The 56572-nt window shown below is 68.4% G+C and carries 55 protein-coding genes and 1 pseudogene (1 of these 56 cut by a window edge); 31 read left to right on the top strand and 25 right to left on the bottom strand.

Annotation, left to right across the window (positions count from 1 at the left end; all coding sequences use genetic code 11):
* A protein-coding gene (locus ON31_RS27295; protein ID WP_039817676.1) for a tetratricopeptide repeat protein crosses the window boundary here: on the bottom strand, positions 1-948 show its 5' portion. It extends 1686 nt beyond the left edge of the window; 948 of the gene's 2634 nt are visible here — the first part of the coding sequence; the start codon lies at positions 946-948; its stop codon lies beyond the left edge, outside the window.
* 217 nt (positions 949-1165) lie between these two features.
* Between ON31_RS27295 and ON31_RS27290 the strand changes: the two genes are divergently transcribed.
* The 6 genes from ON31_RS27290 to ON31_RS27265 all read left to right on the top strand — a co-directional run bounded on the left by ON31_RS27290 (position 1166) and on the right by ON31_RS27265 (position 7555).
* Positions 1166-1570 carry a hypothetical protein gene (locus ON31_RS27290; RefSeq protein ID WP_039817673.1) on the top strand — a complete coding sequence of 135 codons (405 nt, stop codon included), beginning with the start codon at positions 1166-1168 and terminating at the stop codon, positions 1568-1570.
* Positions 1570-1803 carry a hypothetical protein gene (locus ON31_RS27285; RefSeq protein WP_039817671.1) on the top strand — a complete coding sequence of 78 codons (234 nt, stop codon included), beginning with the start codon at positions 1570-1572 and terminating at the stop codon, positions 1801-1803. Before ON31_RS27290 ends, ON31_RS27285 begins: the two co-directional genes overlap by 1 nt.
* Before the next feature lie 419 nt (positions 1804-2222).
* Positions 2223-3512: an isocitrate lyase gene (aceA, locus tag ON31_RS27280; protein ID WP_039817720.1), complete on the top strand. Its 1290-nt coding sequence runs from the start codon at positions 2223-2225 to the stop codon at positions 3510-3512.
* Positions 3513-3779: 267 nt separating this feature from the next.
* On the top strand, positions 3780-4652 hold the full coding sequence (locus tag ON31_RS27275) for a 3-hydroxybutyryl-CoA dehydrogenase (RefSeq protein WP_039817670.1): 873 nt from the start codon (positions 3780-3782) through the stop codon (positions 4650-4652).
* Between the two features lie 168 nt (positions 4653-4820).
* Positions 4821-7139 carry a 5-methyltetrahydropteroyltriglutamate--homocysteine S-methyltransferase gene (gene metE / locus ON31_RS27270; protein ID WP_039817669.1) on the top strand — a complete coding sequence of 773 codons (2319 nt, stop codon included), beginning with the start codon at positions 4821-4823 and terminating at the stop codon, positions 7137-7139.
* A 215-nt stretch (positions 7140-7354) separates the two neighbouring features.
* A complete protein-coding gene (locus ON31_RS27265; protein WP_029926203.1) occupies positions 7355-7555 on the top strand; it encodes an antitoxin in 201 nt (66 codons plus the stop codon).
* A 132-nt stretch (positions 7556-7687) separates the two neighbouring features.
* Here ON31_RS27265 and ON31_RS27260 read toward each other — a convergent pair whose 3' ends face one another.
* The 3 genes from ON31_RS27260 to ON31_RS27250 all read right to left on the bottom strand — a co-directional run bounded on the left by ON31_RS27260 (position 7688) and on the right by ON31_RS27250 (position 10371).
* Positions 7688-7903, bottom strand: a complete 216-nt coding sequence (locus ON31_RS27260; RefSeq protein WP_029926201.1) for a hypothetical protein — start codon at positions 7901-7903, stop codon at positions 7688-7690.
* Between the two features lie 129 nt (positions 7904-8032).
* Positions 8033-9244 (bottom strand): AI-2E family transporter, encoded by a 1212-nt coding sequence (locus ON31_RS27255; protein WP_255222272.1) that lies wholly within the window; start codon positions 9242-9244, stop codon positions 8033-8035.
* 74 nt (positions 9245-9318) lie between these two features.
* Positions 9319-10371 (bottom strand): NAD(P)-dependent alcohol dehydrogenase, encoded by a 1053-nt coding sequence (locus ON31_RS27250; protein WP_039817667.1) that lies wholly within the window; start codon positions 10369-10371, stop codon positions 9319-9321.
* A 128-nt stretch (positions 10372-10499) separates the two neighbouring features.
* Between ON31_RS27250 and ON31_RS27245 the strand changes: the two genes are divergently transcribed.
* Positions 10500-11594: a S1C family serine protease gene (locus tag ON31_RS27245; protein WP_039817716.1), complete on the top strand. Its 1095-nt coding sequence runs from the start codon at positions 10500-10502 to the stop codon at positions 11592-11594.
* Here ON31_RS27245 and ON31_RS27240 read toward each other — a convergent pair.
* The 7 genes from ON31_RS27240 to ON31_RS27210 form a co-directional block, all read right to left on the bottom strand.
* A complete protein-coding gene (locus ON31_RS27240; protein ID WP_235204392.1) occupies positions 11591-12160 on the bottom strand; it encodes a vitamin K epoxide reductase family protein in 570 nt (189 codons plus the stop codon). The genes ON31_RS27245 and ON31_RS27240 overlap by 4 nt on opposite strands.
* The gene (locus ON31_RS27235; RefSeq protein ID WP_235204391.1) at positions 12157-12942 is read right to left on the bottom strand and encodes a DsbA family protein; all 786 of its coding nucleotides are present in this window, start codon (positions 12940-12942) and stop codon (positions 12157-12159) included. The genes ON31_RS27240 and ON31_RS27235 overlap by 4 nt, the downstream gene beginning before the upstream one ends.
* A gap of 145 nt (positions 12943-13087) precedes the next feature.
* Complete coding sequence (locus ON31_RS27230; RefSeq protein WP_039817666.1) at positions 13088-13939, bottom strand: polyphosphate kinase 2 family protein; 852 nt, start codon at positions 13937-13939, stop codon at positions 13088-13090.
* A gap of 98 nt (positions 13940-14037) precedes the next feature.
* Positions 14038-14733 (bottom strand): ESX secretion-associated protein EspG, encoded by a 696-nt coding sequence (locus tag ON31_RS27225; RefSeq protein ID WP_039817665.1) that lies wholly within the window; start codon positions 14731-14733, stop codon positions 14038-14040.
* A 271-nt stretch (positions 14734-15004) separates the two neighbouring features.
* Positions 15005-16246 (bottom strand): saccharopine dehydrogenase family protein, encoded by a 1242-nt coding sequence (locus tag ON31_RS27220; RefSeq protein WP_039817663.1) that lies wholly within the window; start codon positions 16244-16246, stop codon positions 15005-15007.
* 22 nt (positions 16247-16268) lie between these two features.
* On the bottom strand, positions 16269-17714 hold the full coding sequence (locus ON31_RS27215) for an ABC1 kinase family protein (RefSeq protein WP_039817662.1): 1446 nt from the start codon (positions 17712-17714) through the stop codon (positions 16269-16271).
* A 211-nt stretch (positions 17715-17925) separates the two neighbouring features.
* Positions 17926-18618 carry a TetR/AcrR family transcriptional regulator gene (locus tag ON31_RS27210; RefSeq protein WP_051037801.1) on the bottom strand — a complete coding sequence of 231 codons (693 nt, stop codon included), beginning with the start codon at positions 18616-18618 and terminating at the stop codon, positions 17926-17928.
* A gap of 158 nt (positions 18619-18776) precedes the next feature.
* Here ON31_RS27210 and ON31_RS27205 point away from each other — a divergent pair, with 158 nt between their 5' ends.
* The 3 genes from ON31_RS27205 (at position 18777) to ON31_RS27195 (ending at position 21429) form a co-directional block, all read left to right on the top strand.
* Positions 18777-20108: a DUF445 domain-containing protein gene (locus ON31_RS27205; protein WP_081592769.1), complete on the top strand. Its 1332-nt coding sequence runs from the start codon at positions 18777-18779 to the stop codon at positions 20106-20108.
* Positions 20109-20233: 125 nt separating this feature from the next.
* Positions 20234-20773, top strand: coding sequence for a helix-turn-helix domain-containing protein (locus tag ON31_RS27200; RefSeq protein ID WP_029926181.1), 540 nt, complete (start codon positions 20234-20236; stop codon positions 20771-20773).
* Positions 20770-21429, top strand: a complete 660-nt coding sequence (locus tag ON31_RS27195; RefSeq protein ID WP_039817657.1) for a hypothetical protein — start codon at positions 20770-20772, stop codon at positions 21427-21429. The genes ON31_RS27200 and ON31_RS27195 overlap by 4 nt, the downstream gene beginning before the upstream one ends.
* A gap of 88 nt (positions 21430-21517) precedes the next feature.
* Here ON31_RS27195 and ON31_RS36980 read toward each other — a convergent pair whose 3' ends face one another.
* A complete protein-coding gene (locus ON31_RS36980; protein WP_157533786.1) occupies positions 21518-21688 on the bottom strand; it encodes a hypothetical protein in 171 nt (56 codons plus the stop codon).
* 143 nt (positions 21689-21831) lie between these two features.
* Here ON31_RS36980 and ON31_RS27190 point away from each other — a divergent pair, with 143 nt between their 5' ends.
* The 3 genes from ON31_RS27190 (at position 21832) to ON31_RS27180 (ending at position 24570) form a co-directional block, all read left to right on the top strand.
* The gene (locus tag ON31_RS27190; protein ID WP_029926177.1) at positions 21832-22128 is read left to right on the top strand and encodes a DUF2516 family protein; all 297 of its coding nucleotides are present in this window, start codon (positions 21832-21834) and stop codon (positions 22126-22128) included.
* Positions 22129-22277: 149 nt separating this feature from the next.
* Entirely contained in the window at positions 22278-23300 is a 1023-nt protein-coding gene (locus ON31_RS27185; protein ID WP_039817655.1) for an alpha/beta fold hydrolase, read from the top strand.
* A 256-nt stretch (positions 23301-23556) separates the two neighbouring features.
* Positions 23557-24570: an alpha/beta fold hydrolase gene (locus tag ON31_RS27180; protein ID WP_039817714.1), complete on the top strand. Its 1014-nt coding sequence runs from the start codon at positions 23557-23559 to the stop codon at positions 24568-24570.
* 21 nt (positions 24571-24591) lie between these two features.
* Here the strand turns inward: ON31_RS27180 and purU are convergent, their stop codons facing one another.
* Entirely contained in the window at positions 24592-25479 is an 888-nt protein-coding gene (gene purU / locus ON31_RS27175; RefSeq protein WP_039817713.1) for a formyltetrahydrofolate deformylase, read from the bottom strand.
* Between the two features lie 130 nt (positions 25480-25609).
* A complete protein-coding gene (locus ON31_RS27170; RefSeq protein ID WP_039817653.1) occupies positions 25610-26173 on the bottom strand; it encodes a GNAT family N-acetyltransferase in 564 nt (187 codons plus the stop codon).
* A 71-nt stretch (positions 26174-26244) separates the two neighbouring features.
* Here ON31_RS27170 and deoC point away from each other — a divergent pair, with 71 nt between their 5' ends.
* Entirely contained in the window at positions 26245-26904 is a 660-nt protein-coding gene (deoC, locus tag ON31_RS27165; RefSeq protein ID WP_039817650.1) for a deoxyribose-phosphate aldolase, read from the top strand.
* Between the two features lie 109 nt (positions 26905-27013).
* Here deoC and ON31_RS38455 read toward each other — a convergent pair whose 3' ends face one another.
* A complete protein-coding gene (locus tag ON31_RS38455) occupies positions 27014-28450 on the bottom strand; it encodes an LmeA family phospholipid-binding protein (protein WP_306306432.1) in 1437 nt (478 codons plus the stop codon).
* A gap of 112 nt (positions 28451-28562) precedes the next feature.
* Between ON31_RS38455 and ON31_RS27155 the strand changes: the two genes are divergently transcribed.
* Together ON31_RS27155 and ON31_RS27150 are read left to right on the top strand one after the other, a co-directional pair.
* A complete protein-coding gene (locus tag ON31_RS27155) occupies positions 28563-29165 on the top strand; it encodes a type IV toxin-antitoxin system AbiEi family antitoxin domain-containing protein (protein ID WP_039817647.1) in 603 nt (200 codons plus the stop codon).
* 388 nt (positions 29166-29553) lie between these two features.
* A complete protein-coding gene (locus ON31_RS27150; protein ID WP_051037800.1) occupies positions 29554-31059 on the top strand; it encodes a hypothetical protein in 1506 nt (501 codons plus the stop codon).
* Between the two features lie 157 nt (positions 31060-31216).
* Here ON31_RS27150 and ON31_RS27145 read toward each other — a convergent pair whose 3' ends face one another.
* Genes ON31_RS27145 through ON31_RS27135 form a run of 3 tightly spaced genes read right to left on the bottom strand, consistent with a single transcriptional unit; the run spans position 31217 to position 33016 of the window.
* Positions 31217-32014, bottom strand: coding sequence for a hypothetical protein (locus ON31_RS27145; protein ID WP_039817645.1), 798 nt, complete (start codon positions 32012-32014; stop codon positions 31217-31219).
* Positions 31984-32499 (bottom strand): DUF2505 domain-containing protein, encoded by a 516-nt coding sequence (locus tag ON31_RS27140; protein ID WP_029926158.1) that lies wholly within the window; start codon positions 32497-32499, stop codon positions 31984-31986. The genes ON31_RS27145 and ON31_RS27140 overlap by 31 nt, the downstream gene beginning before the upstream one ends.
* A 31-nt stretch (positions 32500-32530) precedes the next feature.
* Positions 32531-33016, bottom strand: a complete 486-nt coding sequence (locus ON31_RS27135; protein WP_039817644.1) for a DUF2505 domain-containing protein — start codon at positions 33014-33016, stop codon at positions 32531-32533.
* Between the two features lie 68 nt (positions 33017-33084).
* Between ON31_RS27135 and ON31_RS27130 the strand changes: the two genes are divergently transcribed.
* From ON31_RS27130 to ON31_RS27120, 3 genes are all read left to right on the top strand, one after another.
* Positions 33085-34194 (top strand): UDP-N-acetylmuramate dehydrogenase, encoded by a 1110-nt coding sequence (locus ON31_RS27130; RefSeq protein WP_081592768.1) that lies wholly within the window; start codon positions 33085-33087, stop codon positions 34192-34194.
* A gap of 96 nt (positions 34195-34290) precedes the next feature.
* Positions 34291-35499: a L,D-transpeptidase gene (locus ON31_RS27125; RefSeq protein ID WP_063821577.1), complete on the top strand. Its 1209-nt coding sequence runs from the start codon at positions 34291-34293 to the stop codon at positions 35497-35499.
* 68 nt (positions 35500-35567) lie between these two features.
* Complete coding sequence (locus ON31_RS27120; RefSeq protein WP_147287006.1) at positions 35568-37097, top strand: phthiocerol/phthiodiolone dimycocerosyl transferase family protein; 1530 nt, start codon at positions 35568-35570, stop codon at positions 37095-37097.
* 230 nt (positions 37098-37327) lie between these two features.
* On the opposite strand, the gene ON31_RS27115 is transcribed toward ON31_RS27120, so the two are convergent.
* From ON31_RS27115 to ON31_RS27100, 4 genes are all read right to left on the bottom strand, one after another.
* Entirely contained in the window at positions 37328-38848 is a 1521-nt protein-coding gene (locus tag ON31_RS27115) for a class I adenylate-forming enzyme family protein (protein WP_039817640.1), read from the bottom strand.
* On the bottom strand, positions 38845-39597 hold the full coding sequence (locus ON31_RS27110; protein ID WP_039817639.1) for a glycosyltransferase family 2 protein: 753 nt from the start codon (positions 39595-39597) through the stop codon (positions 38845-38847). Before ON31_RS27110 ends, ON31_RS27115 begins: the two co-directional genes overlap by 4 nt.
* Before the next feature lie 109 nt (positions 39598-39706).
* Positions 39707-40591 carry a beta-ketoacyl-[acyl-carrier-protein] synthase family protein gene (locus ON31_RS27105; protein WP_039817638.1) on the bottom strand — a complete coding sequence of 295 codons (885 nt, stop codon included), beginning with the start codon at positions 40589-40591 and terminating at the stop codon, positions 39707-39709.
* Positions 40588-41556 (bottom strand): 3-oxoacyl-ACP synthase III family protein, encoded by a 969-nt coding sequence (locus tag ON31_RS27100; RefSeq protein WP_306306431.1) that lies wholly within the window; start codon positions 41554-41556, stop codon positions 40588-40590. Before ON31_RS27100 ends, ON31_RS27105 begins: the two co-directional genes overlap by 4 nt.
* 185 nt (positions 41557-41741) lie before the next feature.
* Between ON31_RS27100 and ON31_RS27095 the strand changes: the two genes are divergently transcribed.
* Positions 41742-42953: a cytochrome P450 gene (locus ON31_RS27095; protein ID WP_039817636.1), complete on the top strand. Its 1212-nt coding sequence runs from the start codon at positions 41742-41744 to the stop codon at positions 42951-42953.
* A gap of 79 nt (positions 42954-43032) precedes the next feature.
* On the top strand, positions 43033-43611 hold the full coding sequence (locus ON31_RS27090; protein ID WP_039817635.1) for a TetR/AcrR family transcriptional regulator: 579 nt from the start codon (positions 43033-43035) through the stop codon (positions 43609-43611).
* Here ON31_RS27090 and ON31_RS27085 read toward each other — a convergent pair.
* Positions 43595-44176, bottom strand: coding sequence for a DUF3592 domain-containing protein (locus ON31_RS27085; RefSeq protein WP_081592766.1), 582 nt, complete (start codon positions 44174-44176; stop codon positions 43595-43597). The genes ON31_RS27090 and ON31_RS27085 overlap by 17 nt on opposite strands.
* Here ON31_RS27085 and ON31_RS38225 point away from each other — a divergent pair.
* Positions 44109-44834: pseudogene (locus ON31_RS38225) on the top strand (FAD-binding protein); the annotation flags it as partial. The gene ON31_RS27085 and the pseudogene ON31_RS38225 sit on opposite strands and share 68 nt — an antisense overlap.
* Before the next feature lie 246 nt (positions 44835-45080).
* The gene (locus tag ON31_RS38220; protein WP_255222274.1) at positions 45081-45848 is read left to right on the top strand and encodes a BBE domain-containing protein; all 768 of its coding nucleotides are present in this window, start codon (positions 45081-45083) and stop codon (positions 45846-45848) included.
* A gap of 19 nt (positions 45849-45867) precedes the next feature.
* Here the strand turns inward: ON31_RS38220 and ON31_RS27075 are convergent, their stop codons facing one another.
* Complete coding sequence (locus tag ON31_RS27075; RefSeq protein WP_039817632.1) at positions 45868-46698, bottom strand: cyclase family protein; 831 nt, start codon at positions 46696-46698, stop codon at positions 45868-45870.
* A 295-nt stretch (positions 46699-46993) separates the two neighbouring features.
* Here ON31_RS27075 and ON31_RS34920 point away from each other — a divergent pair, with 295 nt between their 5' ends.
* Entirely contained in the window at positions 46994-47398 is a 405-nt protein-coding gene (locus ON31_RS34920; protein ID WP_051037798.1) for a hypothetical protein, read from the top strand.
* A 161-nt stretch (positions 47399-47559) separates the two neighbouring features.
* Here the strand turns inward: ON31_RS34920 and ON31_RS27065 are convergent, their stop codons facing one another.
* Positions 47560-48297 carry an SDR family NAD(P)-dependent oxidoreductase gene (locus tag ON31_RS27065; RefSeq protein WP_039817630.1) on the bottom strand — a complete coding sequence of 246 codons (738 nt, stop codon included), beginning with the start codon at positions 48295-48297 and terminating at the stop codon, positions 47560-47562.
* A 75-nt stretch (positions 48298-48372) separates the two neighbouring features.
* Between ON31_RS27065 and ON31_RS27060 the strand changes: the two genes are divergently transcribed.
* From ON31_RS27060 to ON31_RS27030, 7 genes are all read left to right on the top strand, one after another.
* Complete coding sequence (locus tag ON31_RS27060; RefSeq protein WP_039817629.1) at positions 48373-49197, top strand: alpha/beta fold hydrolase; 825 nt, start codon at positions 48373-48375, stop codon at positions 49195-49197.
* 105 nt (positions 49198-49302) lie between these two features.
* Positions 49303-50652: a D-inositol-3-phosphate glycosyltransferase gene (gene mshA, locus ON31_RS27055; RefSeq protein ID WP_370450444.1), complete on the top strand. Its 1350-nt coding sequence runs from the start codon at positions 49303-49305 to the stop codon at positions 50650-50652.
* The gene (locus ON31_RS27050; protein ID WP_228808949.1) at positions 50649-51182 is read left to right on the top strand and encodes a type III secretion system chaperone family protein; all 534 of its coding nucleotides are present in this window, start codon (positions 50649-50651) and stop codon (positions 51180-51182) included. The genes mshA and ON31_RS27050 overlap by 4 nt, the downstream gene beginning before the upstream one ends.
* Before the next feature lie 18 nt (positions 51183-51200).
* Entirely contained in the window at positions 51201-52118 is a 918-nt protein-coding gene (locus tag ON31_RS27045) for an ROK family protein (RefSeq protein ID WP_039817627.1), read from the top strand.
* A 57-nt stretch (positions 52119-52175) separates the two neighbouring features.
* Entirely contained in the window at positions 52176-52913 is a 738-nt protein-coding gene (locus ON31_RS27040) for a phosphoglyceromutase (RefSeq protein ID WP_039817626.1), read from the top strand.
* A 301-nt stretch (positions 52914-53214) separates the two neighbouring features.
* Positions 53215-55266 carry a CocE/NonD family hydrolase gene (locus tag ON31_RS27035; protein WP_039817624.1) on the top strand — a complete coding sequence of 684 codons (2052 nt, stop codon included), beginning with the start codon at positions 53215-53217 and terminating at the stop codon, positions 55264-55266.
* A 127-nt stretch (positions 55267-55393) separates the two neighbouring features.
* The coding region (locus ON31_RS27030) for a CocE/NonD family hydrolase (protein WP_039817623.1) at positions 55394-56572 on the top strand (1179 nt) is incomplete at its 3' end.

Here is a 56572-nt window from a genome sequence, read left to right as displayed (position 1 = left end):
TTGCAGCGGGGCCGCACCCGACAGTCCGGTCAGCTTGTGGCGGCTGGTGATCAGTACGAAGCTGCCGGGGGCGTGCGGCAGCAGATCGCGAACCTGCTTGCTGTCCAACGCATTGTCGAAGACTATGAGCATGCGGCGCCCGCGCATCTCGGCCCGCCAGCGTTCGGCGCGGCGGGCCGCATCGTTCTCGATGGTTTCGGGCGGGACTCCGAGCCGCAGCAGCAGCTGTTCGAGTACGCCCGCCGGTGTGCGCGGGGTGCGGCCGTCGGAGTGTCCGCGCAGATCCTCCCAGACCCAGCCGTCCGGGTAGCGATCCCGATACTCCTCGATCAGGTAGCGGGCCAGGGCCGTCTTGCCCACTCCCGCCAGGCCGCTCACCACGTGCACCCCCGGTCCGCGCCCGCCCGCATGCTCGCGCACCCGCCGGTGCAGTTCCGCGCGCTGATCGTGACGGCCGATGAAAGGCACTATGTCCGTGGGCAATCCGTGGTCGTCCAGGACTGGCGGCGCGGTGCAGCGCCGGGCCACCGCATCCCGGTAGACGGTGATGTCACGCCCCGGCATCTTCGCCAGATCCGCCACATCCACCAGCTGCTCCCAGCTGGTCCGGTAGACGGTGGCCAGCACCTTCAGGGTCGCCACCGTGGGCCGCGGCCGTTCGCGCCCGTTCCCGCGGCTCCTGGGCCAGGACTCGAATTCCGAGATGCGGGCGGCGGTCATCGCCGCCCGGTCGTCTCCAGTGCTCCGGTTGTATTCGCGCGCGGCGGTTTCCAGGGTGTATCCGTTGGCCAGCCGCCACGCCTTGCGCGGGCGGCAGCCGTTGCGCTGCAATTCCGCCGCGAGCGGTTCCACCACCTGGTGTTCGGCCAGGCCGGTACCGAGTAGAATGCCGCGCAGGCGCTTTCGTGTTTCCGCCCCGTAGTCGTCGGAATCACCGTTTCGTGACACGGTGTGCCTCCCCGAGCGGCCGCCGCACGAGAAGTGCGGTCGACCATTGTGAATATTTCCTTGGTACCGCTGAAATTTCACCTGGTCAAGGGCCTGTCCACCGCCAAGAAATCCGGCCGATCGCTGAGATTCACCATGCGGTTCCAGCTAGCGACCATTGAGCCATCACCGGATCCGGACCCCGAGCGGGACGGGTCGAGCGAGAAGGGATGGGTCGATGGCGATTACCGCTTCGGATTGGCTGATCACCAGCGATGTGGCACACGAGGTCGCGTTCCGGGTCGACGTGCCGGAACCGCAGCGCGGCCGGTGGGTGCTGTCGTACCTGCCGACCTCGCGGCGGCTGACCCGGGAACAGGCCATCGCCGGTGTGGTGCTGGCCGAGATGATCCTCATGGGTCTGCTGCGCCCCGGCGGCGAATTCGACGGCGAGATAGCGGCGCTGCACGCCGGAATGCTGGGCCTCACCGTCACCGATGTCATGTGCCTGCTGGCTTTGCGCGTCGGCGACGGCGAACCGAAGCCCCTGCGGCCCGGTGCGGCCTGCTCCGGTGGGCGCGCCGCGACGGCGCCCGATCGGATCTGCCGCCACGGCCGCGCGCGCGAGGAGGTCAGCCGGTGATGCTGCTGGGATTCGGGCCGATGCTGTTCCCGCTGCCGCGCACCAACGCGGCCTGGTTCACCGGATTGTTCGTCGCGGTGGTGGGCTTCGCGGTCCTGGTACTGCTGGTGGTCGTCGGGAACTGCGGTGCCGCCGGTACCGGACCGCTTCCCGACACCTCGGGCAGCCCGCCGGTGACGGCCGACTGCTATCCGTTCTGTCCGGCGACGACCGGCGTCGTGCCGCCGGGTTGAGACTGGGCGCGTGTCAGCGGGACAGGCCGGGAAAGTGGCTGCCCCCACACCCGTCCGCCGCGGTTTTCGGTGTGAACGTGCTCACATGAACCCGCGGTCGGGCGTGTCGGGTGTCGGTGGCCCGAATCACCGAAACAGTACGGGCGTTATGCAAAACCGCACGTCAGGGCTACCGGCAAGTAGGATGGGGTGCGGCAATTCGCACGCAAATTTCGCAGAGTTAGCAAACTATGATCGGAAGCTAGCTGAGATTCGCATTAGCAACAGGTAGACGGCAATTTTTTCCTGTGCCATCGTGTGGAAGTAACCACCGCAGGACTTGCAAGCCTGCAAATTGCCGCTCCAGCAGAGTTCGGACACCGCGAGAGTTCGAACTCTTCAGGGGGCACCCGAGACCGAATCAGGAAGTGGAGTCACAGATGTCGACTGTCGGCACTCCGAAGACCGCCGAAGAGATCCAGAAGGACTGGGACACCAACCCCCGCTGGAAGGGCATCACCCGCAACTACACCGCCGAGCAGGTTGTGAAGCTGCAGGGCACCGTTGTCGAGGAGCACACCCTCGCCCGTCGCGGCGCCGAGATCCTCTGGGATCTCGTCAACAACGAGGACTACATCAACTCCCTGGGCGCCCTCACCGGTAACCAGGCGGTGCAGCAGGTCCGTGCCGGCCTGAAGGCCATCTACCTGTCCGGTTGGCAGGTCGCCGGTGACGCGAACCTCTCCGGCCACACCTACCCGGACCAGTCGCTGTACCCGGCCAACTCGGTGCCGTCCGTCGTCCGCCGCATCAACAACGCGCTGCTGCGCGCCGACGAGATCGCCAAGGTCGAGGGTGACACCTCCGTCGCCAACTGGCTGGCCCCGATCGTCGCCGACGCCGAGGCCGGCTTCGGTGGCGCGCTGAACGCCTACGAGCTGCAGAAGGCCATGATCGCCGCCGGCGCCGCCGGCGTGCACTGGGAGGACCAGCTGGCCTCCGAGAAGAAGTGCGGCCACCTGGGCGGCAAGGTGCTTATCCCCACCCAGCAGCACATCCGCACCCTGACCTCCGCGCGTCTGGCCGCCGACGTCGCCGACGTGCCGTCGGTGATCATCGCCCGCACCGATGCCGAGGCCGCCACCCTCATCACCTCCGATGTGGACGAGCGCGACCGCGAGTTCCTGGACGGCACCCGCACCGCCGAGGGCTTCTTCGGCGTGAAGAACGGCATCGAGCCCTGCATCGCGCGTGCCAAGGCCTACGCCCCCTACGCGGACCTGATCTGGATGGAGACCGGCATCCCGGACCTCGAGGTCGCCCGCAAGTTCGCCGAGGCCGTCCGCAGCGAGTTCCCGGACCAGCTGCTGGCCTACAACTGCTCGCCGTCCTTCAACTGGAAGGCGCACCTGGACGACGCGACCATCGCGAAGTTCCAGCGTGAGCTGGGCGCCATGGGCTTCAAGTTCCAGTTCATCACCCTGGCCGGCTTCCACTCGCTCAACTACGGCATGTTCGACCTGGCCTACGGTTACGCCCGCGAAGGCATGACCTCCTTCGTCGACCTGCAGGAGCGCGAGTTCAAGGCCGCCGCCGAGCGTGGCTTCACCGCCATCAAGCACCAGCGTGAGGTCGGTGCCGGCTACTTCGACACCATCGCCACCACCGTGGACCCCAACACCTCCACCGCGGCGCTGAAGGGCTCCACCGAAGAGGGCCAGTTCCACTGAGAACTCCCGTCTGAGGACACGCCTCGGGACGGCCGTCGCATCACACCTTCGACCGCTCCCGGGGACACCGAACCCGTCGGGGGGATCGCCTGATCCCCCCGACGGAGTTCTCCGCCCTTCCCGTCGACAGCCCCGGCGGGGAGGGCGTTTCCTATAACTGGATATCGAAAGACCTTAAGAAGGCGCAGGGTCATATCAGTCCGACGCCTTCACACAGCGGCAATCAGCCGCCCGCAGCTATTGCGGGGAGGCGGAACGGAGCGGGACGTGAGCAGCGAGAAGATTCAGCGCGTCGGAGTCATCGGCGCCGGACAGATGGGCGCGGGCATCGCGGAGGTCTGTGCCCGGGCACACGTCGATGTGCTCGTGTTCGAACAGACCCGAGAGCTGGCCGCCGCGGGTCGCGCCCGCATCCTGCGGTCCCTGGATCGCGGCGTCTCCAGCGGCAAGATCACCGAGCGGGAGCGCGAGCAGGCCGCCTGGCGCCTGCGCTTCACCTCCGACCTCGGCGACTTCGCCGATCGCCAGCTGGTGGTCGAGGCCGTGCTGGAGAACGAGGACGTGAAGACCGCCATCTTCGCCGAACTGGACAAGGTCGTGACCGACCCCAACGCGGTGCTGGCCTCCAACACCTCCTCCATCCCGATCATGAAGATCGCCGTGGCCACCAACAACCCCGAGCGGGTCGTGGGCATGCACTTCTTCAACCCGGTGCCGGTGCTGCCGCTCGTCGAACTCGTCACCACCCTCAAGACCAGCGAATCGGTCTCCCAGCGCGCCGAGGCGTTCGCCTCCGACGTGCTCGGCAAGCAGGTCGTGCGCTCCGCCGACCGCTCCGGCTTCGTGGTGAACGCGCTGCTGGTGCCGTACCTGCTCTCGGCCATCCGCATGGTCGAATCCGGTTTCGCCACCAAGGAAGACGTCGACAAGGCCATGGTGCTCGGCTGCGCCCACCCGATGGGGCCGCTGGCACTGACCGACCTGGTCGGGCTCGACACCGTGAAGTCGATCGCCGACTCCATGTACGCCGAGTTCAAGGAGCCGCTCTACAGCGCGCCCCCGCTGCTCATGCGCATGGTCGAGGCCGGGCTGCTCGGCAAGAAGGCCGGGGCGGGTTTCTACCAGTACAACAACCGCTGAGCTAGAACGTGATCGGCGCTCGCGCTCACGCATCGACCCGGTGCGTGAGCGCCCGGCGTCACCCTTTCCACGAGTACGCCGTCACAGTTTGTGGCGGCGTCACCTGTCACCGGGCATAAGCTGCAAAGAGGTCGTTTCGGACCGCAGCTTGGAAGGAGTGTCCCGCTCATGGTGAATGTCACCGACGGCTTCGGATCCAGCATTCTGGGTTACCCGCGTATCGGGCCGCACCGGGAGCTCAAGCGGGCCTTGGAGTCGTACTGGCACGGCACATCGTCCCGCGACGAGCTGCTCGCGGTCGGGCGGGAGATCCAGGAGAGCCAGTTCCTCGAGCTGGCCGCCACCGGACTCACCCAGGTCCCCGGCAACACCTTCTCCTACTACGACCACATCCTCGACAACGCGCTGCTGTTCGGCGCGGTGCCGAAGCGGTTCGAGGCGTATCGCGAGGAACTGCACCCGCTCGACTTCTACTTCCTGATGGCGCGCGGCCGCCCCGACCTGCCGCCGCTGGAACTGGTGCGCCTGCTCAACACCCAGTACCACTACCGGCAGCCCGAACTCGACGCCGACACCCGGTTCTCGCTGCACCCCGAGGCGCTGCTCGACGAATTCGACCGCGCCAAGGAGCACGGCATCGAACTGCGGCCGGTCGTGCTCGGCCCGCTGTCGCTGCTGCTGCTGTCCAAGACCGGACATGTGCCCGGCGAGACCGAATTCGACAAGCTGGAGCTGCTGGACCGGCTGCTGCCGGTGTACGAGGAACTGTTCGAGGTGCTCGCCAAACGCGGCGCGACCTGCGTGCAGCTCGACGAGCCGTGCTTCACCAGCGAGCGCTCGCCGTCCACGCTGGAACTGTTCGAGAAGACCTATGAGCGGTTGTCCAAGGCGCCGCTGCGGCCGCGGCTGCTGGTGACCGGACAGTACGGCGATTTCGGGGAAGCGCTGGAGATTCTGGCGCGCACCAAGGTGGAGGCCATCGGCCTCGATCTGGCCAGCTATCGGATCACGCCCGACGAACTCGCGAAAATCCCCGGCATTCAACGCAAGCGGCTGTACGCGGGCGTCATCAGCGGCACCAATGTGTGGCGCGCCGACCGCTACGTGACGCTGGAATACCTCAACGCCATCTCCAAGGTGTGCCCGGATCTGGTGGTCTCCACCGGCACCACGCTGCTGCACGTGCCCTACGACCTGCTCGTGGAATACGAGCTGGAAGAGCATGTGGCCGAGCGCCTGGCCTTCGCGAAACAGAAGGTGCTGGAAGTGGTTTCGCTGGCCAAGGCGCTTACTGAGGGCCCGTCGGAGAAGTGGCGTAAGCGTCCGCGCGAGGTGCACTTCAAGCAGAAGCACGCGGTGCGGCACCGGGTCTACAACATCACCCCGGATATGCGCGAGCGCGAGCCGTACGAGATCCGCCGCGTGGCCCAGCAGGAGCGGCTGAAGCTGCCGCTGGTGCCCGCCACCACACTGGGGTCCTTCCCGCAGACCAACGCGATTCGCCAGGCGCGCTACGACCTCGGCCAGGGGCGACTGTCCTACGAGGAGTACCGCAAGCGCATCGAGGCCGAGATCGAGTCCACCATCCGGTTGCAGGAGGACATCGGGCTCGACGTGCTGGTGCACGGTGAGCACGAGCGCAACGACATGATCCAGTACTTCGCGGAGCTGCTCGACGGCTTCGCCACCACCCACTTCGGCTGGGTGCAGGTGTACGGATCGCGCTGCGTGCGACCGCCGATCCTGTACGGCGATGTGGCGCGGCCGAAGCCCATGTCGGTGGAGTGGATCAGCTACGCGCAGTCGCTCACCGACAAGCCGGTCAAGGGCATGGTCACCGGCCCGGTCACCATGCTGGCGCGTTCGTTCGTGCGCCAGGACCAGCCGCTGTACGAGACGGCGGACCAGGTGGCGCTCGCCATCCGGGACGAGGTCGTGGATCTGGAGAAGGCCGGGATCGCCATCATCCAGGTGGACGAGCCGTCCATCCGCGAACTGCTGCCGCTGCGCCCGAAGGGTCGCCCCGAGTACCTGCGCTGGGCGGTCGGCGCGTTCAAGCTGGCCACCTCCGGCGTCCAGCCGGAAACCCAGATCCACACTCACATCGGCTATTCCAGCCGTGAGGACGTGGTCGCGGCCATCGACGAACTCGACGCCGACGTCACCGCCATCGTGGCCACCCGCTCCATCGAATGGGTGCTCAACGCGCTCAAGGAGGACTGCGCCGAGGGCGTGGGCCTGTCCCACGGCGTCGGCCCCGGCGTTTACGAAAGCCGTTCCGCCCGCATCCCCGATATCGACGAGCTGGACGAACTGCTCTCCGCCGCCGCGGAAGCCGTGACACCCCAGCGCCTCTGGGCCAATCCGGACGGCGGCCTGAAAACCCGCCACCACTGGCAACTGGACCCCTCCCTGCGCAACCTGGTCGCCGCGGCCCGCCGCGTCCGCCGCCGCGCGGAGGCGGCCGCCGCGGAGAAATCCGCGTAGGCACGGACAGCCGAGCGGCGCACGGACTTTCGTCCGTGCGCCGCTTGCTTGTGCCGTGCGGGGTCGCGTCGACACAGCCTCCGCCCGCGGGTGCGAACCTAGAAGCTCGAGTGCACTCGAGGTCAAGGTCACCGTTGCGAGGTGCAGCGAGGTGCGCGCTGCGGCGGCGTGCGCGGGTTAGCCTGCTCTGGCACGTTTTCGAGGTAGGAGGCGACATGGGACTGTTCGACAATTTGAAGGATGCCGCGGGGAAGGCCGCCGATCTGGCGGCGCAGCATGCCGACAAGCTGGAGCCGGTGGTGGACAAGGCGGGGGATGTGATCGACCAGAAAACCGGCGGCAAGTACGCGTCGCAGGTCGATACGGCGCAGGAGGCGGCCAAGAAGGCGCTGCGCGAACAGGCGGGCAAGCAGTAGCGAGGTGCTCGACGCTGAGCGACCGGCGGCCGCGTTGCCGCCGGGTTCGCTACCGCCGCACCGCCGTTCGCGCCGCCGGAGCGGCCGTCGCCGGGACCGTCGGTCCGGCCGGGTGCGGGCGCATGCCCGGGCTCAGTAGCCGCCGTTGTGCTTGTGGTCGTGGCCCCACTCGCCGTAGTGCTTCCAGCAGTAGTCGCGGTCGTAACCGCGGCTGTCCCGGTCGCAGTAGTAGTGGTAGCCGCGGTCGTTGCGGTCGCCGTGGTCGGCGGCGGCGATGCCCGCGGTCGAGGTGAGGGCGGCGGCGGTGGTGGCGAGGGCGATGGCGATGCGCTTGGCGGTCAGGGACATCGGGTGCTCCGTTTCGTCGGTGACGGTGCCGGAGGTGGCTTCCGTCGGTGCACACCATGTTCCGGGGAAACGGCGCTCGGGTCTGTCGGCGTCTGAACGCTGCTTGTGTATCCGTGCCGACATTCGCGCTCAGTCCTTCCGCGCGGGAGCCGGATGCGGCCGCCGTAGCCGTTCCCGCCACGGTTTGCGCTGCGCACCACCGGTTTTCAGTGAATCCGTCGGCTCGTTCACCTCGTACCGGCGGATATACGCGCCGATGAACGCCTGCGCCGTCGCCGTCACCGGAATCGCCAGCAGCGCCCCGGTCGCGCCGAACAGGGCCGCGCCCGCCAGCACCGCCCCGAAGGCCACCGCCGGATGCATGTCCAGCGTGGTCGCCGTGATCCGCGGTTGCAGCACATAGTTCTCGAACTGCTGGTACAGCACGATGAACAGCAGTATCCACAGCGCCGTGCGCGGACTCTGCGCCAGGGCGACGATCACCGGCAGCGCACCCGCCAGGTAGGTGCCCACCGTCGGAATGAACTGGGACACCACGCCGACCCACAGCGCCAGCGCGAAGGCCGAGGGCAGATCGAGCACCCGCATGGCCGCGTAGTGCGCGAGCGTCGAGGCGAGGGCGAGCAGCGCCCGGGAGTACAGATATCCGCCGGTCTTCTCCACCGCGATATCCCACGCGCGCAGCACATGCCGCTGCTTCTGCGGCGGCAGCAGCGAGCACACCGCGTTGCGGAACCGCGGCCCGTCGGCGGCGAAATAATAGGTGAACAGCAGCACGCCCAGGGCCTGGAACAGCACACCGACGGCGGTGGTGCCGATACCCCACACATCCCCGGCCAGCCCGACCACGTACTTCTCCAGCGAGGTGCTCATCTCGGCGGCTTTGCGCTGGATATCGGTGCCCGAATAGTCGGTGTGGAAGGTCGAATTGATCCAGTTGACCGCGTCATCGGCGAACTGCGGCGCATTGTCGACCAGCGACGACACCTGCTCGACCACCAGTTCGCCCAGCGTCCAGACGAAACTGACCAGCACCACCAGCACGCCCAGGAACACCACCCCGGTGGCGGGTCCGCGCCGCCAGCCACGCGCCGCCAGCCAGTTCACCGCCGGTTCGATGGCGAAGGCCAGGAACAGCGAGACGACCAGAATCGTCAGCAGCCCCTTGAGCTGCTGCAACATCCAGAAGGTGACGACCAGCGCCGCCACCGTGACCGCCGCGAGCAGATACGCCCGCGGCAGCCACCCCGGCAGCACGGAGGAGACGGGGACGCGCGCGGTCTCGTCGCCACTCTCGGACTCGCGGCCCGCCTGCTCGGAAACGCCTTCATGCTCGGACACAACGGCCAACGTAGCCGTGAACCGGTGTCAACGGCGGCGCGGACCGCCGCGTGTCACCCGCCGTTCGGCGGAGCTCACATGGTGGCCGTGTCGATCACGAAGCGATAGCGCACATCGCTGGCGACGACCCGCTCGTACGCCTCGTCGATCCGGTCGGCGGAAATGGTCTCGATCTCCGCGCCGATGCCGTGCTCGGCGCAGAAGTTCAGCATTTCCTGGGTCTGCGCGATGCCGCCGATCATGGAGCCCGCCAGCGAGCGCCGGTAGCCCGCGATGGTGAACGGTTTGACCTGGAGCGGGTTCTCGGGCAGGCCCAGGATCACCAGCGTGCCGTCCAGGCGCAGCAGCTTGAGGTAGCTGTCGATGGGCAGATCGGCCGACACCGTATTGATGATCAGGTCGAAGTGGCCGCGCAGGTCGCGGAAGGTCTGCTTCTCGCTGGTGGCGTAGTAGTGGTGCGCGCCGAACTTGCGCCCGTCGGCCTCCTTGCTCAGCGAATGGCTGAGCACGGTGACCTCCGCGCCCATGGCGGCCGCGATCTTCACCCCGACATGCCCGAGCCCGCCCATGCCGATGATGGCGACGCGCTTGCCGGGACCGGCGTTCCAGTGCCGCAGCGGTGAGAACAGCGTGATGCCCGCGCACAGCAGCGGCGCGGCCACATCGAGCCCGATGCCCTCCGGGATCGACACCACGAAGCTCTCGGTCACCACGATCTGGGTGGAGTACCCGCCGAGGGTGTACCCGCCCGGCTGGAACTCCTCCGGCACGGGCGTGTTGTAGGTCATGGTCGCGCCGGGGACGCAGTACTGCTCCTCCCCGGCCAGACAGGGGTCGCACTTCCCGCAGGAATCCACCATGCAGCCCACGCCCACCCGGTCGCCGACCTGGAACTTGGTCACGGCCGAGCCGACCGCCGCGACATGGCCCGCGATCTCGTGGCCGGGCACGCACGGATACTTCGCGCCGCCCCATTCGTCCCGGGCGGTGTGGATATCGGAGTGGCAGATGCCCGCGTATTCGATATCGATCAGCACGTCGTGCGGGCCGAGTTCACGGCGTTCGATGGCGACCTTCTCGAAGTGGCCATCCGGTGCGGAAACGGCATAGGCGGCAGCTGTGGTCATAGGTACATGCCTACTCCCGCATGCCACGATGAGCCAACCTTTCGTCTGTTATGTCACCCCGGTGCCCTGTGCTGGTACTAGTGGAAGTACAAACGCCGGGCCCACGGGCACACAGGAGGCGGGTGGCCATGCACGAACGGGAACGGGAGCGAACCGGGGCCGGACGGTTCCTCGCGCTGGTGGTCGCCGCCGTGCTGGCCGTCGGCGCGCTGCTCGGCTACCAGGGGGAGCTGCCCCGCTGGCCCTTCCGCGCCGATGCCGTCGAGCACAGCCTGCTCGGTCCGCCGCTGCCGCCGTTGGACGCCACCGTGGTCTCGCAGGCGGTCGAGCCCGCACTGGTCAATGTGAACGCGAGTGTGCGGCCCTTCGGGCTCGGGGCCGCCGGATCGGGCATCGTGCTCACCGCGGACGGTCAGGTGCTCACCAGCCATCACGTCATCAAGGGCGCGGAGCGGGTGCGGGTCACCGATACCGGCACCGGCGCGGAATACCCGGCCACCGTGCTCGGCTACGACTCGAGCGCCGATATCGCCCTGCTGGAACTCTCCGGCGCGGACGCGCTGCCGGTCGCGCGCCTGGGCAGTTCGATCCCGCTGCGGATCGGCGACGAGGTGCTCGCCATCGGCAATGCGGGCGGCACCGGTTCCCCGACCGCGGTGGGCGGCACCATCACCGGCCTGGACAGCACCATCGTGGCCCGGGATGCGGCCGACCTGTCACGCAAGAACCTGACCGGCATGATCGAGATCGCGGGCGCGGTGAGCGCGGGGCAGTCGGGCGGCGCGCTGGTCGACCGGTACGGGGCGGTGGTCGGCGTGGTCACCGCCGCGTCGGGGGAGGTGCGGAAGCTGCTCGGCCAGGATCCGAGCGGGTACGCCGTGCCCATCGACGATGCCATGGCCGTGGTGCGGCAGATCCGTTCCGGCACACCGACCGACACCGTGCACGTCGGACCGACCGCCACCCTCGGCATTCTCACCACCGACGACCGCGACGGCGGCGCGCGCATCGACCTCGCCATCCACGGCCTCCCCGCCCACGCGGCGGGCCTCACCGAAGGGGAGGTCATCATCGCCGTGGACGGTCAGCGCATCGCCACGGCCACGGCGCTGCGCGCCGCCCTCAATGTGCGGAAGCCGAATGACGTTGTGCGCCTGGATCTGACCGGCCCCGGCGGACAGCGCACGGTGTACGTGACGCTGAGCGCCGGGCCGCCGAACTAGACCAGATCCAGCCAGTAGTCCTGGAACTGGAGGAACAGGATCAGCACCACCACGGCGTAGTAGACGGCGACCACTGTCCACCGCCACTCCACCACGATCTGCAGGACTCCCCGGGACCGCTCGAACAGCTGCCCGGTGGTGACGGCCAGCAGCACCGGCGTGGCCGCCCACACCACCATGCACCACGGGCACATGGCGTGAATCCGGTACGCCGCCTGGAAGATCAGCCAGCCGATGAACACCATGCCCAGCACCAGCCCGACCCACAGGCCGCCCCAGAACCAGCGCGGGAAGCCGATTCCGGCGATGCCGAGCACCGCCAGCGTCACCACCACGGAGAAGCCGACGATGCCGATGAGCGGGTTGGGAAAACCGAAGGCGGAGGCCTGATCCGATTCGATGACGGTGGTACAGGCCACCACCTGGTCGATACTGCACAGCGGCTTGAACCCGGGATCGGTGAGCAGCTTGAACTTGTCGACCGTCAGCACGATCGACGCGATCCAGCCCGCCAGGCCGCCGATCAACAGCGCCCAGGCGGCCTTGGGCGTAGCCGTGATGATCACTTCGCCGCGGCCTCGATCACCGGTCGCAGCCCGCCCTGGCTCATCAGCTCCTGCTGAGTCTGCACCTGCTCGCCGTTGACGTACACCGACGGCGTGGACTTGACGCCCGCGTCGAAGACGGCCTGCGTCTCGGCCTTCACGAAGGCGGCGTACTTGTTGTCCCGAATGGCCTGCGCCACAGCGGGATCGGTGTACCCGGCCGCGGTCGCGATCTCGATCAGCTGATCATCGGTGAGGCCGGGGCCGCCGCCCTCGGGCGTCTGCGCGGCGAACAGCTTCGCCAGGAACTGTTGGAACTTCGACGGATCGGTGGTGCCGACCACGTACGCCGCATTGGCGGCGCGCGAGGAGTACTGGTTGCTGGAGGCCCGGTCCAGGAACGAGATGATGTTGTACTCCACCACCGCGGTACCGTCGGTCACCGCCTGCTCGAGCACCTCGCCGTTGGCCTTCTCGAACATGGCGCAGGCCGGGCACTGCGGGTCCGCGACCACCTGGACCTTCACCTTGGCGTCGGCGTCGCCGACCCGGATGGCGCCACCCGGGGTGAGGTTCGGCGGTACCGCGCCCTGGCTGGAATCGAAGCCGAGCGTCGGGTTGAAGGCGGTGGATTCGTCCTTGTCCTCCCGGCCCATGGCGATGCCGATGATGATCGCCGCGACCAGGCCCACCAGCACGGCGGCCACCACCACCTGGATGGCGATCTTGCGATTGCGGTCGGACCGCTGCGCCGCCGCGAGCGGGTTCTTCCGAAGATCCTGCTTGCCCACCTGTGCGTTCACCACGCCTTTCTGTCGCCTCGGACCCCTGCGCCTGCATCGTACGGCTGGGACCGCGAGATTTGCGTGACCGCTGACGGCCGCGACCAGACACACATCGAGCGCCATCATGGCGGGTGAACCTGAGAGATTCCTGTTCGTCGACGGGTCAGGACTTCAGCAGGCGGCGCTTCTGCTCCTCGATATCGAAGTTCGCGGGCGGCCATTCCAGCTTCAGGCCCTGAAGGGCGTCGATGAGCAATTCGGTGACGGCCAGGCGCGAATACCACTTGTGATCGGCGGGCAGCAGATGCCAGGGCGCGTACTCGGTGTTCGTCCTGTCCAGAACGGCCTGGTACGCCTCCTGATAGGCGGGCCAGTGCGCACGTTCGTCGATATCGGCCGGGTTGAACTTCCAATACTTGTCGGTGCGTTCGAGGCGCTGCATGAGGCGTTTCTTCTGCTCGTCGAGCGAGACGAACATGGCGACCTTCACGATCGTGGTGCCGCTGTCGACCACCTTGCGCTCGAATTTGTTGATTTCGTCATAGCGCTTGTCCCACACCTCCGGCGGGACCAGTTCGTGGACGCGCACCACCAGGACGTCCTCGTAGTGCGAGCGGTCGAAGACGCCGATCTGGCCGGGGCGGGGCAGCGCCTTGCGAATGCGCCACAGGTAGTGGTGTTTGCGCTCGATCTCGGTCGGCACGCCGAAGGCGGCGTGGTCGACGCCCTGCGGATCCACCGAGCCGATGACGTGCCGGACGATGCCACCCTTGCCCGCGGTGTCCATGCCCTGCAGGACCAGCAGGACGCTGCGCTGATCGCCGGATCGGCCGTTGGCGTACAGGCGTTCCTGGAGATCGGAGAGCACCACGGCCCGCTGGGCGAGCAACTTCTCCCCGGCCTTCTTGTCGCCCTTGAAGCCGGGGGTGGCCGAGGTGTCGAATTTCTTGACCTTCGTACCGTTCGCCCGCAGGGCCTTGGTCACCGGAACAGACCAGGTAGTCGACTTCGCCATCTCTGAGATGTAGCACGGCGGGATGGGCCCGCGTGGCGGACTCGCCGAAATCCCCCCGTTGCCAAGCGTTCACCCGCTTGTCGCCGGAACCGGAGGATTCACAGCCGAGCCATGTGCATGAGCGCGGCGGCGAAGTCCTCGTCGTTCACCGGGGTCAGCGTCAGGTCGGCATCGGTGGTGAGCAGATAGCGGCCGTCGTCGGAGAAGTCCAGCCAGGTGCGGTGCCGGGTGGGCGGGGACAGCGGATTGGCCGGGTCCACCGACACGGTGATGAAACCGCGCCCGTCCACCGGCTCGTTCAGTTTGCGGCGGAAGAGGGCTGCGTCACCCCGGGTTTCGAGTTCGGCGCAGCGATGGCCGCCCGCATCGCGCAGCACCGCGTCCTGGGGTTCCCGCAACGGGGCGAGGCGACCGGCCGGTGCGGAGCCGACGGCCTCCACCAGCTCCCGGCCCAGGCGCTCGGCCGGGCACACCATGACGCTCACGGCGTCCGGCAGTCCGATCAGCACTCCGGCGCGCTGCTGCGCCACCGCGGCGAAGGCGCGGACGGCCGGGCCCGCGGTCCGCTCGCCGAACAGGGTGACGGTGGTGGCGTCGGAGCGGGCGCAGAGCATGAGGGCGGCCGTGAGTTCCGGATCGGTGCGTCGCAGGAACCGGTGCCGCAAACGCTGTGCGGTGTCCGGGGTTTCGGGCGTGGGGATGGTGTGCAGCGGATAGGGGCGGCGGTCCTGCCGGGTCTCCCGGGTCCAGATCAGGCTGAACTCCTCGGGAGTCAGCAGCCATTTGGTGTTCACGGCAGGAGTTCCCCCTGGTAGCCGGGATGTGCCGAGCGATTCCCGACGTCCGATGCGGACATGTAGGGCGTTCCCCTTTCTGCGAGCACCCCTGTGTCCCGCTGGGGACCCTACCGGAGCTCCCGAATCGGTGTGTGGATCCGGAAGTTGCTCGAATGTGACCTGGCCCACTATGGATTCCGATTTTGGATATCCATTTTGGATACCGCGCGGCAGACGGGAGCGCGGTCGTCCCGCGGGTGGCGCCCCCGCACGCGGAGGCGCCACCGGATCAGGCGGTCTCGACCTCGACGGTCATCCCGGCGGCGCGCAGCCGCTCGGTGAGCGCGTCACCCATGGCCGAAGCGGGAGTGAGGATTCCGGCGATCTCCGGCAGTGTGTCGAAGGCCAGCGCCAGCCCCGACTGCCCGAGCATGACCGAGGTGGCTTGATAGCCCGGATCGCCCTGACCGGCGAAGGTGCACACGTATTTCGCCCCGGAGGTGGTGTGCGCGAAGGTGCGCATGGTGAACCACCCACTGCGGCGGGCGCTTTCGCTCGGACCGGTGCCGGGCTTGGGCACCATGCGGTCGAGCAGCCTGCGGCCCACCGCGACACGTGACAGCATCGCGCCCGCGGCCATGGTCGCCACGATGCCGCCCGCGACCCCGGCGGCCACCAGCGGTGCGGCGGTGGACGATCCGACGCTCATGACCTCGCGGTAGCGGAAGTTCTTGCCGTACGGCCAGCCGAGCAGGCCGTTGCTGCGGCGCACCACCTTGGTGTTGTGCGCGGCCATCACGAAGGTCGCCACCCAGCCGTCCAGGCTGGGATCGATGCTCGACGCCCGGGCCAGCGCCTGATCGGTCTGGCGGCCCACGTCGGGGTCCAGGGATTTGTCCGGGCTGAGCGAATACGGATGCGACATGATCGACGCCTTGGCCGGATCGGCCGCGATGGCCTCCATCATGGCCCGCCCGGAATCCACGGTGCCGCCGCTCATTCCGCCCTTGAGCCACGCCACCAGCGTGGTGTCGGTCAGTTCGCCGGTATTGTCCGCGACGCTGCGCCGGTACAGCTGGTACACGCTCAGATCCGACGGAATCGAGTCGTAGCCACAGGAATTCACGATCTTCGCGCCGGTCTCGGCGGCCTTGTCGCCGAAACGGTCGATGCATTCGCGGATGAACAGCGGCTCACCGGTGAGATCGGCGTAGTGCGTGCCGTTCTCGGCGCACGCCTGGACCAGCGGCAGACCGTAGCGCAGGTACGGGCCGACCGTGGTCACCACCACCTTGGTGCGCGCGGCCAGCGCGTCCAGCGACGCCTGATCCGACGAATCCGCGATCACCAGCGGCCAGTCCGCCGCGGCCGCACCGAGTTCGGCGCGCACCGCCGCCAGCTTCGCTTCCGAACGGCCCGCCAGCGCGATGCGTGCGCCCGCGGGCGCGGCCTGGGTGAGATATTCCGCGGTCAGTTTCCCCACGAAGCCGGTCGCCCCGAACAGTACGAGGTCGAATTCCCGATCGGCCATTGACTTCTCCTCATGCGGCGGTTCACGCCTTGGTGGTGGTGCGTTTGCGGGTGGTCTTCTTCTTGGCGGGCGCGGCCTTCGGCTTCGGTTCCGGCGCGGGGCGGGTCGCCAGCCAGGCGTGATGCGCCTTGCCCAGGTCGGTGACCGGCTCGTCGCCGTAGAGCCATTCGCGGGCGATGCGGTGCCAGTTGTTGGTGGCCTCCAACTGCCCGAGCATGCCGAAGGTCAGGAAATCCGCGCGCCGCGAGAACAGGTGCTCCGGCGGCAGATTCTGCTGCTTCATCCCCGCGAACTCACTGGCCCGCGGATCCACCGCGAGCACGAACGCCCCGGAGGCCAGCTCGGGCGTGATGGTCAACTCCTGGTCGATGAGCGCCCACTCGCAGGCCGCCAGCACGTATTCCAGGCACTCCTCGGGCGTGATCTCCTCGGGTGACTCGATGACGCCACGCTGCACCATGAGGTCACGCAGATCCTCGGCGCGCTCCTCGGCGGCGGCGCGGATACAGGTGATCTCGAACTGGACGTGCTCGGGATCCATCCGGTTGAACAGCCCGAAATCGAGGAACGCGACCCGCCCGTCATCGCCGAGCAGCAGATTGCCCGGATGCGGATCGCCGCAGAATTCGTTGAAGGTGAACAGCGAACCCACGTAGAAGCGGTAGATGATCTCACCGATGCGATTGCGCTCGGCATCGGGCAGCTGCCGGATCTCGTCGAAGCCGCGGCCCGCGAAGTACTCGCTCACCAGCACCCGGGTGGTGGACAGCTCCGGCATGGTGTCGGGTACGAAGATGAACGGATGCCCCGCGAACAGCCGCGCGATCTCGCGCTGGGTATCGGCCTCGGCGACGTAGTCGAGTTCGCTCTCCAGATTCAGTCGCAGCTCGTCCAGGACCGCGGGCGTCACCCAGGGCATGGCCGACTGCAGGACGCGGCGAAACATGGCCAGGTTCTTCAGATCCGCGCGCACCGCGGCGTCGATACCCGGGTACTGGACCTTCACCGCCACGGTGCGGCCGTCGTGCAGGGTGGCGCGGTACACCTGGCCGATGGAGGCGGCGGCGATCGGTTCCGGCTCGAAGGTGGCGAAGACCTGGTCGAGCGGTTTGCCGTAGTCCTCCTCGATGACCGCGCGCATGACATCGAAGTTCACGGTGGGCGCACTGTCGCGCAGGACGGCGAGGCGGCGCTGGAAGCGGTCGCGGTGTTCGGGCGGCACCAGATCCAGGTCGAGTACCGAGAGCATCTGCCCGAGTTTCATGGCGACGCCCTTCATGGTGCCCAGCACCATCACCATCTGTTCGGTGGCCCGGATCATGGACTCCTCGGCCATCCGGGCGCGGACGGCCTCCGAACGCCCCCGCATGGAACGCCGGGTCTTCTGTGCGCGCAAGGCATTACCGGCGACCGCCATACCGAGCTTCGTCCCCCGCGCCAGCCTGGATGTGGGCAGCTCTTTCGCCATAGGTGACCCTCCAGAAGGTGTCGGCGCCCCCGTTGGTGCCGACTCGGCGGCTGTTCCCGCACTCTCGTGCCCGCCGTTGATCAGACTAACCAAAGGGCGTCGATCCGGCCTAGCACCGTGTTTCTGCCGAACGGACTACCCCGGTGCGGATTGTTGCCGTGCGGATTTCCGCTTCGTGGAAAGTTCGGTCGGCAGGAACCGGATCGGCCCGTCAGGCCCGGTTTTCCGGATCCGGGAGTACATGCTCCTGGGCGTTGAACCACTCCCGCGAACCGCCCGCGCGGATCATGCCCTCGATCGCGCTCCACGCCATCATGGTGAGGTAGTCGAGCATCTCCTCGCTCGACATGGTGCGGTTGGTGACCCACCAGTCCGTCGCCAGCTGCACGCCGCCGACGAGGACGTACGCCCACAGCATCGCCCCGCGCGTATCGACCTCCCGGTCGATCGCCTTGTCGGTGATGACCGCCGCCACCACCTGCGCGAACAACTTCTCGAAGTCGGCGAGCGTGGAGGTGTCGGTGGAGGCCCCGTTGCCCATGATGAAGCGGTAGACGTCGGTGTCGGCGTCCACCGTGTGCACGTAGGCGGCGAGCGTATTGCGTACCAGCTGATATTCGTCGAGGTCGTCGCTGATGGCCTCGTAGATACGCGGCATGAGCGTGGTCTCGATGAACCGCTCCATGGTGGCCCGCGTCAGATCCTGCTTGTCCGAGAAGTATCGGTACAGGACGGTTTTGGACACGCCGATCTCGGCGGCGATCTCGTCCATGCCCACATCGCCACCGCGCTTGCGGATGGCGGCGAGGGTCCCGTCGACGAGTTCCTCGCGTCGATCTATCTTGTGCTGCTGCCAGCGTCGCTTGCGGCCGTCCACGCGGCCGGGGCGCGCTGTGGTGTCCATGGCGGCGCTCACGGTCTCCTTCGTGGTCAGCGTCGACTCCCTCGCTCGCGTTCCGGTGCTGGTCCCCTTCAGCTTAAGCCTCGCATGCGCCCGATATCGCGGTTCGGGCGCGGCCCGGTAGCCGGGCGCAGTCGGCGCGACACCGCAGAATGGAACATATGGAGCAACCCACCGGCAGCACCGGGGTACTCGAGCCGGCCAAGAAGAGCGCGCCGACCGGGGCCTTCGCCGACCTCATGGACGAAGAGGGCAAGGCGCGCGACCTACGGCGGATGAAATTGGTCGCCACCGCCTTCCTGGCCGTGGCGACGATCATCTATCTCTTCTGCCGCTGGACCGAATCGCGCGGCGCGGGCGGCGACTGGGTCGGTTACGTGCGGGCCGCGTCCGAGGCGGGCATGGTCGGCGCGCTGGCCGACTGGTTCGCGGTGACGGCGCTGTTCCGGCATCCGCTGGGCCTGCCGATTCCGCACACCGCCATCATCCGCAAGAAGAAGGATCAGCTCGGCGAGAGTCTGGGCGATTTCGTGCGCACCAACTTCCTGTCCCCGGACGTGGTGGCGGAGAAGGTGAATTCGGCCCAGATCTCGCTGCGCCTGGGCCGCTGGATGGCGAATCCGGAGCATGCCGAACGGGTGGCGGAGGAGTCGGCCACCATTCTGCGGGCGGTCATCGGCGTGCTGCGCGACGAGGATGTCGAGCAGGTCATCGACCACACCATCGTCAAGCGCATCGCCGAACCGCTGTGGGGGCCGCCGATCGGCAAGGTGCTCGACGAGCTGCTGGCCGACAACCGGCAGCAGCCGCTGCTGGACCTGCTGGCGGAGCGGGCGCACCAGTGGGCGCTGGGCAGTCAGGAGACCATCGATCGCATCGTCGAGCGCGACGCTCCGGGCTGGGCGCCGAAGTTCGTCAACACGCTGCTGGCCGAGCGGATCTATCGGGAATTGGTGGAATTCACCTGGAAGGTGCGCTCGCAGCCGGATCATGAGGTGCGGCAGGCGGCGAATCGGTTCCTCTCCGAATTCGCACACGATCTGCAATTCGACGACGCGATGATCAAGAAGGCCGAACGGGTGAAGTCGGAACTGATGGGCCGGGAGGAGATCACCGGTATGGCACATGCCACCTGGCGGGCGGCCAAGCGGATGATCCTGGAGTCGGCCGAGGATCCGAACTCCACCCTGCGGCGCAAGGTGGCCGACAATGTGCAGCAGCTGGGTCAGCGGCTGGTGGACGAACCGGGTATGAGCGAGCGGGTCGACGGCTGGGTCGAGCGGGGCACCCGCTATCTGGTGTCCAACTACGGCCAGGAGGTCGCGACGCTGGTCAGTGACACGGTTGCCCGCTGGGATGCGGAGGAGGCCAGCCGGAAGATCGAATTGCAGGCGGGCCGCGATCTGCAATTCATCCGGATCAACGGAACGGTGGTGGGATCGCTCGCGGGCCTGGCGATTTATTCCATATCGCATCTGCTGTTCCAAGGCTGACGGCAAAACTGGACAAATGCCTAGATATGGCGGCCAGGCGTTTGCCGAATTGGTGCTAGCAGGGGTGCTTGCAAGAGCTAGCACCCTGACTTAGAATTGACCCCACAACCGCCGGAAGGTGAGTGATGGCACAGGAACCCGAGGTTCCCAACCCGAACATCGACCCGTCGTCGGAGACGTCCGACGACGGCGGAGATGCCAAGGGCCGCGTAGCCAACGCGGCGCACGACATCGGGGGCTTCATCCGGGCGCAACGCGAGGCCGCGCAGGTCTCCCTGCGTCAGCTCGCCGCGCTGGCGGGGGTGAGCAATCCGTACCTCAGCCAGATCGAGCGGGGATTGCGCAACCCGTCCGCCGAGGTGCTCGCGCAGATCGCGAAAGGTCTGCGGGTGTCCTCGGAGGTCTTGTACATGCGGGCCGGGTACCTCGAGCAGAGGCCGCACAGCCCGGTCCGGGATGCCCTGCTGGCCGAGACGGCGATCACCGAACGCCAGAAACAGGTGCTCCTGGACATCTACGAATCGTTCCGCCGGGAAAACGCGGCGAACGAGGACCGAGGGGACGCGACGGACCACAAGGGGGGCGTTCCCGGGGGAGACAGGGACAACGAGGTTCCGCACCGCATCACTGAAGTTCCGCCACGCCAGGAGAACGAACAACCATGACCGAAACCAAGCTTCCCACCGCCGTAGCCAAGCCGCTGTACGCCGGCGTCGGCGCGGGTGACACCGTGTACGCGCAGGTCAAGGACATCGTCGAGAAGGTGCGCGAGCAGGTCGCCGCCACCGACGTGTCCGGCCGCGTGGAAGAGGCCCGCGAGCGCTTCGCCAACCTGCCGGCCGATGTGCAGGAGCAGATCGAGACCATCCGCACCCGGGTGTCCTCGCTGCCCTCCGAGCTGCCGGACGACCTCGCCGAGCTGCGCGAGAAGCTCACCGCCGAGGAGCTGCGCCGCCTCGCCGACCAGTACTACCACCAGGTCCTCGACCTGTACGCCGACCTGGCCGCCCGCGGCGAGGAGACGGTCGAGCGGCTGCGCGCCAACCCGACCTTCGAGGAGCGCTTCGAGCAGGTCGAGAGCTTCTACAGCGATCTGGTGACCCGCACCGAGGATGTGCTCGGCAAGGTGCAGGACCAGGTCGGCCCGCTGCTGGGCCGCGCGGCCGAGCAGGCCGAGGAGATCGAGGAGACCGTCGAGGCCGAGGTCGTCAAGGTGACCGACGAGCCCGCCGCGCCGCCGGCCGCCAAGAAGGCCCCGGCCAAGAAGGCTCCCGCCAAGAAGGCCCCGGCCAAGAAGGCCACCCCCGCCGCCAAGAAGTAAGCGGCACCCCGTTCCGGCGGCCTCCGCACATGACGATGCGCGGAGGCCGCCGTCGGCGTTCTCAGTGCCGTCGCCCGGCGGGTGTGGCTCACGGCTCGACCTCGGGATCGGGGTTCGCATCCGGCCGACTCTCGCTGAGGATCCGGCGTGCCCAGAGCGTCGCGGTGATGTCCAGGCCGATGGTGACCAGCAGTGGAATGGCCAGGGCGACGGCGAATGCGGCGTTCCGGTGCGGATAGCCGCTCCAGATCCAGCGCACACGCGGTCAGCAGCGGGTAGGCGACGATTCGCCAGGCGGTCATCCTCATAGCGGCTGATTCTGGGCGGCACTCGGGGGCGGCGCGAATCCGGTATGTCCGACCGGTGATTTCGGGCCGGTGCCGTGGCGGTGTTGCTCGTATCATGGGTGGGGTGACTTCGATTACCGGGATGATTTTTCTGCTGCTGTGGCTGGGTGCGCTCGGTATGACCCTCTTCGCGCTGATCCACGCGGTTCGGCAGCGCCCGGACGCGTTCACGGCCGTCGACAAGCTGAGCAAGCCCGCGTGGGTCGGCATTCTGTGCGGCGCGCTGCTGTTCGTGCTGCTGGCGCAGGGCGGCGTGGGATTGCTGATGATCATCGCGGTCGTCGCCAGCGGTGTGTATCTGGCGGATGTGCGCCCCAAGGTCGATGAGGTGCAGCGCGGTCCGCGCTGGTAGACGCGGCGGAGGCGGGCCTCCGCGAAGAAATTGCCGGGTGTCGGCGGTCCTGTGTGGACTGCTGGCACCCGAATTTTTTTGGTGCTTGCACTAGCAAGCGGGCCTCCGATGGAGTTACTGTATCTAGCAGTAACACAAAGGAGTGTCCTATGCGGGCAAAGCTGCCTACACCAGCGGACCTTGCGGGGCGGGTCCGTGATCTGATGCTCGCCCACCGGGCGGGCCTGCGGACCCGGGTCTACGAGACCGCGGCGCTCAACACCCCGTCCGCGCCCCACGAGGTCGTCACCGTCACCGCCGGCGACGGCGTCCGGTTGCGGGCGCACGTCTACGGTCCCGCCGACGCCGACACCATCGTCCTGGTGCACGGCTGGACCTGCAGCCTCGAATACTGGAACCCCCAGATCAACGCCTTCGCCGGCGACTACCGCGTGGTCGCCTACGACGTGCGCGGCCACGGCGAGAGTGAGCGCGGCCGCAGCCCGCTCACCACCGACCTGCTGGCCGACGACCTGCAGGCGGTGTTGGAGGCCACCCTGCGCCCCGGCGAACGCGCGGTCCTGGTCGGTCACAGCCTGGGCGGTATGACCATGCAGGCGTGGGCCGGTCGCCATCCCGAGCAGGTGCCCGCCCGTGCGGCGGCCGTGCTGCTCACCAATACCGCGTCCGCGGATCTGATCGCCGAGACCACGGTGGTGCCGAGCTTCGGCCCCGAATTGGCCCGTCGCCTCCCCTTCCTGATCGGCCTGCTGGCCCTGAGCGCGCCGCTCCCGCTGCCGCCGGTCGCGCCGATCCCCTGGGTGCTGCGCCGTCAGATCATGACGCTGGCCGCGGTCGGCGATATCGCCGTGTTCTCGCACAACATCGTGCGCTCCTGCCCGGCGGCCGTGCGCGGTCGCTTCGGCACCCTGCTGTCCTACCTCGACGTGGGTCGGGGCGCGTTGAACTTCACCGTGCCGACCACGGTCATCGCGGGCGAGTTCGATTTCATGACCCCGCCCGTGCATTCCGAGCGCATTGTCGAAATGCTGCGTGAGGCGGGCTCTTTCGACGGCTACCACATTCTCCCCACCGGTCATCTCGGCAATGTCGAGGCATACGAGCGGTTCAATGCCGAACTGGCTCGGGTTGCCAAGGCTGCCTTCGCGATTCCGGCCGCCGTCGGCGCGTAGATCGCTCGCGCGGGAGCGCGGATGCCCGTGCGACAACGGTGTCGCGCGGGCATTCGGCATGTCGGAGCGGGCATATTCCACGCTCAAACTGTGTTGTAGGTAACAGTCGCGCCGATTTCCCGGACGAATGTCATTGCGGCGGAACGGGTAATCAATGAACGCGGCCGCATACGACCGAGTGTCACGATTCGGGTGCTTGCTATTGCTAGCGCCAGTGCTTGCTGGGTAGTGTGCCGTAGGACACAAAGGAGTGCTCATGCTGGTGAAGCTGCCTGAAGCGGTGACCGACCTCCGGGCCGACGCGCTGACCGCCCCGTACCGGGCCAGACTGCGGGCTCGGACGTACGCGACCGAGTCGTTCAACGCACCGCGAATCGCCCCCGACGTCATTCCGGTCACCACGCGCGACGGCGCGAAGCTGCGCGTGCACGCCTACGGCCCGGCCGATCGCGATGTGCTGATCTTCGCGCACGGCTGGTCGTGCAGCCTGGAGTACTGGTACCCGCAGATCAACGCCTTCGCCGGTGACTACCGAGTGGTCTCCTTCGATCAGCGCGGCCACGGCGAAAGCGGCCTCGGCACGCGCGGTTTCAGCGATGCGCAGCTGGCCGACGACTTCTCCGACATCCTGGACGCGGTGCTGCGTCCCGGGCAGCGCGCGGTGCTGGTGGGACACAGCATGGGCGGCATGACCATTCAGGCGTGGGCCAAGCACTACCCGGAGCAGGTGGCGCAGCGGGCCAGGTCGGTCCTGCTGGCCACCACCGCGGCGGGCCGAATCTCCGCTCGTGCCACCGTGATTCCGCTGTTCAACGATCTGATTCCGGCGCCGCGCCTGATGGCGCTGGCGCTGTTCGGCACCCCGGTTCCACTGCCGGGCGGCCCGGCGGTGAATCTGATCGCAAAGTCGCGGCTGCTGACCCCGTCGGCCACCACCGACCAGGCGGTATTCGGCCTGTCCATCGTGCGCTCGTGCCGTCCGTCGGTGCGCGCCGCCGTGGCCCGCGGGCTGATCGACCTGGACATCAACGGCGCCGCCGCGGACCTGTGCGTACCCACCACCGTCATGGCGGGCTCACACGACCGGCTGCTGCCCGAGATCCACTCCCGCGAGATCGCCGACACCCTCTCGGCGGCGGGCAATCTGGAGCGCTACGTGATCCTGCCGACCGGCCACCTGCCGAATATCGAGGCCGTCGACGAGTTCAATACCGAGGTCGACCGCATTATTCGGATCGGTCGTCGCGGAAATATCGCCGCCGCCGGGTAATCCGGCGGACAACCGCCGCGTTCAGGAGAAGACGACGGTGCGGCGGCCGTGTACGAGCACCCGGCCCTCGAGGTGCCAGCGCAGCCCACGCGCCAGCACCACGCGCTCGATATCGCGCCCCTGCCGGACCATATCGCGCACGGTGTCGGCGTGGTCGATGCGAATGACGTCCTGTTCGATGATCGGGCCCGCGTCGAGTTCGGCCGTCACGTAGTGGCAGGTCGCGCCGATCAGCTTGACGCCGCGGGCGAATGCCTGGTGATACGGGCGCGCGCCCACGAACGACGGCAGGAAGCTGTGGTGGATATTGATGGCGCGCCCCGCCCAGTGCTCGCACAGTTCCGGCGGCAATACCTGCATGAACCGGGCCAGCACCACGGCGTGCGGATCGTGCACGTCCACGAGTTCCCGCACCTGTTCGAAGGCCGGGCCGCGTTCGGCGGGGTCCTTGGGGAAGGGCACGTAGTGGAATTTCACGCCGTGCGCCTCGGTGATCGCGGCCAAGTCGGGGTGGTTGCCGATCACGGCTTCGATGGTGGCGGGCAGCTCGCCCATGGTGGCGCGGCCGAGTAGGTCGTGCAGGCAGTGCCCGTCCTTGCTGACCAGCAGGACGGCACGGCGCTTGGCCCCGGAGTCGTGGACCTGCCATTCGGTTTCCGGACCCAGCTCCGCCGCCACGGCGGTGAACCGGTCGCGCAGTTCGTCGAGGCCGAACGGCACCGTGGCCGCCTCGATGGCCTGCCGCGTGAAGAACCAGCCGGTCTCGAAATCGGAGTGGTAACCGGCCTCCACGATCGACCCGCCGAAGTCGGCGATGAAAGAGGTGATCCGGGCGATGATGCCCGGACGGTCCGGGCAGCCCAGGGTCAGCACATAGCGCCGATCATCGGTGGCAGCGGCAGAACTCATACCGGCCATCCTCCCAGGGGCGGCACTGTGAGCTCCGTCAGGGGCGACGCCACCCGCGTCCGGCCCTTCCATCCCGCCGGGACGATGGCCGTCGCCCGCCGGTACCGCCCGGGGTGACCGGGACGCGGCGTCACCCCAGCGCGTAGAACGGGTCGGCGTAGCGGAACTCGCCGCTGATCTCGTCCTCGTACGCGCTCAGCGGCCGTACCTGGAAATGCGACGCCCATTCGGGATTGTCCGGCACGATGCTCAGCCGCGCACCCGGCACGAAGCCGAATCGCGGGTAGTAGTCGAGACTGCCCAGCAGGCCCACCAGGGGTTCGTCGAGTGCGTCGGCCGCGCCCAGCGCCGCGTGCATGAGGGCCGCGCCGACGCCGCCGCTCTGGAATTCCGGCAATACGCCGATCGGGCCGAGCGCCAGCACCGGGAACGGCCCGACCGCGGCCCGCGTGAGGCAGATATGGCCGACCACGCGGTCCTGAATCTCGGCCACCATGGTGAGCGTGGGCATCCATCCGGAGTTGTCGCGCAGCCGCCGGACGAGATCGACCTCGGGGGGATCGGCGAGGGCCGCCGGTGCGCCATCGTCCGGCCAGGGCTCGCCGTGGGCGTTGGCGTACTGGGCGGCGAAGGCGTTCCGGTGCACCGCGGCGATGGCGGCGACGTCGCCCGGACGCTCGCGACGAATCAGCACACCTACGAGTGTGCGGGACAGCGGTCCGCACTCGCAATGAAATTGCCACCGATATGCCAAACTCACAGCCCATGGCACAGCTTTCCCGCCGGGACGTGGCGGCACTGATCGATCACACCCTGCTCGCACCGGAGGCGACCGCCGCGCAGGTGGCCGCGCTCGTGGACGAGGCCCGCGACCTCGGCGTCTTCGCGGTCTGCGTGTCGCCGTCCATGCTGCCGCTGCGCGCCCCCGGTCTGGCGGTGGCCACCGTCGCGGGTTTTCCGTCCGGTAAGCATCATTCGCTGGTCAAGGGCACCGAGGCGCGTCTGTCGGTGGACCAGGGCGCGGACGAGGTGGATATGGTCATCGACGTCGGCGCGGCGGTGGCGGGGGATTTCAACGCGGTGCTGGGCGACATCATCACGGTGCGCGAGGCCATCGGGGACCGCGCACTGCTCAAGGTGATCATCGAATCGGCGGCTCTCACCGATGCCGCGATCGTGGAATGCTGCCGGGCTGCCGAACGCGCCGGAGCCGATTTCGTGAAGACCTCCACCGGTTTTCATCCGTCCGGCGGGGCGAGCGCGCACGCGGTGCGGTTGATGGCCGAGACGGTCGGGGACCGTCTGGGCGTCAAGGCCAGCGGCGGCATCCGCACGGCGGAGGCGGCGGCGGAGATGATCGCGGCGGGGGCGACCCGGCTCGGGTTGTCGCGCTCGCGCGAGGTGCTGGCCGGGTTCCCGGACTGATGCCGCGGCGAATCGTCGCGGCCCGAGCCTGGTGACGTCGCGCAGGACGGCCGCTCGCACGGCGACGCCGACCAGGTCCGGCCCGGTCGGCGCGCTGTCGGTGCGTACCTCAGCAGCGGAAGTCGGAGGAATCCCCTTGTGCGGCGGGCAGTTCGGTCTTGCCGCCCGCGAGCAGGACGCGCAGGCCGCTGTCGGTGACCTGGACCTCGGTGGGCCGCAGGCCCATCGGGTAGCTCTGCAGGCTCTCCGCCATCAGGTCGACGATGCCCTCGACCAGATCGGTGGGCAGGCCGAAGCCGAGCAGCGAGGCCGCTTCGGTGGTGACCTCCACCTTGCCGCCGACCACCTGAGGCTTGACCTCGAGGCCCGCGAGTCCACCCAGCACCGCGAAGGTCAGCGTGTCCTTGGTCGGATTGGACTGGACTCCGGAAACCAAGCCGCCCAAGGTTTTCGCGATGCCGTCGTTGCTCCAGGTGACGTCGGCGGAGGAACTGCCGATGGTGCCGCCGCCGCGCCCGTTGTCCACCACTTCGATGTCGTTGAACTTCGCGTGCACCACCATGCCCACGGCGGGACCGAATTTGGTGTCGTCGCTGTTCACCGTCACCGACGACACCTTGCCGTCGAACATGGTGATGAGCATGGGTTTGGCCCCGAAGGACACGTCGATCCTGGACCCCATCTCCTGTTCGAACTGGGAGGTGATGCAGTTCTCCACGGTCCGCCGCGCGTACGCCTCACCACCGGCCAGGGCGGCGATGGCGAGCAGCGAGACCACCAGGGCGACGACGAGCAGGGTGCGACCACGCATCCAGGACGAACCTCCTCCGGAGCCAGCGGCATTCGGCCCCACCGGCGGCGGGGGAGTGGTCGGCGGCTGCTGTTCACCGCCTGGTGCCGCGCCCGCCGCCAGAGCGGCCGCGTCGAAGGTCTCGGTGCCGTACGGTCCCAGCGCCGTGGTGTCCTGGCGGTCGGACGGGTACGGATCGCCCGCCGCCCCGAGCGCCGCGGTGTCCTGGTGGCCAGACGGATTCGGACCGCCGGTCGGACCGAGCACCTCGGTGCGGTGATCGGCCGGATTCTCCTGTGCCCCGCGCATTTCGGCGTGCTGCGGGTATGCGGCATCGGGGGAGTTGCCCAGTACTTCGGTGGGCGCCGAGTCGGACACGGACACACGGCCGGGGAATGCCGTGGTGGTGTCGTTGTTTCCGGCCGTCGGGTTCGCGCCGAGTACTTCGGTCGGTGCCGAGTCCGAGACCGACTCGCGGTCTCCGAATGCCCGCGTGGTGTCGTCGGCTCCGGGTGCGTCGGGGGCGTGCGCCGGTCGGGCGTTGTGGGCGGTCTCGCCGGTGCCGAGGATCTCGGTGGCATGGTCGCCGCCGGGTGCTTCTGGTCTGTGTTCGGCGGTGGGGTCCGGTAGGGCGGTGCCCGGCTCGTGGCTCACTTCGTTTCCGGTGCCGCCGACCAGGGTGGCGTCCGGGTCCGAGGCGTGAGGCGCGCCGGTATCGCGCTCGGCCGCGTCGTCCGAGGTGGGTTTCGAGCTCATGGGGGCGATTCTTCCCGAGGTTTCTGTGTGGGCTCTGTGCTTCCGATGAGGTGTTGACCGAACCCGGGCGGAATGTGACATAACGCACAAAGAGCGGCGTAACCTGTTTCACATGGCTGGGGAAGCCGCAGCGGAGCGGGATTTCGGGCGCGGATGGCAGGCGTTGCGGCAGCTGGCCGGCCGGCACGCGGGGTATTTCACGACCCGGCAGGTGCTGCGCACCGGCTGCGAGGTCCAGGTCCGCGACGGTTTGCGGGACGGCACGGTGTCCAGGGCCGGAGTGGGCCTGTTGCGCCTGACCGACTGGCCCGACGGCCCGCTCGACGAGTACGCCATGTGGTCGGCCTGGTTCGACGGCGCCGCCGCGGTTTCCCACCACAGCGCCGCCGAACTGCACGGTCTGGGTCGCCTGCGCCCCCGCTACGTCCATATCTCCGCCGGGGTGGGCCGCTTCCCGCTCTCCCCGCGCCTGGTGGTCCTGCGCCGCGCCCTCACCCGCTCCGACATCCAGTCGGCGGGCGCGTTCCTGGTCACCACCCCGCTGCGCACGGTCCTCGACCTGGCCGAAACCGGCATCGGCCAATCCGCCCTGGACGAAGTGGTGGCCGACGCGGTAGCCATCGACCGCTGCGCCAGCACCGACATCCGCACCGCCTGCACCGCCCTCCCCCCACCCACCGCCGCCCGCCTACACCGCGCCCTCGCCCGCGCGTGAACCGCACCGGCGCCTGACCGTGCCCCGCGCTCGCGCTCGGCTGCGTCGACGCCCGTATCTGGCTGCGTCCGCGCTTGCTTCTGGCTGCGTCCGCGCCTGCGTCTGACCGCGGCTGCGGCACGCCTCAGTCGTCGGCGCCTTCGTCCACGCGTCAACGCCCGACAGCGTTGCTCGTGTCGCAGGGCCGCCGGTCGGGACTGTCCGCTGTGGACGAGCGGAGGGTTGGCTGGGTGGCGTCATGTATCGGCCGGTGTGGCATCACCGTCGGCTCGTGGGCCGGGCTCGTGCGGCGTATCGAGTCCGGAGGTTCGATGTCGGTCACGGCATGTGGTGGGTGCGGCGTCGGCGGGGTCGCGCCGGAATCCGGTTCGTGGCATGGTGACTGATCATGGGGAAGGTCGGCTGTGGTGCGTGGGATCTGAGCTTTCCCCCGGGGCCGCCGGATCGGGTCGCGGATATGTTCACCGCCGCGGTGGTGGCCGATGCGGTGCGGCGGTTCGACGCGGATCTGGCGCAGTCGGTGGAGACGTGCCGGGATTGGCGGCGCGGGTATCGCGGGGTGTTTCGCGGTGTGACGGCGTTGGCGGTGTCCGCGCCGGCGGTGTCGCTGGGTATCGCCGAGGAGGGGTTGGCGTCGCTGCGCACCATGCTGCGGTTCGCGGCGGGCCGTCGGGTGACATCGCTGCGATCGGTGAATGTGGCGGCGGAGGCCGACGATACGGATCTGGCCACCGGGCGCATCGACGGCGAGGCCGAACCGGTGCGGCGGCTGGAGGTGCCGTATCGCGGTGAGGTGCTGGCGGAGGAACGGTTGCGGCGGCAGCTGGCCGACTGGCGGCGCGACGGCATCGTGGAGCCGGGTTTCGCGGCGGCGGTGGAGCGGGTCGTCGACCATCCGGAGTGGCTGTCGCTGCCCGGTTTCCGGCTGACGGTGGTGGGCGCGTCCGCGCATCTCGCTCCCTTGCGGCCGCTGTTGTCCTGGGGTGCGGAGGTTTTGGCGGTGGACCGGCCGGGCCGCTTTCGCTGGGATCGCCTGCACGCCCTGGCGCGAGCCCGCGCGGGCTCGCTGCGTTTCCCGCTCACCGAGTCCGGTCCGGGCGCGGATCTCACCAAACACTTTCCGACGCTGGTTCGTTGGATACTCGCCCATGCCGACGCCCGCCCGGTGCTTGGCCTGTACGCGAGCAATCCGGGCGCGGCCGGGGTGCGCCTGTCCGCGGCGGCCGATGTGCTCGCCGAGGCGGTACGGCATGCCCGCCCGGATACCGCGCTCGCCTATCTGGGCGCGTCCACCGACTGCTACGCGGTGCCCCCGGCGGTGCTGGCGGCGGCGCGGGAGCACTCGACCGGCCGGGGCGTGCGCGGCACGGTGCAGGATGCGTTGCGCCGCGTGACCCCCTGGCCGGTGTATCACCCGAACTATCCGGAGCCGGTCCGCACCGCCGACGGCGAGGAATGGGGCCTGTTCGACAACCTGCCAACCATCCTCGGCCCGGATTACGCCCTGGCCCAACGCCTTCCGCGCTGGCGCGCCGTACTGACCCGTGCCGCCGGTGGCACGGTCTCCTATACGGTCGCCCCGCCCGCCTGGCCCACCGATATCCGCGAGGCCACGCTGCGCCCGATCACGTTGCGAGGCATCGACCACTACGGCATAGAGGTGTTCGAACCGTCGACGGCCCGCACCCTGCTGGCCGCCAAACTGGTGGCCGACCTGTTCGACCCGCCCCCGAACCCCGACCCCAACCCGGAAGCCCTCTTCACCACCGGCGCCGCGCACGGCGGCCTCTGGCGGCAGCCCTTCCAACCGAGTTCCCTGCTGGCCCCCTCCACCCTCCTCGGCTGCCTGGACGCGGTGCGCGACTTCGGCGAACGCCACCTCCGCCCGCGCTGAGCCCGCCGATCTGCGCGCTGCCGCCACCGGCTCGACTGCGGTTCCCGTCCGCTGGGAGGCAGCCACCCAGCACGGGGGGTTCGCCGCGACCCGCGCGGCGCGACCCGCCCGAGTGTTGATGTCCCGCACGACGGTCGGGCTGCTCGCCGGATTCCACTCACCGCGGCGCGACGGCCGCCCACGGCACCGACAGCACACAGTCGCGCAGCCGCCGCCGGTAGGCCCGCAGCGGAAAGCCCTCCTGCCGCAGCAGATTCGCCGCGTGCCGCCACCGCACCCGCGGCCCGAACACCGCCAGCGGTGCCGCGTGGGCCCAGGCCCGATCGGCGGCGGTCAGCAGCGTGTGGATGCGTTCGCCCGGAACATTGCGGTGGATCAGGACTTTCGGCAGTCGTTCGGCGAGGTCGGAGGGTTTCTCGATATCGAACGGATCCCAGGCGAGGGTCAGTGAGAGCGGTCCGGCGCGGTCGAGCAGCACCCACGCGCACCGCCGCCCGAGTTCGTCGCAGGTGCCGTCCAGCAGCAGCCCGCGGGGCGCGAGATTCCCGAGGATGGTGTCCCAGGCCCCCGGCACCGCCGATTCCGGATACTGCCGCAGCACATTGAAGGCCCGCACCAGATCCGGCCGCAGGCCCGCCAATTCGAAACCCCCGCGCGCGAATTCGACGCCGTCGCGGCCGGGCACCACCCGCTCGGGGTCGATCTCCAACCCCACCACGCGAATATCGGCGCGCACCGTGCGCAGCCGCGCGGCCAATTCCAGCGTCGTGACCGGCATGGCCCCGTAGCCGAGGTCCACGACCAGCGGCCGCGTCGCGGCCAGCAGCCGCCCGGTTACCAGTTCGTCGTGGACCAGCCACCGGTCACCGCGCCGCAACCGGTTGATGCCGGTGGTGCCGCGCGTGATGGTGCCGATGGGCTTGGCTAGTGGACGGGTTTCAGCTCGTCCAGCCACCGCTGTGTCATTTCGGCTTCCGCCCGGAACAGGTCGATCAGGTTCACGAGCAGCAGTTGTTCGAGCTTGGTTCCGAAGAACGGGATGTGCACCTGCGCCCGGGAGGAGATGCGCAGGGTGCAGCCGATCTCGGTGGGGAACAGGTGCAGTTTCCCGCCGAGCGTGCCCGGCCCGTTCGGGATTTCCGCGGTATAGGTGCCGTGCACCTCGGGCCCGAACGGGCCGTAGTGCTCGGTGCGGGTGATGGTCATATCGCCGCGCATGACGGTCTGCGCCATGGGCGGCAGCATGTCGCGCGGCAGCACATGACGCAGCACCACCTCGATTCCGTCGTCGCCCGCCGTCAGGTTCACCACGTCGTTGGGTGAGTATTTCCGCATCTCCTCGATCCGCGCATCCCAGTAGGGGCGGCTGGACAGAGCCGTGTAGACCTCTTCGGTGGTGTGCAGCGGATAGCGGGCGGAGTAGTCGAGTCGGCGGGCCATGAGCGGTGAGGTTACCGGCGGATAGCCGCGGTCAGTGCGAAGACAGCCAATTGTCGGTGAACTCGGCCTCGCGGACCAGCAGGTCGCTCAGGTTCTCCTGGATGGCGGCTTCGATCTTGCGGCCGAAGAGCGGGATCTTGACCTCGATGTTGCCGTCGACCACGTAGGTGGAGCCGGTACCGTCCGCGCTGAGGGTGAGGGTGCCGCTCACCTCGGCGGGCGCGCCGTCGACCCGCGCGGTGAAGGTGCCCGACGAGCCGTTCCAGACCTCGGTCCGCGGAATGACCAGCCCGTCCGGTTTGATCGCGGTGATCTGGGCGGGCAGGTCCGCGGGGGGAATGGTCTGGACGAGCTCCACGTGCACCCGCTCGCCGTCGATGGCGATGGATTCGATGCGCGCGTTGACGCCGCCGACCTGCTCGACGCGGTCCTTCCAATACTGCTCATTGGCGAAGGCCGCGCGTACGGACGCGGCGGAGTGGGCGGAGCGCCCGGTGAAGGCCAGAGGTGTCGCCATGGGGGGACACGCTACCGTCTGTGCCTGTGCGTACTTCTCGGGTGGTGCCGTTCGAGCACCTGCGGGACATGCTGGCGACGACCGGCGCGCGACTGCGCGACGCGGTACCGCTGGCGGAGCTGACGACCCTGCGGGTGGGCGGCCCGGCCCCCGTCGCGGATTGCGCCGGCACGGAGGCGCTGGTGGCGACGGTCCGCGCCCTGGACGCCGCCGACATCCCGGTGCTGCTGGTCGCGGGCGGCTCGAACCTCCTCGTCGCCGACGAAGGATTCCCCGGTGTGGTGGTGCGGATCGCCACCGAGGGCGTGCGAATCCAGGCGGGCACGGACGGTGGGTCCGATACGGCGGGTGGGGGCGATGCGGTGCGCGTGATCGCCGAGGCGGGCGCGAACTGGGATGCCGTGGTCGCCGCGACAGTCGCCGCCGGGTACGGCGGTCTCGAATGCCTGTCCGGCATCCCGGGTTCCGCTGGTGCGACGCCGGTGCAGAACGTCGGTGCGTACGGCGTCGAGGTCGCGAGCCTGCTCACCCGCGTCCAGCTGCTGGATCGGGCGTCCGGGGAGATCGCCTGGGTGCAGCCGTCCGAACTCGGTTTCGGCTATCGCACCTCGGTGCTCAAGCACAGTGATCACGCGGTCGTGCTGGCCGTCGAATTCGCCCTGCGTGCCGACGGTTCCAGCGCACCCCTGCGCTACCGCGAGCTGGCCGCCGCCCTCGGCGCCGAGGAGGGTGAGTCCCGTCCCGCCGCCGACGTCCGCGCGGCGGTGTTGCGGTTGCGCGCGGGCAAGGGCATGGTGCTGGATCCGGCCGATCACGACACCTGGAGCGCGGGCTCGTTCTTCACCAACCCGGTGGTGCCCGCCGCCCGTGTGGACGAGGTGCGTGCGGCGATCGCCGCCCGGGTGGGTCCGGATGTGGCGGTGCCCACCTATCCCGCCCCGGACGGCGTGAAGTTCTCGGCGGGCTGGCTCATCGAGCGCGCGGGTTTCGCGAAGGGATTCCCGGACGAGTCGGCCCCGGCACGGCTGTCCACGAAGCACACCCTGGCCTTGACGAATCGCGGTGCGGCCAAGGCGTCGGATGTGGTCGCGCTGGCCCGCACGGTCCGCGACGGTGTGGCCGAGTGCTTCGGCATCCGCCTGGAACCGGAGCCGGTGACCGTCGGCCTGACCCTCTGACGGGGTGGCGTTCCCCACGGTCCGCGTAGCCCGGAGCACGCCGTATCGAGGGGTAACTTGGCGTAAGTGAGCAATCGAGGAGGATCCGCCAGACGAGTGGCCACGGTGCTGACCGCGTTTCTCGCCGCGGTCGCGCTGCTGGCCGGATGTTCATCGGATAAGGGTGACGGCCCGCAGGCCCCCGCGGGCCCCGTCGCAAAGGTGACAGTCGACCCCGGCGACGGCGCCGACGACGTCAACCCCACCGCACCCGTCTCGGTCTCGGTGGCCGGCGGCCGCATCGACCAGGTGGCCCTGACCAACCCCAACGGCAAACAGGTCACCGGCGAGTTCAATGCCGACCACACGGCGTTCACGGTGACCGAGCCGCTCGGCTATGGCGTCACCTACAGCTGGTCGGGCACCGCCACCGGCACCGACGGCAAGCCGGTGCCGATCGACGCCAAGTTCACCACGCTGCAACCCCAGTCGACGGTGTCGGCGACCATCAATATCGGCGACGGCCAGCAGGTCGGCATCGCCGCGCCGATCATCGTGCAGTTCAGCAGGCATGTCGAGAACAAGGCGGCGGTGGAGCGGGCCATGACGGTCAGCACCGATCCCGGCGTGGAGGGCTCGTGGGCGTGGCTGCCGGACGACAACGGCGGCTCCCGCGCGCACTGGCGTCCGCGCGAGTACTGGACGCCCGGCACCACGGTGGACCTTCAGGCCAAGCTGTATGGCATCGATATGGGCGACGGCGCGTACGGCGCGGCCGATATGAGCTCGAACTTCAGCATCGGCCGCGCCCAGATCGTCAAGGCCGACGCCCCCAGCCACCGCATGCGGGTGGTGCGCGACGGCCAGGTGGTCTTCGATTTCCCGGTGAGCTACGGCGAGGGCAATGAGGACCGCAATGTCACCCGCTCCGGCATCCACGTGGTGACGGAGAAGTACGAGGACTTCATGATGTCGAATCCGCCGTACTACGAGAACGTGCGGGAGCGCTGGGCGGTGCGCATCTCCAACAATGGCGAGTTCATCCACGCGAATCCGGAATCGCTGTCGGCGCAGGGCAATACGAATGTCACCAACGGCTGCATCAATCTGAGCCCGGCGGACGCGCAGGCGTATTTCCCGACCGCGCTCTACGGCGACCCGGTCGAGGTGACCGGCACCCGCATCCAGTTGTCGGCGGCCGACGGCGACATCTACGACTGGACCATCGACTGGAACACCTGGAAGAGCATGTCGGCGTTGCAGGGCGATCCCGCGCCCGCCGTCTCGGCCACTCCGGTGCCGCCCGGCCCGCCGCGCGCCAACTGAGCCCTGGTCGTTCGACCTGCTGATCGCGGGCCCGCCGACTACCGTTGACGCGGTAGTGAGGAGGGCCCGTGATCGTTGCGGGATCGGCGGTAGTACGCCCATTGAGCCCGTCGGAGCGGTGGTTCTGGATCATCGACCGCATCTCGCCGTCCAACTGCATCGGGCGGATCCGGGTGCACGGGCGGATCGCACCGGACCGACTGGAGCGCGCGGCCGCGGCGCTGTTGGCCGAATACCCGCTGCTGCGAGTCGGAGTCGAGCACGGCGCGGCCTTCGCCCCGCGCTTCGTCCCACTGGCCGACCCCCGGCTCCCCGTGCGCCGCGTGGAGACCGACGACCCCGAGCTCTGGCGAGCCGCGGTGGACGCCGAACTGGCGGCACCCTTCGACACCGCGACCGGCTTGGCGCGGGCGGTGGACATCGTGCACGCGGTCGGCACCCCGGCGGAACACCACGACATCCTGCTGACCGTCTCCCACGTACTCCTCGACGGCCGCTCCCTGATCACCCTGCTGCGCAAGCTGATCGACTACGCGGCGGACGGCGGGGCGTGTGAAAACCCGGAACCTGACCCCGCGACTTCCGAGTCCGCGTCAACCGAGTCCGCGTCGACCGAGCCTGGAGCCCACAGCGCCGGTGCGGCCGGACCCGTTGCGCCGGGAGCGGCGTCGAGCGGCGTCTCGCCCACCGCGGCGGAATCCGGCCCCGCATGGCGTGGTCACTCACCCCCGGCACCCGCCACCGGATCTTCCGTGACATGGCATCCGACTACTTCGCGTCCACCGTTTCCTCCGGCCGACAACCTCATTCCGCCTGCGGCACGGGGGATCTGGCGGTACCTGTTCACAACCCTCGCGGATCAGGTGGTGGCGCTCGTGCGCCGCCCGCGGTTGCTGACCGGCGCCGGACCCGTGCCGTTGCCGGATCGACGGACCCGGACGGTGCGCCGGGTGCTGGAGGCGCGGCGGCTCGCCGCGCTGACGGCGGAGTGCCGCGCCGCCGGAGTGACGGTGCACGGGGCACTGGTCGGCGCGGTGGCGCACGCCATCGGGCACACGATGCGCCCCCAGCGCAGCGGCTGCACGGGCATCGCCTCCCCGGTGGACTTCCGGCAGCAGCTGACCCCCGTCCCGTCCGCCGACGAACTCGGTATCTACGCACCGGTTCTCACCACGTTCGTGCCCTTCGGCCCGCGTCGCTCGCTCTGGTCGGCGGCGCGTTCGGTGAACCGCCAACTCGACCGCAAGGTTCGCCAGCGTCGGCACCTCGCCACGGTCGCCGGGATGCGCTACGGCACCCCGAAGTCTCTCGAATCCGGCTGGCGCGTGGTGAAACTCATCGACCGCCGGGCCCCGTGGAATGTCTCGGTGACCAACCTCGGCCGCGTCGACCTCCCGCCCGCGCCGGGGGAGTGGCGCACCTGCGGCCTGTCCGTCGCCGCGGGCAACTCCTGCGTCAGCGCCCTCACCGTCGCCGTGGCCACCGCGCACGACGAAATGAGTCTCGAGTTCTGCTACGTGGACGGCGTGCTGTCCCCGGAGTCGGCCGAACGCTTCGCCGACCTGGTGCTTACGACCCTGGCCGACTGGGTGGGGTAGCCAAGCCGCACCGCGACTTTCGCACCGGGCCGTAGCCCCGGTGCGGTGGCCCGGATCGCGGCGGCCCATGTGCGGCGGGCGCCGGTCCGTTTGCGCGGACGCGCCGGGAGACCGGCCGGGGCGGAGCTGTGCCGCCACCGTCCTCGTGCGTCCGGTGTGGTCGGCGCGCCCCCGCATCGGCGCGCCGTGTGTATCTGCCCGCTACGCCCAGCGGCGTCATGCTCGCGGTGTCACCCGCGCAGCAGCGCGCGCAGTGCCGCGCGGTCGGGCTTGCGGGTGCGCCCGCCCACCGGGATCTCGTCGACCATCACGATTTCGTCGGGCAGCGCGGACGTGTCGATCAGCCGGGGCAGTTCGCGCGCGAGCCGCTCCCGCACCGCCGTCGCGTCCCCGTCCGCCACCACGGCGAGCAGGATCCGCTCGTCCCCGATCTCGTCGGGCAGTCCGACCATGATCGCCTGCCGCACGCCGCGCACCCGCGCGATCACGGGTTCGTACAGTCCGGGATAGATATTGGTCTTTCCTCGGATCATCATGTCCTTCTTGCGGCCGACCAGCACGATGGTGTCGCCGTCCATGCGCGCGAGATCGCCGGTGCGGACCTCTGTCAGCGGTGGTTCGCCGAGGTAGCCGCGGCACAGGTTGGGTCCGGACAGGATCAGCTCACCGTCGTCGGCCACCCGTGCGTCCACACCGCTGACCGGTGCGCCCAGCGGATCGCCCGCACCGTCGTAGGCCAGCTTGGCCGTCCCGGTGGTGACCGCCACCGGCAGGATCTCGGTCATGCCGTAGATGGCGAGGAATTCGCAGCCGGGCAGCGCGGCGCGTGCCCGGCGCAGCAGCGCGGTGGTCACCGGTGCCCCACCGAGCGACACCTCCCGCAGCGTGGGTGCCGCCAGCGTTCCGGATTCGATGGCGGTGAGCGCCACCGCCAAATCGGCGGGCGTGAAGAAGGCGTGCGTCGCCGCATCCAGCCCACGGGTGAATTCGATCGGGTCGATATGCGTGCCGAAGCGCGGATAGCGCGGCAGCGACCAGTGCGCCCCCGCCATGAGCGCGGGCAAACCCATCATCAGCTGTTCGGTGTGCAGATGCGCCCCCGGCCCGAGGCTGGACCGCCCCGCCATGGCCGCCAGCCCGGCCCCGAGCGAACCACGGGTGTGCACAACGGCTTTGGGGTCATCGGTGGTGCCCGAGGTGAAGACGATCAGCGCATCGGTGTCGGGATCCAGCCGCCGTGCCGAATCGCTCGCACCGGGGCGCAGCAGCCGTCGCAGCGGCAGTGACGCCCCCGGCGTCCCCGGCAACCGCGGGCCGCTGTGGATATGCCGCACCCGCAGCCGTCCGAAGGCGGGCAGCTCCAGCCCTCGCGCCCGCCCGATCCGGCGCAGCGGTCCGCTCAGCAGGTGGAGCAGGGATTCGGTTGCCGCCCAGGTGGGTTGGACGATATCCAGCCGTCGCGCGAACAACTCCGGCCCCACACCCGGATCGACGAAGACGATGGTTCCCCCGGCCGCGATGGTGCCGAAGATGAGCGCCACCGCGTCTACGCAGGGGCGGATGGAGAACAGCATCCGGTCGCCGGGACGAAACCCATTGGCGTGCAACCGCTCCGCTACGCCTCCGATGAGTGCGTCGAGTTCGCCGTAGCTGAGCGGCCGGGCGCCGACCATGCCCAGCGCCGGGGCGTCGGGGTGCCGTCGCGCCCGCTCCCGCAGCAGCTCGAGGAAATCGCGAGGACCGTCGCTCACCGAATGTCCACCAGCTCCGGCTTGTACCGGTGATCGGCGTACCAGGCGAGCGTTTTGCGGATACCCCACGCCCGCACCCGCCGGTTGGAGCCGAAAACCCGGACATCCCTGCGCAATCCGTACTCGGTGGTAATCATCCGCACGGAGTTGACCAGCGCCCGATCCTCGTGCAGCTCCTCGATGGCCGTGCGCGGAAATCCACCCGCCGCCTCGTACAGCTCGGCGGTGATGGCCATATTGCAGCCGGGCGTCATCACGTACGGCCCGAGGTAGCGCGGGTCCTGATTCCCGGGCCGGAACTTGCCGAAGGCGGACGCCACCTCCAGTGCGAAGCGGATGACATTGCGGTCGGCCCAGCTCACCCCCTCGTCGGTGCGGGGTATGAGTTGCCCGCTGATCAGCCGCAGCCCGGAGTCGAAGCCCGCGTGGATGCGTGCGGTCCAGTCGGAGGCCGGTATGCAGTCGGCGTCCGTGCGGGCCAGCCGCGTGGCTCCCGAGGCGATGGCGTGCCGCATGCCGGTGTCGGCCGCGGCTCCGGTGCCCTTCTGGGATTCGTCGATGATCTCGATGCGCATGTCCGGGTGCGCGGCGGCGAAGTCCTTCACCACCGACGCGGTGCCGTCGGTGGAGTTGTTGTCCACCACGACCAGCGTGAAGTCGCGGTCGCGCTGGGCGGCGAGCGCGTCCAGGGTGGCCCCGATGCCGTATTCCTCGTTGTAGGCGGGCACGATCACCCAGAGTTTGCTCATGACCCCTCCCGTGGTCCGGCGACGGCGCCCCGATGCGGAACGCACTCAGGGGCGAAATCGCGTGCCGTCCGGTCGGTGTTATCCGTGCTGACCCGCATGGTCGCGCATCTCACCCCAGCCGATAGGTGATGGCGGCGGCGGTCGGCCCCGCACCCGCCGCCACGAACAGCACGGCCTGCTGGCCGTCGAGCATGCCGTCCTCGCGCGCGGCCAGGTAGCCGACCGGCAGCGCGGAGGTGTGTGCGTCGCCCTCGGTGCTGTCCGCGCAGAGGGCTCCGGTGGGCAGGCCGAGTCGTTCGGCGAGCAGTTCCGGGAAGTCGGGGGTGGGCCGCCCGCACACCAGCACGGTGCGGGTGATGTCGATATCGTCGACCTCCACCGCGGCCAGCGCCGCTTCCACGGCGTGCTGGAGCAGTGCGTCCACGGTGGTCGCCGTGCGGTCGACGACGATGGTGGAGCGTCCGGTGGTGCCCATGCGCGGCAGGTTCACGAATCCCACCGGTTGCGGCCGCTCCTCCGTCGCCCCGACGTGCAGACTGCCGAATCCCGCCCGGCCGTCCGATTTCTCGAGCAGCAGCGCCGCCCCGACCGGCGTGATCGGGAATCCGTCGACGGGTTCGGCGGATCCGGACGGATGCGCGTCGCCGGAGACGATCAGCACCCGCCGCACCGCCGCCGATTCCACCAGCGCCTGACTCACCTGCACGGCGTTGAGCACCCCGCAGGCCCCGTTCATGAGGTCGAAGCTCAGGCACGGCACATCCCCGCTGGCGTACTCCAGTCCGATGCCCACCTGCTGCTGGATCAGCGCCGACATGGCCGGTTCCACCATATTGGCGTCCCGATAGACGCCCACATTGATGAGCGCGTCGATGTGGTCGGGCGTGGTCCCGGCCCGATCGATGGCCTGTTTCGCGGCCAGCGCCGCCTGCTCGATGGAGCCGCCGCGGCCCGAGACCGCGGCCACCGAGGAGATCACGATGCCCATGGTCATCCCACCCGCAGTTCGCCGAGGGTCACCGACAGGAACCCCGCCACCACACCGGAGGCGGCGGGCACCATCAGCACCTTCGCGCCGCCGGTGAGCCGTCCCTGTTTCAGCGCGTCGTGCAGCACCACGAAATGTGATGTGGACGCGGTATTTCCATATTTGTCGAGGACCAACAATCCGGGTGGCATGGCGGCGTCGAATTCCCGTTCGGCGATCTTGTTGATCAATTCCACGGCGGGGCCGCTGAATTGGTGGTGGATCAGATAGTCGTAGCCCTCGGCGCCGAAGCCGCTGTCGCGTTCGCGCAGGAAATCCTGCTGCCGAGTGGTCCACAGCAAATATCTGGCTTCGTTGTGCATGGCTCGGTTGTCGGTGTACAGCGCGATTCCGGGGCTCCGATCGCTGGGCATCCCGAGGCACAGGCCCGCGAAGGCGGCGCTGGTATTGAGTTCGATGTATTCGATGCCCTCGTCGGCCCCGCCGTCGGCGTCGAGCACCACCGCCGCGCCCGCGTCGCCGACGGTGAGCGAGGCGAACTGCGGATCGTACTTCTCCGACATCTCCCGCACGGCGGTATCGGCGATGGGGGTGATGTTCTCGCCGGACACCACCAGTCCGCGCCGCGCGATCCCGGCCCGAATCATCCTGTCCAACACCAGCACTCCGGTCAGCATGCCCGCGCAGGCATTGGAGACGTCGAAGTGCACGGCCCGGTGCGCGCCCAGCTCGTTGCGCAGCATGAGCGCGAAGGAGGGTTCGAGGGTGAAGTCGCCGTCGCGGATGCGGGTGATCGAACAGGAGATGATCACATCCAGATCCGCGGCGTCGTAGCGGGAATTCGCGAGCGCGTCGCGTGCGGCGTCGGCCGCGAGGGTGAACGAGTCCTCATTCGCACCGGCCGTGCGGCGGGCGCGCACGCCGCTCACCCGTTCCAGGTCGATGGGGTTGTCGATGGTCAGCTGCCGCATAAGCTCTGCGGTAGTCACTTCGTTGTCGGGCAGTGTCGATCCCACCGCTTCGATGCGCGATCTCACCATGTTCGGCTCCAGACAGTGATCGGTTGCGGGCGACCGTAGCAGTGTGTGTATTTCGGTTTTGAAAAATTCTCAGGTCAGATGTGTGATGTGAACGACATTGCACCGCGGGAGGATCGATGTTGGATACCGCCAAGCGCCACGAATTGGCTCTGCTCGCCGCCGGTCAGCCCTGGCTGCCCGCGCTGCTGCTCGCCGGCCGGCTGGCCCGCCCCATCCGCAAGGTGCCCAAGCTCGGCTGGTTCGTGGCGGATCCGGCGGTGGCCCGGCAGATCTACAACGATCACGCGCACTTCAGCATCGTCTCCGAGGGAGCCGCCGGGCACTGGTGGGCGCAGGTGATCGGCGACTGGGTGGAGGATCTCTTCGAGGGGCCCGGCCACACCGAGTTGCGCGACAAGGTCCGCGACCTCTTCACCGCCAGGCACACCGAAGACCTGGTCGAACGGGTGATCGGCCCGGCCCTGCGGGAGCTCGGGACGGACCTGGCCGCCGGTCGCACGGTCGATATCGCCGAACGCGCTCGGGTGCTGGTGGGCCGCAGCGTCTCCGATCTGGTCGGTATGGGACCGGCCGACATCACCGCCCTGTTCACCGACGGCACCCTCGACGGCGATGCCGACGAGCCGTTCCGGGTGCTGTTCGAACATGTCGAGGAACTGGTGAATCTCGGCATCGGCACCATGGCGTCAACCACCCTTGATCCGGTAGCGCTGGACCGCGCCCGCACCCTGGCCGCCAAGCTGTCCGCCTCGGTCCCCGCCGCCTACGAGCGCGCCGACGGCAATACCACCCTGGGCCGCTGCCGGGAGCTGGGTCTGCCGGTCGAACACGCCTCGGGGCTGGCCATTCTCATGGCGGTGGCGGGTACGGACACCCTGGCCAGCGCCATGGGCCGAATGGTCGCGCTGCTGCACGACAGCGGCGAGCAGCACGCCCTGCTGGCCGCGCCGGACCGAGTGCCCGATGCGGTGCGTGAAACCCTGCGCGTCACCAGTCCCGCCTACCTGGTGGGCCGTTCGGTCACCGCCGATGTGGAGGTCGCCGGGCGTCGCCTCGTCGCGGGCGAGCATGTCAAGATCCTGACCTGGTCGATCAACAATGCCGTCGGCGATTTCCGGGTGCACCGCGACTATGTCCCCGCAACCCGTCAGCTCTGGTTCGGCGGCGGTCGGCACCTGTGCCTCGGCGCACAGCTGGTGCACTCCGAGCTGTCGGCCCTGCTGCGCGCTCTCACCGCCGCCGGACGTCCCTTCGAGATCGTCGAAAGACGTTATCGCCGAAAGGTATTCATCCCCACGTACGAAACCCTGCGCATCCGCCTGACCTGAACACCAACTACCGCTCCGCATGTTGTACTCTGACTGTAGTGTTTTAATCCGGAGTGCATTTCGAACGGAGTGATGCCAGGTGGTGCGCACCAATCCCGAACGTCGACAGGCGCTGCTGGACGGCGCGATCGAGGTCCTGGCCCGTGACGGCGCCCGCGGCCTCACCTTCCGTGCCGTCGACAAGGAGGCGGCGGTCCCGGCGGGCACCGCCTCCAACTACTTCACCAACCGCGACGACCTGCTCGTTCAGGTCGGCCACCGCTACTACGAGCGTCTGATACCCAGCGACGAGACCATGGCCAAGCTCACCCAGGCCCCGCGCACGCGGGAAACCATCACCGAGCTCATGACCGAAGTGGTCGACCGCATCACCAACTTCCGCACCGGCTATATCGCCCAGTTGGAACTGCGCCTGGAATCCACCCGCCGCCCCGAACTCCAGGCCCTGCTCACCGAGCGGGTGCGCGCCGATATCGACTTCAATATCCGCAACCATCTCGATTCCGGTATGCCCGGCGACGAGGACACGGTGCTCCTGCTCTACCTCGCCCTCAACTGGCTCATTCTCGAACGCCTCACCCTCCCCGGCATTTTCAGCGAGCAACGGGCGCGCGAACTGGTCGCCGTCGCGGTGGACCGGGCTATCGGCAACGACTGAATTCCTCGGGAATCAACCGGAACAGCCACCACGGCCGAGCGGGCAGCTCCGGGGTGTAGAGCCGCACCGCCATTCGGCTCACCCGCCGACTGCGCACATCCCGGATGCACAGCCTAAGGTGGAGCACCACATGGCCAAGTGGGCGGTGGCCTGGATGCTCCGGGAGTCGGGGCGACAATCCGACCGCGCGGCGGGAGAACAGAATAGGGGACTCGCAAAGGTAGAAGAGGCTGAGGAAGCCTGCGTCGAGTAGGGCGTGGTTGGGGTGCTGGGGGTCGTAGCGGACGGTGACGGCGTCGCCGTGTGTGTGGCCCCGAGACGTCACGGAGACTCCGCCTTCGATGCGGATGCGCTTGCCGCTTGTCGTGGTGAATTCGACCAGTAGGGACTTGCCGCTTCGGCTCGCGCTGCCTGCGAAGCCGACCACGGTTCCCTGTGCGGTGGACGATTCGGCGAGGAACAGTGCGCGGTTTCCGGCGGAAGCGGCGGCGAGTGCTATGAGGATCGTGCCGGCGAGTGTGCATAGCAGTGTGAGGACTCTGTGGCCGGTTGTGGATTGCTGCACGGGGGCACTGTCTGGGCGTGATGTGGGTGCCGTGTCGGTGCGGCGGGGTAGTGGGCTTGACGCTACTGTCCCGGGTGACCGTGTGGAAGTCGCCTGGAGGGAGAGGTTCGTGTCGGTTTCTCGTCGGCGGTTTCTTGCTGCGTCTGCTGTTGGTACCGCTGTTGGGGCGCTGGGGGTTTCGGTGGCTCGGGCTGGGGAGCCCGGGGTGGTCGGGGTGGGGGATGCCGAGTACGGGCGGTTGGTGGGGCGGGGGTATAACCGGCGGTTCACTGCTCGGCCGGAGAGGATATTCGTGCCGAGTGGTGGTGATGAGGTGCGGGTTGCGGTTGAGCGGGCGGTCGATGAGGGGTTGCGGGTGGCCGTGCGGTCGGGTGGGCATGGGTTCGAGGACTTTGTGGATAACCTGGGGACGCAGGGGATTATCGACTTGGGGCGGGTGCGGGACGTCTATTGGGATGCGGAGCATCGGGCGTTTTCGGTGGGTGCCGGTGCTGATTTGGGGGATGTCTACGAGCGGTTGCTCGGGGGCTGGGGTGTGACGGTGCCCGCGGGGATCTGTCAGGGGGTCGGGGCCGGTGGGCATATTGCCGGGGGTGGGTATGGGCCGTTGTCTCGGCGGTTCGGGCTGGTGTCGGATCACCTGTACGGGGTGGAGGTTGTCACCGTGGATTCGAGTGGGCGGGCTTCCGTCACCGTGGCGACTCGGGACGGGGCACACAGCGATCTGTGGTGGGCTCATACCGGCGGGGGCGGTGGGAATTTCGGGGTGGTGACGCGGTATTTGATGCGGTCGGCGGATGCTGATGGGGGAGACGCCAGGCGGGCGTTGCCGATGGCTCCGGGGAGCATGGTGACTACGCGGATCGTGTTGCCGATTGCGACCGAGGAGTCGTTCGTTCGGTTCGTGGGGAACTATCTCGCGTTCTTCGAGGAGCATCGGGAGCCGGGGGATCGGTTCGCGGGGTTGTATGCGCCGCTGCATTTGAAGCCGGGGCTGGTGGGGTCGGATGTGCTGGTATTGCTCGATGGGGATCGGGCGGATGCGGGGGCGATGTTCGATGAGTTCGTGGCGGCGTTGTCAGCGGGGGTGATGCCGGGGCCGGTGGTGGTGCCGGTGACGCGGGCCTCGTATGCGGAGACGCTGGCGAATATCTATTACGCCAAGGGGATGCCGGGGTTTCGGGTGAAGGCGCGGTCGGGGTATCTGCGGCGGGCGTACTCGGAGGAGCAACTGCGGGTGCTGTACCGGTATCTCAGCGATGTGCGGTATCTCGGGGAATCGCAGGTGGAATTCCTGCCGGTCGGTGGGGCTGTCAATGCGGTGGCGGCGGATGCGACGGCTACTCCGGCGCGGGACTCGTTCATGAAAATGCTGATTCACGCCGCGTGGCGCTCGCCGGGGGATGACGAGCGGTTCGTCGCGTGGGCGCGGGAGATGTATCGGGAGCTGTACGTGGAGACCGGTGGGGTGCCGGTGCGGGATGCGGCCAACGGGGGTGCGTACATCAACTATCCGGATACGGATCTGGCGGATCCGTACTGGAACACGTCGGGGGTGCCCTGGTACACGCTCTACTACGGCGACAACTATGAGAGGTTGCGGCGGATCAAGGCCGAGTGGGATCCGAATACGGTATTCCGGCACGGTCTTTCACTGGACCGGCCCGCCTGACGAAGCGGAACGGCGCGAATCAGGTCAGCGCCAGCACCCGGCATGGGCCGCCGGTGCCGCCCGCGTGTTTGGGTGCGCCGATGACCACGGTCGCGCCGGACACCGGCACCCGGGCCAGGTTCGCGAGCATTTCGACGCCGTAGCGTCCCGCGCCGAGAAAGGCCGTGTGCGCGCCGAATTCACGGCTCGCGCCAGGATCCAGGCTCAGGGTGTCGACGCCCGCGCCGACTATGGAGCGCTCGGTCACCAGGAATTCTGCTGCGGCGGTGTCGAATCCGGGCGCGTGCGGGCGGCCTTCGGCATCCAGGTTCAGGAACGCGCCGGGTGTGGCGAGCCGGTGCTCCCAGCCGGAGTGCATCGCGATGAAGGCGCGGTCGGGAAGGCGGCCGTGACGCGACTCCCATTCCTCGATATCGGAAATCGTGAGCACCGCATCGGGGTCCGTCGAAGCCTTCGACTCGATATCGACGACCACCAGGGGAGCGACCAGGTCGTCGGCGGGGATTCGGTCCACGGCCGCCGCGTCGCGCATCCGGTGCAGGGGAGCGTCGATATGGGTGCCCGTATGTTCCCAGAAAGCCAGCGCGTTCTGACCGAATCCGCCGTGGTCGTGCCATGCCACGGGCACCGAGATGAATGGCGGATTGCCGGGCCAGACGGGGAGTTCCGGCGTCAGCACATGCGTCAGATCGACCACGCGGCCCGAGATATTCGGAGCCGCCTGGACGGAGCCGATCGCGGAAACCGCGGCCAGTGCTCCCGCACTCGCGGCACCGAGCCAAGCCCGCCTGCTGAGCCGAGGGTTGTCGGCCGCCTCGTGAGCGGCGCGGACAATCCGCGGTGAGCACATACGTCCTTCTCTCAGGCGGGTGGAACATTCGATACGCACCATTGCACTTCCGCCGGACCGTTATTCGCCAGATCGAACAAATGAGATCTTCGTCATACTAGCGTGGTGCGACTTGGTGTGAATGTCCATTTGCCGTGCAGGGCAGAGGGTTTCGGTTGATCTATTCGACCGATCGGTCTTCACCGCGTTGAACTGGAACGGGTTTGAACTTGTCGGACCCTTCGGATAGAAGTTGGACGTTCAATTCAAACCGAGGCATTTCGCACTCGGAGTCGGGGAGAAACGGGGTTAGGACATGGTCCGTCGGGCTTTCAAGAATGCCGGTCGCAAGGCTGTTATCGGGGCGGTCGCGGTGAGCGCGATTTTCGCCGGAGCCGGGGTGGCGTCGGCTGAGACGGCTGTGCCGGAGCCGGTTGCCGTGCAGCAGATTTCGGGTGGAATTCCGCTCGAGATCGCCACCGATCCGAATGCGCAGAACTCCGATCCGCTGGCCAATGGCGCGGCCGCCGGTGCGGCCGCCGGTGCAGTGGGTTCGGCCGCCACGAATGCCGCCGCCTGCCTGCTGGTGCCCGGTGCGGGTAGCGTCGCCGCGCCCGCCTGCGCACTCGCCGGTGCCGTGCACGGCGCGATGACCGGCACCATTATCGGCCTGCTGGTGGGCGCGGTGTCGCCGCAGTCGGTGCCGCAGGTGCTGCCCTGATCGAGTGAATTCCGACGTGCCTGACGAGGCGCGGCCGGAACAGAGCGTGGAATCCGCACGCGCCTGACGAGGCGGCGGCGGATCGAAACGGAGCCCGGAATCGACGAACGATTCCGGGCTCTTTCGCGTTCGGGCCCTTTCGTGTTCCGGGCGGTCGAGTGTCAGGAACGGCGCGCGAAACGGCCCGCCTCGGCCTGATCCCGCGGCTTGACGATGATCTGGTCCAGATTCACATGCGGCGGGCGCGAGGCCACGAAGCCGACGATTTCCGCGATGTCCTGGGCGACAAGGGGATCGATGCCCCGATAGACACCGGCGGCCCGGTCCTCGTCACCATCGAAGCGCACCAGGGAGAATTCGGTTTCCACCGCGCCCGGCGCGATTTCGGTGAGCCGGACCGGCTGGCCGAGCAGTTCGCCGCGCAAGGTGCGGTGCAATACCGCCTGCGCGTGCTTGGCCGAGGTGTAGCCGGAACCATTGTCGTAAGCCTGGAACGCCGCCACCGAGGTAATGGTGACGATCAGGCCGTCACCCGAGGCGATGAGTTTCGGCAGCAGCGCCTTCGTCATGCGCAGCGTGCCCAGCACATTCGTTTCCCACATCCAGCGCCAGTCGTCGAGATCCGCGTCCGCGACGGTCGCCAAACCCTTCGCCCCACCGGCATTGTTGACCAGCACATCCACGGAGTCGACCGCCTCGGTGAAGGCGCGTACCGAGTCCTCGTCGGTGACGTCCAGGGGCAGGGCGGTGCCGCCGATCTCCGCGGCCAGTTTCTCCAGCCGATCGACGCGGCGGGCGCCCACGTACACGTGGTAGCCCTGTTTGGCGAGTTCGCGGGCGGTGGCCTCCCCGATGCCCGAGCTGGCTCCGGTGACGACGGCGGTGCGAGTGCTGCTCATAGTGCGAGCTTAAGCCGCACCCATCCGGAACATTCCGGTCGGTAGCTCCACTCGGAAAGGTTTAGCCTGACGGGTATGGCGATTCGTGAAGTGGTGAGCGCGGACGGGACGACCATCGTGTACCGGGCGGAGGGGCCGGACGACGCGCGGCCGCTGGTGCTGCTGCACGGATGGGCCGGAAACCTGCGCTGCTGGGGGCGCGCCGGTGACCTGCTGGCGCAGCGGTACCGGGTGATCGCCGTGGACCTGCGCGGGCACGGGTACTCCGGCGCGCCGGAGAGCGGCTACGACAACCCGAAGAACTGGGCCGCCGACGTGGCCGCGGTACTGGCGGGCGAGGGCATCGAGCGGGACGCGGTGCTGCTCGGCTGGTCCTACGGCGGCATCGTGCAGACCGACTACGTCGCCACCTACGGCACCGGCGCGGTCGCGGGCCTGATCTACACGGGGTCACTGGCCGGAATCGGTCGCGGCGTCCCGGGAGCCGAACCCGGCCCGGCCATGCAGAAGGCCATCCCGGACGTGTTCGAGGACAGCGCCGGGCGCGCCATGCGCGGCTTCGCCGCCTTCGGCAATGCCAACACCGGACCCGGCCGGGACAAGGGCGAGGACGCGCAGCGTCTGTTCGGCGGCAGCCTGGCGACACTGCCGCGGGTCCGCAAGGCCCTGTTCTACCGCACCACCGACAACACCGACACCCTGCGCACCCTCGACATCCCGGTCTTCGTCATGCACGGCACCGCCGACCCGGTGGTGCCGATCGAGAGCGGCCGCTATATCGCGGAGACCGCCCCGCACGTGCGCACCTCCTACTGGGACGACGCGCAGCACGGGTTGTTCGTGGAGGATCCGGAGCGGTTCGCCGCCGAGGTCACCGAGTTCGTCGAAGGTCTCGCGTAGCCGATTTCGGTCAACCACCCTTCTCGAATTACCTTGTGACCCCGGTCACTTGGTGGGGTAACTCATGTACGACCCCTCCTCCCGCGCGTGCACACTGGGTGAGTGGTGAGTCAACGTAGCGACCTACGGCCGAATCGGGTTGCCGTCCTGTCGGTGCATACCTCGCCACTCGCCCAACCCGGCACCGGTGACGCCGGGGGCATGAACGTCTACGTCCTGCAAACCGCCATCGAGCTGGCCAAACGCGGCACCGAGGTGGAGATCTTCACCCGCGCCACCTCCTCCAACGACGAGCCCGCGGTCGAGGCCGCGCCGGGCGTACTGGTGCGCCATGTGGTCGCCGGACCGTTCGAGGGGCTCGACAAGCACGACCTGCCCACACAGCTGTGCCCGTTCGCGGCCGAGGTGCTGCGGACCGAGGCGCGGCACCAGCCCGGGCACTACGACCTCATCCACTCGCACTACTGGCTGTCCGGCCAGGTCGGCTGGCTGACGCGGGACCGCTGGCGGGTGCCCATGGTGCACACCGCGCACACCCTTGCCGCCGTGAAGAACCTGCACCTGGCCGAGGGCGACTGCCCGGAACCGGCCGCCCGGGAGATCGGCGAGAAGCAGATCGTCGCCGAGGCCGACCGCCTGGTCGCCAACACCGGCGCGGAAGCCCGCGAACTCGTGCAGCTCTACGGTGCGGAACCCGAGCGCATCGACGTGGTGCTGCCGGGCGCGGACCTCACTCGCTACCGCCCCGGCGACCGCACCGCCGCCCGCATCGAACTCGGCCTGCCGCTCGACGAGCGCATCGTCGCCTTCGTCGGCCGTATCCAGCCCCTCAAGGCCCCCGACGTGCTGGTGCGCGCCGCCGCCCGCGTCCTCGCCGACGATCCGGAAACCCCGCTGCGCGTCCTGATCGTGGGCGGACCCTCCGGTACCGGCCTGGAACGCCCGGACGCCCTCATGGACCTGGCCGCCGACCTGGGCATCGCCGACCGCGTCACCTTCCTGCCGCCGCAGCCCCCGCACCGGCTGGTGCAGGTGTACCGGGCCGCCGACCTGGTGGCCGTCCCCAGCTACAACGAATCGTTCGGCCTGGTCGCCATCGAGGCGCAGGCCAGCGGCACCCCGGTACTCGCGGCCGAGGTGGGCGGCCTCGGCACCGCCGTACGCGACGGCGTCTCCGGCCTGCTCGTCCCCGGCCACCGCACCGACGACTGGGCGGCGGCGCTGCGCTCGCTGTTCGACACCCCCGCCCGCCTGCGCGAGATGGGCACGGCGGCGGTCGAACACGCCGCCAACTTCTCCTGGGCGCACACCGCCGATGGTCTGCTGAACAGTTACTCCGCCGCCCTGGCCGGATTCCGCGACACCCGTACGCGCAGGAGTACGGTGGCGACGGAGAGCAATCAGGCCAGATCGCGGGCGCTGTGGCGGCGCCGGATGGGAGCAGTTCGTCGATGAGCGACCCGAACCTGCCGACCGCGCAGATGACCGAGACCGCGCTCGCCACGGCCCGGCTCATCGACGACACGCTGCGCGATCGCGAGATCGAATACTCGCGCGAGCGCGAGGACATGTTCGTCGCGGTGCTGCCGGGTGAACGCAAGCTCAAGACCAATGTCATCGTCACCGTCGGCAATCACGGCGTGCGGATGGAGACCTTCGTCTGCCGTAAGCCGGACGAAAACCACGAGGGCGTCTACAAATTCATGCTGCGGCGCAACCGCCGCCTCTACGGCGTGGCCTACACCCTCGACAATCTGGGCGATATCTACCTGGTCGGCCGGATGGCCACACATGCCGTCACCCCCGACGAACTCGACCGCTGGTTCGGGCAGATCCTCGAGGCCGTCGACGCCGACTTCAATGTGCTGCTCGAACTGGGCTTCGCGGAATCCATTCGCCGGGAATGGAAATGGCGCGTCTCGCGCGGGGAGTCGCTGAAGAACCTGCGCGCCTTCGAACATCTCGTCGACACCGAACAGTCCTGAACCGTAGGGTCGCCGATCATGGTGATGCTGGCGCTCGATATCGGGGCGACGAAATTCGCTGCCGGAACGGTTGATTCGGATGGGGTCGTCACGGATGTGCGGCGGATTCCGGTACCGCGCGCCGAGGTGTGGGAAGCCTGCCGGGAACTGCTGACCAGCGTGGCCGGGGACGCCGAGGTGACCGCCGTCGGCATCGGCGCGGCCGGACCCGTGGACGTGCGCACCGGCACCACCGGCCCGCTCAATATCCCCGAATGGGTGCACGGGTTCGAACTCGAGCAGGCCGTCCGGAAGCTGTTCCCGGACGCCATTATCCGTTTCGCCATCGACGGCGTCTGCCTGGTGCTGGCCGAACAGCGTTTCGGCGCGGCGCGCGGCATTCCGAACGTGCTGGCGCTGACCGTCTCCTCCGGGATCGGCGGCGGCGTCATCAGCAATGGCCGAGTCGTGTTCGGCCGCACCGGAAACGCCGGACACATCGGCCACATCATCGTGCCGGGCAGTGACGAGCCCTGTGCCTGTGGCGGTTTCGGCTGCGTGGAGGCCGTGGCCAGCGGGCCGTCCTCGGTGCGGTGGGCGCGCCGCCAGGGCTGGACCGGCAGCACCGGCATCGAACTGTCCACCGCCGCGCGGGCTGGCGACGAGATCGCCATCGCCGCACTGCGTCGCGCGGGCACCGCACTGGGGATCGCCATCTCCTCCGCCGCCGCGCTGCTCGACACCGACCTGGTGGTCGTGGGCGGCGGTTTCGCGCAATCCGGTGAACACCTCTGGCGGTCGCTGCGGGACACCGTCGCCGCCCACGCCCGCCTCACCTTCACCTGCGGTCTGCACGTACTGCCCTCGGAACTCACCGATCAGGCCACTCTCGCGGGCGCGGGCCTACTCGCCTACGACGCCGCCGAGGACGCCCCGGGCAACTGCCTGTCGTTCTGACAGGGGAGCTCCCAGGGTCTCGATTGCGAACGAATCCGCACGTGGGAGGATGGCCCCATGACGTACACCCTGGTACTGCTGCGCCACGGCGAGAGCGAATGGAATGCCCTGAATCTGTTCACCGGCTGGGTGGACGTGCGCTTGACCGACAAGGGTGTGGCCGAGGGCAAGCGCGCCGGTGAACTGCTGGCCGAGCAGGGCATCCTGCCGGATGTCGTCTACACCTCGCTGCTGCGGCGCGCCATCTCCACCGCCAACAACGCCCTGGACGCCTGCGACCGGCACTGGATTCCGGTCATCCGCGACTGGCGGCTCAACGAGCGCCACTACGGTGCGTTGCAGGGCAAGAACAAGGCGGAGATCAAGGAGCAGTACGGCAACGAGCAGTTCATGCTCTGGCGTCGCAGCTACGACACCCCGCCGCCGCCCATCGAGCCGGGCAGCGAGTACAGCCAGGACGGCGATCCGCGCTACGACGGCATCGAGGTGCCGCTGACCGAATGCCTGAAGGATGTCGTGGCGCGCATGGTGCCCTACTGGGAGGACACCATTTCGAAGGACCTCCTCGCCGGTAAGACGGTTCTGGTCGCCGCGCACGGCAATTCGCTGCGTGCCCTGGTGAAGCATCTGGACGGCATCTCCGACGAGGACATCGCGGGGCTGAACATTCCCACCGGCATTCCGCTCAAGTACGAACTGGACGAGAATCTGCGTCCGGTCGGCCCGGCCGTGTACCTGGATCCGGAGGCCGCGGCCGCCGGTGCCGCCGCGGTGGCGAACCAGGGCGCGAAGTAGGACGGTTCGGCTGGCGATCGCTGCCGGATTTTCGACGCGTTGTGACCGAATTATTCGGTCGCAACGCGTTTTTCGTTGCCCGAGGTATTGTGAAACGCTATTGGTGCAGGTCAGGGGCAAGTGAGGGCGTGTGGCGTAAATCTCACTACGGCGGCGTAAGGTATTTGCGCCTCGACCTCGGGAATCTATAAACCGCAGAAATTCCCGTTTTATCGAGTAACCGTAACCGGGGTTTGCAACTTACTTGTCGGTAGATAAACTGCCTCGCGTTCGACCCACGTCGAGAGGTAGATCACGTTCAATGAAGCACGCGCTACGGGCCACGGTGGCAGCGGTCGCCACCGCGGTCCTGGTTCCTCTTACCGGGATCCCCGCCGCCGCGGCTCCCACGCCCACCGGTCCGGACGGCGGCGCCGCCGGAGCCGCCTGGACCGCGCAACACGATGCGGGACAGCAGTATCCGAACGTCTTCATCGAATGGGACGTGCCCATCACGATGAGCGACGGCACCGTCCTCAAGGGCAATGTCTACCGCCCGGCCGATGCCTCGGGGCGGCCCATCGGCGAGCCGACGCCGACCGTCGTCAACCTGACGCCCTACACCAAGCTGGTGTCGAACCTCGGTGATCACGCCGCGTCCATTCCGGGCCTGTCCGACGCCCTGCTCGGCTTCTTCCGGCAGATCAATCTGTCCGGCACCCCGATCTCCGGACTCGGCGACCTGATCAATGCCGCGGGCAACGGTCAGATCCGCAACTTCACCGTGGACCGCCAGCTCATCAAGTCCGGCTACTCGCAGGTCGTCGTGGACGTGCGCGGAACCGGGTTCTCCCAGGGTGAATGGGATATGCTGCGCGATCGCGAGCAGCAGGACACGGTCGAGGTCATCGACTGGGCGTCCAAGCAGCCGTGGTCCAACGGCCGCATCGGCATGAACGGCATCTCCTACTCGGGCATCAACCAGGTGCAGGCCGCGGAGAAGCGGCCGCCCGCGCTCCAGGCGATCTTCCCCATCGTGCCCGGCAGCGACCTCGTCGACGATGTGCTCGCCCCCGGCGGCGGCTTCGGCTTCAACTTCATTCCGCTGTGGCTGTCGGCCATCAACGGCCTCAAGTGGGTGCCGGACCTGGCCTCGATCGCCAACGGGCGCTTCGACGAACAGTGGCTGCGGGACCGGATCAACGACCCGTTCACCTACCTGGACGTGCTGATCTCCGCCTACACCAGCCAGCGCATGGAGGATCTCGACCCGCGCGTGGTGAACATGCTCGACGACACCACTCCGGAACGCCGTGCGTGGCTGGGCAATCCGAGCGACATCCAGGTGCCGACCTTCGTCTACGGCGGCTGGCACGACCTGTTCACCTACTCGGAATCCAAGATCTACAACGAGATTCCGCTGCCGCCGGGCCAGAAGCAGTTGATGATGGGCAACACCTACCACATCACCTCCGGTGCGGAGACCTCCCGTCCGGGACAGCCGCCGCGTCTGGACGTGCTGCAGCGCGCCTGGTTCGACAAGTGGCTCAAGGGCATCGACAACGGCATCGACGCCTACGGTCCGGTGACCCTCAAGCAGCAGGGCGGCGGCTGGATCACCCAGGGCGGCTTCGGCGAGTCCGCACCCGCCGAGCAGCGGGCCGAACATCGGCGCATGTACCTGTCGTCGCAGATCAGCGGTACCGCCAACAGTGTCCACGACGGTTCGCTCACCGGCGGCCCCAATGGCGACACCGCACGCCTGACCGTGTCCCCGGGGTTGACCACCATCTGCTCCAACGACGCCGCACAGGCCACCGCGGGCTTCCTGTCCATCATCGACGGCTGCGCCAAGGACTCCCGCATCGCGGAGACCAACGCGCTGACCTTCACCAGCGCGCCGGTACTCGAGGCCACCACCATCTCGGGTCCGATCGCCCTGCATCTGAACACGGTGCAGGATTCGGTCGACGGCTACTGGACGGTCACCGTCAACGACGTCGCCCCCGACGGCACCTCCACGGTGCTGACCTCGGGCCAGCTCATGGCCTCGCTGCGGCAGGTCGACGAATCCCGCAGCAGCCGTTCGGCCAATGGCGACTACACCGATCCGCGTGCCTACACCTCGCTCAGCAAGCGGGAACTGGCGGTGCCCGGCGAGGTGACCACCCTCGATATCGCGCTCTCGGCCACCGAGGCGGTGCTCCAGCCCGGACACCGGCTGCGCGTCTCCGTCTTCGCGGCCAACTTCCCGAAGGGCCTGCCGATTCTGCCGATGCTCATCGACACCGGCCTGCTGCCGCAGCACGTGCAGCTGGACCCGAATCGTCCGAGCTTCGTCAATATTCCGGTCCGCGGAAACTCCGGTTGGTGATTCGCGCCGACCGGGTGTGAAAGATCCGGGTGTGCACAATGGGGTGCGCACCCGGATTGCTTTGTGCGGTTTCACGAAAGCAACCAAAACCTCATCCGTCTCAGACGGTCTGGCTTAGCATCGGTTCGTGCTCAAGTACGCAACAGCGTTTCTGGCTGCCCTGGCACTGCTTCCGTTCGCGTCGCCCACCGCCGCGGCGGCACCCGCCGCCACTGGCCCGGACGGTGGCGCGGCGGGCGCGGCCTGGACCCACGCCAATGACGGGCCACATCCGTATCCGAACGTCTACATCGAATGGGACGTGCCCATCACGATGAGCGACGGCACGGTGCTGAAGGCCAACGTCTACCATCCGGCTGACGCCTCCGGGCAGCCCATCGCCGAGCCGACGCCGACCATCGTGAACTTCACGCCGTACACGAAACTCGGCTCGATGATCGCGGATTCGGCATTCTCCATTCCGGGGCTCTCCGATCTGATCGTGGAACTGGCGCGCGGCATCGACCTCACGGGCACACCCTTCTCCGGACTCACCGACCTCACCAAGGCGCTCGGCGGCGGACTGATCCGCACCTTCACCGTGGACCGCGACCTGATCAGGTCCGGGTACACGCAGGTCGTCGTGGACGTGCGCGGAACCGGCTTCTCCCAGGGGATCTGGGATCTGCTCGGGCCGCGCGAACAGCAGGACACCGTCGAAACCATCGACTGGGCCTCGAAACAGCCGTGGTCCACCGGGGATATCGGCATGACCGGCGTCAGCTACTCCGGGCTCAATCAGTTGCAGGCCGCGGCCGAGAACCCGCCCGCGCTGAAAGCCATCTTCCCGGTGGTGCCGTCGCGCAACCCTTTCCGTGATCTCGTGGCCCCCGGCGGCGCGGTCGGCGTCGCGTTCATGCCGATGTGGCTGGCCGGGGTGAACGGCGGCAAGCTGGTACCCGACCTGACGGCGCTGGCGCAGGGGCGCTTCGATATGAAGTGGCTCGCCGACCGGCTGGCCGATCCGTTCACCTTCGTGGACGCACTGCTAGAGGTGTTCCTCCAGCCCGATATCGACGCACTGAGCCCGAAGATCCGGCAACTGCTGGACAGCGGCAGCCCCATGCGGCAGGCGTGGGAGACCGACCCGGAAGCCATCACCGTGCCCACCTTCATCACCGGCGGCTGGCACGATGTCTTCGTCGCCTCGCAGGCCGACGTGTACCGGCGAATCCCGTTGCCGCCCGGGCAGAAACAGCTGCTCTCCGGCGACGGCTACCACATCTCCAATGGCAACGAATCCGGGCTGCCGGGGCTGCCGCCGCGC

Origin of the sequence: Nocardia otitidiscaviarum NBRC 14405 (genome assembly GCF_000308635.1) — a bacterium.
Lineage (GTDB): Bacteria > Actinomycetota > Actinomycetes > Mycobacteriales > Mycobacteriaceae > Nocardia > Nocardia otitidiscaviarum.
This window is presented reverse-complemented; position numbering and strand designations above follow the sequence as displayed.

What these genes read in the sequence shown, in the direction of transcription:
- ON31_RS27290 (WP_039817673.1), top strand. Translation starts at nt 1,166, where the DNA reads ATGGCGATTACCGCTTCGGATTGGCTGATCACCAGCGATGTGGCACAC.
- ON31_RS27285 (WP_039817671.1), top strand. Translation starts at nt 1,570, where the DNA reads ATGCTGCTGGGATTCGGGCCGATGCTGTTCCCGCTGCCGCGCACCAAC.
- aceA (WP_039817720.1), top strand. Translation starts at nt 2,223, where the DNA reads ATGTCGACTGTCGGCACTCCGAAGACCGCCGAAGAGATCCAGAAGGAC.
- metE (WP_039817669.1), top strand. Translation starts at nt 4,821, where the DNA reads ATGGTGAATGTCACCGACGGCTTCGGATCCAGCATTCTGGGTTACCCG.
- ON31_RS27265 (WP_029926203.1), top strand. Translation starts at nt 7,355, where the DNA reads ATGGGACTGTTCGACAATTTGAAGGATGCCGCGGGGAAGGCCGCCGAT.
- ON31_RS27260 (WP_029926201.1), bottom strand. Translation starts at nt 7,903, where the DNA reads ATGTCCCTGACCGCCAAGCGCATCGCCATCGCCCTCGCCACCACCGCC.
- ON31_RS27250 (WP_039817667.1), bottom strand. Translation starts at nt 10,371, where the DNA reads ATGACCACAGCTGCCGCCTATGCCGTTTCCGCACCGGATGGCCACTTC.
- ON31_RS27245 (WP_039817716.1), top strand. Translation starts at nt 10,500, where the DNA reads ATGCACGAACGGGAACGGGAGCGAACCGGGGCCGGACGGTTCCTCGCG.
- ON31_RS27230 (WP_039817666.1), bottom strand. Translation starts at nt 13,939, where the DNA reads ATGGCGAAGTCGACTACCTGGTCTGTTCCGGTGACCAAGGCCCTGCGG.
- ON31_RS27220 (WP_039817663.1), bottom strand. Translation starts at nt 16,246, where the DNA reads ATGGCCGATCGGGAATTCGACCTCGTACTGTTCGGGGCGACCGGCTTC.
- ON31_RS27215 (WP_039817662.1), bottom strand. Translation starts at nt 17,714, where the DNA reads ATGGCGAAAGAGCTGCCCACATCCAGGCTGGCGCGGGGGACGAAGCTC.
- ON31_RS27210 (WP_051037801.1), bottom strand. Translation starts at nt 18,618, where the DNA reads ATGGACACCACAGCGCGCCCCGGCCGCGTGGACGGCCGCAAGCGACGC.
- ON31_RS27205 (WP_081592769.1), top strand. Translation starts at nt 18,777, where the DNA reads ATGGAGCAACCCACCGGCAGCACCGGGGTACTCGAGCCGGCCAAGAAG.
- ON31_RS27200 (WP_029926181.1), top strand. Translation starts at nt 20,234, where the DNA reads ATGGCACAGGAACCCGAGGTTCCCAACCCGAACATCGACCCGTCGTCG.
- ON31_RS27195 (WP_039817657.1), top strand. Translation starts at nt 20,770, where the DNA reads ATGACCGAAACCAAGCTTCCCACCGCCGTAGCCAAGCCGCTGTACGCC.
- ON31_RS27190 (WP_029926177.1), top strand. Translation starts at nt 21,832, where the DNA reads ATGGGTGGGGTGACTTCGATTACCGGGATGATTTTTCTGCTGCTGTGG.
- ON31_RS27185 (WP_039817655.1), top strand. Translation starts at nt 22,278, where the DNA reads ATGCGGGCAAAGCTGCCTACACCAGCGGACCTTGCGGGGCGGGTCCGT.
- ON31_RS27180 (WP_039817714.1), top strand. Translation starts at nt 23,557, where the DNA reads ATGCTGGTGAAGCTGCCTGAAGCGGTGACCGACCTCCGGGCCGACGCG.
- purU (WP_039817713.1), bottom strand. Translation starts at nt 25,479, where the DNA reads ATGAGTTCTGCCGCTGCCACCGATGATCGGCGCTATGTGCTGACCCTG.
- deoC (WP_039817650.1), top strand. Translation starts at nt 26,245, where the DNA reads ATGGCACAGCTTTCCCGCCGGGACGTGGCGGCACTGATCGATCACACC.
- ON31_RS38455 (WP_306306432.1), bottom strand. Translation starts at nt 28,450, where the DNA reads ATGAGCTCGAAACCCACCTCGGACGACGCGGCCGAGCGCGATACCGGC.
- ON31_RS27155 (WP_039817647.1), top strand. Translation starts at nt 28,563, where the DNA reads ATGGCTGGGGAAGCCGCAGCGGAGCGGGATTTCGGGCGCGGATGGCAG.
- ON31_RS27150 (WP_051037800.1), top strand. Translation starts at nt 29,554, where the DNA reads ATGGGGAAGGTCGGCTGTGGTGCGTGGGATCTGAGCTTTCCCCCGGGG.
- ON31_RS27140 (WP_029926158.1), bottom strand. Translation starts at nt 32,499, where the DNA reads ATGGCCCGCCGACTCGACTACTCCGCCCGCTATCCGCTGCACACCACC.
- ON31_RS27135 (WP_039817644.1), bottom strand. Translation starts at nt 33,016, where the DNA reads ATGGCGACACCTCTGGCCTTCACCGGGCGCTCCGCCCACTCCGCCGCG.
- ON31_RS27130 (WP_081592768.1), top strand. Translation starts at nt 33,085, where the DNA reads ATGCTGGCGACGACCGGCGCGCGACTGCGCGACGCGGTACCGCTGGCG.
- ON31_RS27110 (WP_039817639.1), bottom strand. Translation starts at nt 39,597, where the DNA reads ATGAGCAAACTCTGGGTGATCGTGCCCGCCTACAACGAGGAATACGGC.
- ON31_RS27105 (WP_039817638.1), bottom strand. Translation starts at nt 40,591, where the DNA reads ATGACCATGGGCATCGTGATCTCCTCGGTGGCCGCGGTCTCGGGCCGC.
- ON31_RS27100 (WP_306306431.1), bottom strand. Translation starts at nt 41,556, where the DNA reads ATGCGGCAGCTGACCATCGACAACCCCATCGACCTGGAACGGGTGAGC.
- ON31_RS27095 (WP_039817636.1), top strand. Translation starts at nt 41,742, where the DNA reads ATGTTGGATACCGCCAAGCGCCACGAATTGGCTCTGCTCGCCGCCGGT.
- ON31_RS27075 (WP_039817632.1), bottom strand. Translation starts at nt 46,698, where the DNA reads ATGTGCTCACCGCGGATTGTCCGCGCCGCTCACGAGGCGGCCGACAAC.
- ON31_RS34920 (WP_051037798.1), top strand. Translation starts at nt 46,994, where the DNA reads ATGGTCCGTCGGGCTTTCAAGAATGCCGGTCGCAAGGCTGTTATCGGG.
- ON31_RS27065 (WP_039817630.1), bottom strand. Translation starts at nt 48,297, where the DNA reads ATGAGCAGCACTCGCACCGCCGTCGTCACCGGAGCCAGCTCGGGCATC.
- ON31_RS27060 (WP_039817629.1), top strand. Translation starts at nt 48,373, where the DNA reads ATGGCGATTCGTGAAGTGGTGAGCGCGGACGGGACGACCATCGTGTAC.
- ON31_RS27050 (WP_228808949.1), top strand. Translation starts at nt 50,649, where the DNA reads ATGAGCGACCCGAACCTGCCGACCGCGCAGATGACCGAGACCGCGCTC.
- ON31_RS27045 (WP_039817627.1), top strand. Translation starts at nt 51,201, where the DNA reads ATGGTGATGCTGGCGCTCGATATCGGGGCGACGAAATTCGCTGCCGGA.
- ON31_RS27040 (WP_039817626.1), top strand. Translation starts at nt 52,176, where the DNA reads ATGACGTACACCCTGGTACTGCTGCGCCACGGCGAGAGCGAATGGAAT.
- ON31_RS27035 (WP_039817624.1), top strand. Translation starts at nt 53,215, where the DNA reads ATGAAGCACGCGCTACGGGCCACGGTGGCAGCGGTCGCCACCGCGGTC.